Source organism: Actinocrinis puniceicyclus (assembly GCF_018283645.1).
Lineage (GTDB): Bacteria > Actinomycetota > Actinomycetes > Streptomycetales > Catenulisporaceae > Actinocrinis > Actinocrinis puniceicyclus.
Genome location: NZ_JAGSXH010000045.1, coordinates 1 through 46,089, shown reverse-complemented (window position 1 = coordinate 46,089; position 46,089 = coordinate 1). Strand labels below are relative to the sequence as shown.

The 46,089-nt window shown below is 69.7% G+C and carries 30 protein-coding genes and 2 pseudogenes; 14 read left to right on the top strand and 18 right to left on the bottom strand.

The window, feature by feature from the left end:
* From ptlF to penM, 4 genes are all read right to left on the bottom strand, one after another.
* On the bottom strand, nt 1–743 hold a 743-nt coding region (ptlF, locus tag KGA66_RS14455; protein WP_312886914.1), incomplete at its 3' end, for a 1-deoxy-11-beta-hydroxypentalenate dehydrogenase.
* Between the two features lie 177 nt (nt 744–920).
* Nucleotides 921–2,375, bottom strand: a complete 1,455-nt coding sequence (locus KGA66_RS14450) for an MFS transporter (RefSeq protein ID WP_211468621.1) — start codon at nt 2,373–2,375, stop codon at nt 921–923.
* Between the two features lie 53 nt (nt 2,376–2,428).
* A complete protein-coding gene (gene ptlH, locus KGA66_RS14445) occupies nt 2,429–3,280 on the bottom strand; it encodes a 1-deoxypentalenic acid 11-beta-hydroxylase (protein WP_211468620.1) in 852 nt (283 codons plus the stop codon).
* Nucleotides 3,281–3,379: 99 nt separating this feature from the next.
* Nucleotides 3,380–4,576 carry a pentalenolactone synthase gene (gene penM, locus KGA66_RS14440; protein ID WP_211468619.1) on the bottom strand — a complete coding sequence of 399 codons (1,197 nt, stop codon included), beginning with the start codon at nt 4,574–4,576 and terminating at the stop codon, nt 3,380–3,382.
* Nucleotides 4,577–5,000: 424 nt separating this feature from the next.
* On the opposite strand from penM, the gene KGA66_RS14435 reads away from it, so the two are divergent.
* The 4 genes and pseudogenes from KGA66_RS14435 to KGA66_RS32475 all read left to right on the top strand — a co-directional run.
* Complete coding sequence (locus tag KGA66_RS14435) at nt 5,001–5,144, top strand: hypothetical protein (RefSeq protein WP_211468618.1); 144 nt, start codon at nt 5,001–5,003, stop codon at nt 5,142–5,144.
* A gap of 219 nt (nt 5,145–5,363) precedes the next feature.
* On the top strand, nt 5,364–6,569 hold the full coding sequence (locus KGA66_RS14430; protein ID WP_211468617.1) for a radical SAM protein: 1,206 nt from the start codon (nt 5,364–5,366) through the stop codon (nt 6,567–6,569).
* A pseudogene (locus KGA66_RS31605) lies at nt 6,566–8,380 on the top strand (prolyl oligopeptidase family serine peptidase); the annotation flags it as partial. The gene KGA66_RS14430 and the pseudogene KGA66_RS31605, both read left to right, overlap by 4 nt.
* A gap of 73 nt (nt 8,381–8,453) precedes the next feature.
* Nucleotides 8,454–8,993, top strand: a pseudogene (locus tag KGA66_RS32475) (IS701 family transposase); the annotation flags it as partial.
* Nucleotides 8,994–9,407: 414 nt separating this feature from the next.
* Here KGA66_RS32475 and KGA66_RS14420 read toward each other — a convergent pair.
* Nucleotides 9,408–11,516 carry a UvrD-helicase domain-containing protein gene (locus KGA66_RS14420; protein ID WP_211468616.1) on the bottom strand — a complete coding sequence of 703 codons (2,109 nt, stop codon included), beginning with the start codon at nt 11,514–11,516 and terminating at the stop codon, nt 9,408–9,410.
* Nucleotides 11,517–11,724: 208 nt separating this feature from the next.
* Here KGA66_RS14420 and drmD point away from each other — a divergent pair, with 208 nt between their 5' ends.
* The 5 genes from drmD to drmC all read left to right on the top strand — a co-directional run bounded on the left by drmD (nt 11,725) and on the right by drmC (nt 25,836).
* The gene (drmD, locus tag KGA66_RS14415; protein WP_211468615.1) at nt 11,725–15,021 is read left to right on the top strand and encodes a DISARM system SNF2-like helicase DrmD; all 3,297 of its coding nucleotides are present in this window, start codon (nt 11,725–11,727) and stop codon (nt 15,019–15,021) included.
* A 6-nt stretch (nt 15,022–15,027) separates the two neighbouring features.
* Entirely contained in the window at nt 15,028–19,194 is a 4,167-nt protein-coding gene (locus tag KGA66_RS14410) for an Eco57I restriction-modification methylase domain-containing protein (protein WP_211468614.1), read from the top strand.
* Between the two features lie 98 nt (nt 19,195–19,292).
* On the top strand, nt 19,293–23,123 hold the full coding sequence (gene drmA, locus KGA66_RS14405; protein WP_211468613.1) for a DISARM system helicase DrmA: 3,831 nt from the start codon (nt 19,293–19,295) through the stop codon (nt 23,121–23,123).
* A complete protein-coding gene (drmB, locus tag KGA66_RS14400) occupies nt 23,120–25,051 on the top strand; it encodes a DUF1998 domain-containing protein (protein WP_211468612.1) in 1,932 nt (643 codons plus the stop codon). Before drmA ends, drmB begins: the two co-directional genes overlap by 4 nt.
* On the top strand, nt 25,051–25,836 hold the full coding sequence (gene drmC / locus KGA66_RS14395) for a DISARM system phospholipase D-like protein DrmC (protein WP_211468611.1): 786 nt from the start codon (nt 25,051–25,053) through the stop codon (nt 25,834–25,836). The genes drmB and drmC overlap by 1 nt, the downstream gene beginning before the upstream one ends.
* A 139-nt stretch (nt 25,837–25,975) precedes the next feature.
* On the opposite strand, the gene KGA66_RS14390 is transcribed toward drmC, so the two are convergent.
* From KGA66_RS14390 to KGA66_RS14355, 8 genes are all read right to left on the bottom strand, one after another.
* A complete protein-coding gene (locus KGA66_RS14390) occupies nt 25,976–26,116 on the bottom strand; it encodes a hypothetical protein (protein WP_211468610.1) in 141 nt (46 codons plus the stop codon).
* Between the two features lie 14 nt (nt 26,117–26,130).
* A complete protein-coding gene (locus KGA66_RS14385; protein WP_211468609.1) occupies nt 26,131–26,712 on the bottom strand; it encodes a hypothetical protein in 582 nt (193 codons plus the stop codon).
* Between the two features lie 146 nt (nt 26,713–26,858).
* The gene (locus tag KGA66_RS14380) at nt 26,859–27,113 is read right to left on the bottom strand and encodes a hypothetical protein (protein WP_211468608.1); all 255 of its coding nucleotides are present in this window, start codon (nt 27,111–27,113) and stop codon (nt 26,859–26,861) included.
* Nucleotides 27,113–27,394: a hypothetical protein gene (locus KGA66_RS14375; protein ID WP_211468607.1), complete on the bottom strand. Its 282-nt coding sequence runs from the start codon at nt 27,392–27,394 to the stop codon at nt 27,113–27,115. The genes KGA66_RS14380 and KGA66_RS14375 overlap by 1 nt, the downstream gene beginning before the upstream one ends.
* Before the next feature lie 261 nt (nt 27,395–27,655).
* Nucleotides 27,656–29,980, bottom strand: coding sequence for a metallophosphoesterase family protein (locus KGA66_RS14370; RefSeq protein WP_211468606.1), 2,325 nt, complete (start codon nt 29,978–29,980; stop codon nt 27,656–27,658).
* Nucleotides 29,977–30,444, bottom strand: coding sequence for a VOC family protein (locus KGA66_RS14365; protein WP_211468605.1), 468 nt, complete (start codon nt 30,442–30,444; stop codon nt 29,977–29,979). The genes KGA66_RS14370 and KGA66_RS14365 overlap by 4 nt, the downstream gene beginning before the upstream one ends.
* A complete protein-coding gene (locus KGA66_RS14360; protein ID WP_211468604.1) occupies nt 30,431–31,399 on the bottom strand; it encodes a Gfo/Idh/MocA family protein in 969 nt (322 codons plus the stop codon). Before KGA66_RS14360 ends, KGA66_RS14365 begins: the two co-directional genes overlap by 14 nt.
* 173 nt (nt 31,400–31,572) lie before the next feature.
* On the bottom strand, nt 31,573–32,244 hold the full coding sequence (locus tag KGA66_RS14355; RefSeq protein ID WP_211468603.1) for an SLATT domain-containing protein: 672 nt from the start codon (nt 32,242–32,244) through the stop codon (nt 31,573–31,575).
* 367 nt (nt 32,245–32,611) lie between these two features.
* Between KGA66_RS14355 and KGA66_RS14350 the strand changes: the two genes are divergently transcribed.
* The 5 genes from KGA66_RS14350 (at nt 32,612) to KGA66_RS14330 (ending at nt 37,870) form a co-directional block, all read left to right on the top strand.
* Nucleotides 32,612–32,956 (top strand): YciI family protein, encoded by a 345-nt coding sequence (locus KGA66_RS14350; protein ID WP_211468602.1) that lies wholly within the window; start codon nt 32,612–32,614, stop codon nt 32,954–32,956.
* Between the two features lie 155 nt (nt 32,957–33,111).
* A complete protein-coding gene (locus KGA66_RS14345; protein WP_211468601.1) occupies nt 33,112–34,341 on the top strand; it encodes an RNA polymerase sigma factor in 1,230 nt (409 codons plus the stop codon).
* Between the two features lie 228 nt (nt 34,342–34,569).
* Nucleotides 34,570–35,004, top strand: coding sequence for a VOC family protein (locus tag KGA66_RS14340; protein ID WP_211468600.1), 435 nt, complete (start codon nt 34,570–34,572; stop codon nt 35,002–35,004).
* A gap of 129 nt (nt 35,005–35,133) precedes the next feature.
* Nucleotides 35,134–37,071, top strand: coding sequence for a murein biosynthesis integral membrane protein MurJ (gene murJ, locus KGA66_RS14335; RefSeq protein ID WP_211468599.1), 1,938 nt, complete (start codon nt 35,134–35,136; stop codon nt 37,069–37,071).
* Nucleotides 37,072–37,264: 193 nt separating this feature from the next.
* Nucleotides 37,265–37,870, top strand: coding sequence for a hypothetical protein (locus KGA66_RS14330; protein WP_211468598.1), 606 nt, complete (start codon nt 37,265–37,267; stop codon nt 37,868–37,870).
* A 113-nt stretch (nt 37,871–37,983) separates the two neighbouring features.
* On the opposite strand, the gene KGA66_RS14325 is transcribed toward KGA66_RS14330, so the two are convergent.
* The 5 genes from KGA66_RS14325 to KGA66_RS14305 form a co-directional block, all read right to left on the bottom strand.
* Complete coding sequence (locus KGA66_RS14325) at nt 37,984–38,613, bottom strand: hypothetical protein (protein WP_211468597.1); 630 nt, start codon at nt 38,611–38,613, stop codon at nt 37,984–37,986.
* Nucleotides 38,606–39,631, bottom strand: coding sequence for a WXG100 family type VII secretion target (locus KGA66_RS14320; RefSeq protein WP_211468596.1), 1,026 nt, complete (start codon nt 39,629–39,631; stop codon nt 38,606–38,608). Before KGA66_RS14320 ends, KGA66_RS14325 begins: the two co-directional genes overlap by 8 nt.
* A 16-nt stretch (nt 39,632–39,647) precedes the next feature.
* Entirely contained in the window at nt 39,648–39,986 is a 339-nt protein-coding gene (locus KGA66_RS14315) for a hypothetical protein (protein WP_211468595.1), read from the bottom strand.
* Between the two features lie 193 nt (nt 39,987–40,179).
* Nucleotides 40,180–41,937: an arginine--tRNA ligase gene (gene argS / locus KGA66_RS14310; protein WP_211468594.1), complete on the bottom strand. Its 1,758-nt coding sequence runs from the start codon at nt 41,935–41,937 to the stop codon at nt 40,180–40,182.
* A gap of 400 nt (nt 41,938–42,337) precedes the next feature.
* Entirely contained in the window at nt 42,338–45,967 is a 3,630-nt protein-coding gene (locus KGA66_RS14305; RefSeq protein WP_211468593.1) for a glycoside hydrolase family 3 C-terminal domain-containing protein, read from the bottom strand.
* Nucleotides 45,968–46,089: the final 122 nt, after the last annotated feature.

Here is a 46,089-nt window from a genome sequence, read left to right as displayed (position 1 = left end):
GGGGGCGGAAGGGGAAGATGACGCCACACCTCGTCGAACTGGTCGCGCAGCCGCGGCGCGGTGTCCTCGTTGCTGAAGAGGTAGAAGCGGTCGGAGCCGAGGGCGTCACACACCAGTTCGGCGACGTGCTCGGCGCTCACCGTGCTCTCGCCGCCCGCGCCGCGCGGGGCGATCAGGCCTTTGACCATGGGGGTGTCGACTCGGCCGGGGCACAGCACCGACACCCGGATCGCGGTGCCCCGCAGGTCGGCGCGCAGACTGCGGGCGACCGCGAGGTCGGCGTGCTTGGAGGCGGCGTAGGCGGCGCTGCCGGCGCCGACGACGAAGGCTGACATCGAGGCGGTGTGCACGAGATGGGCCGGCCGGGCGCGCTCCAGCATCCGGGGGACGAAGGCGCGGGCCACCAGGACGCGCGACCAGTAGTTGACCTCGAAGACCTCCCGCATCCGCTCCAGCGGCGCCTCCCACAGGGGTTGTCCGACGGGGCCGAGCACCCCGGCGTTGTTGCAGAGCACGTCGATGTCGCCGAGCGCGCCGAACGCCGCGTCCGCGAGCCGTGCCACGGCGTCCGGGTCGGTCAGGTCGGTGGTCACCGCGGTGACCACGGCGCCTTGCGCGGTGAGTTCGGCGGCCCGGCGGTGCAGGGCATCGGCTTCGATGTCGGCCATGACGACGGCGGCGCCGGAGCGTGCGAGGCGGGCGCTGAGGGCGAGGCCGATGCCGCCGGCCGCACCGGTCACCACGGCCGTGCGTGTCCGCGAACGCGCTGTCTTGGACTGCGCCGCTTCCGATTTCGGTGTCTTCGAATGCACAGTGCTGCTCTCCGCTCTCTTCGCTTCTGCGCGCGGGTACGCCGACGCACGGCGCGCCGTCGCCTGAGAAGATCCGGATCGGATCGCGCCGCGGGCGGGGTGTGGGCGTCAGCTCGGGTCGGGAAGCTTCAGGCTGATCACCAGGACGGTTACCGACAGGCACATCAGCAGGGCGATGACGAGTACGGCGGCTGACACCGTCGACAGCCAGCCGGACAGGGAGACGTAGAGTGTTCCGCCGACGGTCGCGCCCAGCGCGGTCGCCATCTGCTGGCTGGTCACCAGCACCCCGCTGCCCATGCCGGCCTGTGCGGCGGGTACGTCGGCGAGGATCATCCGGAACAGCGTCGGCCCGGTCAGCGCCGCGCCGGCGCCGAAAAGGGCGATCCCGACCAGCACGAGCGCCAACGAGGGACGCGGCCAGCCCAGCTGGATCACCAGCGCGAGCAGCAGCAGGCCCGCCGCCTGGACCAGCGCGCCCAGGGTGACGATCCGGCCGCCCAGGGCTCCCGCGATGCGCGGGGTGTACAGCGCCACCACGAAGAACGCCACGGCGAAGGGCGCGAGCCCGCCGCCGGAGGCGAGTGCGGTGAAGCCGAAGTGCCCCTGCGCGATCAGTGCGTAGACGAACAGGAACGCGCCGAAGCTGGCCGAGAACGGCACCACCGCGGCCAGGCCCCTGCGCATCCCCGGGTGGGAGAGCACTGACGGGGACAGCAGCGGTGAGCCGCCGCGCGCCTCCAGCCCGCGTTCGACCCGCGCCAGTGCCGGCGCCCCGGCCGCGGCGACCGCGAGCAGCGACCACAGCCACAGCGGCCAGTGCAGGTCGGGCCCTGCGACGACCACGGCCAGGACGCAGATCATGGCGACGCCGAACAGCGCGGTGCCGACCGGGTCGAAACCCGGCTTCGCGCCGGCCTTCGTCGCGGGCACGCGCCGGACGGCCAGCAGCGCGGCCGCCCCGATCGGGACGTTGATCGCGAAGACCGCGCGCCAGCCGATCCCGGCGACGTCCAGCGAGACCAGCAGCCCGCCCAGGATCTGCCCGACGACCATGCCGAGGGCCGCGGTCACGCCGTACATGCCGATGGCGCGGGCGCGCGCCTGCCCCTTCGTGGCCGCCTGGATCGTCGCCAGCACCTGCGGCACGAGCATGGCGGCGGCGGCGCCCTGCAGCAGACGGAACGCGACGAGCAGTTCGATGGTCGGGGCCAGCCCGCACAGCGCCGAGGTGGCGGTGAAGGCCGCGAGCCCGTAGGCGTAAAGACGGCGCCGCCCGAAGGCGTCGCCTAGCCGTCCGCCCATCACCAGCCCGAGGGCGTAGGTCAGGCCGTAGCCGGAGACCACCAGTTCCAGGGCGGCGGGGCCGCCGTGCAGGTCGTGGCTGATCGAACTCAGCGCCACGTTGACGATGGAGGCGTCCACGATGGACAGGGCGTATCCGGTGAGCACCACCACGAGGGCGATGCCGCTGAGTCCCGCGGCGGCCGGTTCCGGGCCGGCCGGGGGCCGCGGTGCCGCGTCGGGTTTCCTCAGCAGGGCGAGGTCCTCGCGTTCGGTCATGCGCTGCCTACCAGGCGTTCGTGAGGGGGACGGTTGCGGCGGGTGCGACGAGGTCACTCGACGGTGGTGGGGGTGCCGGTGATCTTCGACAGGATTCCCTTGGAGGCGTCCTTCGCGGACTCCGGCCAGGGAGTGAGCGCATTGAATCCGCGGTGCGAGGCGGCGGGCTGGACGCGGGTGTCCATCGACATCCGCATGCCGGCCGGGTTCACCGAGACGTTCGGGATGGACTTGTGACATGTGAAGGCGTGGAAGAGCAGCACGTCGCCCGGTTCCATCGGGGAGAACAGCAGTCGCTCGTCCGGTCCGAAATGCCGCGCCGGGACGCCGCGCACGGGGTGGCCGAATCGGCGGAAGTTCTCGGTGAGGACGTGTTCGCGCGGGCCCTTCTTGTGGCTGCCGTCGGCGATCGCCACGCCGCCGATGGCGCGGGTCGTCGGCATCAGCGGCAGCCACACGGTGCGGAAGTCCTTGTTCGGGCCTATGTAGAACCCGTCCTGGTGCAGCGGTGTCAGGAAGCTGGGTTCCGCTGATCCGGCGGCGGAGGGGTAATAGCGGATCGTCGTCGACCTGAAGACGAACACGGGCTCGCCGAAGACCTTCTCCCAGACCTTCACGGTCGAGGGGTGGTTCCAGAACTCGTCGTACTTCACGTAGCCGTGCATCGCGACCTCGTCGACCGCCTCGAAGGACTCGATCGCGAGGGTGTCGAGCGTCGTGCCGGGCGCGGCGTGGCCGAGGGCGATCAGTCCTTCGAGCATCTGCTCGGCGGCGCTCCGCACGAGTTCGCGGTCCATGACGCCGCGCAGATAGACGTAGCCGTGTTCGTCGTAGAACCGGTCGAGGGCCTCGCGGTCGTCGAGCAGAGGGGTGCAGTCGGCGTAGTCGCTGAAAGTGTCCGTCATGGTTCCTTGTCCTCGTGACGTCTGTGCGTGGGGGTGAGGAGCGCTGGTGCCGCCCGGCCGTCAACGGTGGACTGCTGCGTGTCCGCTCGTGCCGGATGCCTAGAAGGTGACGGGGATTTCGTCGAATCCGCCCGTGATCCGGTGCTCCTGCCAGCGCAGCGACTCCTCCGGCACCGCGAGCCGCAGGTCGGGCAGGACCCGGAAGAGCCGCTCGAACACCGCGGTCAGCTCGATGCGGGCCAGCACGCGGCCGATACAGTGCCGGGTGCCGCCGCCGAAGGCCAGGTGTGTCTTGGGTTTGACCCGGGTCACGTCGAACAGGTCGCTGTCGGGGAACACCCTGTCGTCGTAGTTGGCCGCGCCGATGGCGAGTCTCACCGCGTCCCCGGCCCGGATCACCGTGTCGCCGACGGCGATGTCGCTGTGCGCGTAGCGGGGTATCAGCGCGTTGGATCCCTTGCCGCCCACCCCCAGGCGCAGGATCTCCTCGACCGCGGCCGGCGCCAGTTCCGGACGCTCGGCCAGCAGGGCGCGCTGGCGCGGATTGCGCAGCAGCAACAGGGTGCCCAGGTCGATGCGCACGATGGTGGTCTCGTAGCCGAACAACAGCACGGCGCAGCCCAACTGGGCGATGTACGCGTCGGACAGGGCGCCGCCGTCCTCGGCGATCAATTCGGAGAGGATGTCGTCGCCCGGCTCGGACCGCTTGCGCACGACCAGTTCGGTGATGTAGTCGACGACCTTGCCGAACGTGTTCGCCGCGCGTTCGTTGTCGCTTTGGTCGAAAGTGCCTCTCGCCCACAGCCCGAACCGCTCCCGGTCGGCCAGCGGCACGCCGAGCAGGTCGCACACCACCATGGTCGGCAACGGGAACGACAGCGCCCGATGCAGGTCGACCGGAGGGGTGCCGGCGGCGAACTGGTCGAGAAGCTCCTCCACGTGCTGGTCGATCCGGCTCTTCATGAGCCTCATCCGGCGCGGCGAGAACCGTGGCACCAGCAGCGAGCGCATCTGCGCGTGCCTGGGGCGTTCGGTGTCGAAGTCGTCCCCGGCCATCAGTGCCACCATGAAGCCCCTGGCCGCGTTCTCGGCCGAGCGCTGCGGGTCGGGGTGGCTCAGGCCGAGCCTGCGGTCGGCGAGCAGCGTGCGCACCTCGTCGTAGCGGGTGACCAGCCAGGCGTCTTCACCGGCGGTCCGCACCTTGGTGATCGGCCCCTCCTTTTGCAGCGCGAGCATCTGGGGCGCGATGCCGATGATGCCCGGGTTGTCGAACGGCAACCGAGGAAGTTCCGTCATGGACAAATGGTCACGTGGTATCTGACGATCCGTCAACCCCTCTCAGGACGCTGAGCATATCGGTCGTCGACCCAGGCACGACGGTTGGGATTCGAGGAGAGGCGTCTGCGCCATGTGGCAGGTGAGACAGGGCTCTGCTCCGCTTCTGGCGGGAGAACGTGACCTATCTCACTGTGCAGGCGGTGATTGCCGCACCAGCCGCAGTCCTCGGTACCGTGCCGTCCCGGCACCCTCTCCACTCCCGCTTCAGTTCCCGTTTCCCGTACGTATCCGTTGCCGGCGCGAGTGCGGCTCTGGACGCAGCCTGCTGATTAACCGGATCCGTACCGCGCTTTGAACGGCGCCGAACCGGGCCCGCCTACGGTCACGGTAAGTCAGCGGAGCGGTACCGGCTCCGCAGTGTGACCGACGATAGGAGGGCGCAATGCCGGAACTCGAGGACCAGGAGCCCGAGGCCGCGGAGACGGCTCCCGGAGAGACCGACGAGATCGAGGTCGTCGCGCACAGCGACGAGGAGGACGAGGAGCTGAACGCGGGCTGTCAGTTCAACTCCGCCTCACAGCTGTGAGCTGAGGATCGGCCCGGGACATTCGGCCTCTCGACGGGCGGCCTGCCCGGTGACGGCAGGCGGGCCGCGAGGCCGGATGGCCCGGCACCGACCACGCACCACCTCGTCGGGTCCGGCGACGCCCGCCCGACCCACGAGAGTCCTGCGAAAGCCGTCAGCGGGCCCATGGGGCGGCCGGGGATCGAAGAACGCTGCATATCGAACGCTACGGAGGTTGCCGTGAGCCCGGAACACACCGGTCTGCAGAGCCGCGCCGGACAGCTCGGCGGGACGCGGATCCTCGCCGGCCGCAAGAACTACTGGTTCCTCGGACCCGGCGGCATCGCGCGGCTCGGCGCCGGGCAGGTGTCCCCCGAGGGCACCCTCAGGCCGGCCGCGGACCGGCAACTGCGCGAGCGCGGACTGTTCACCGCGCCGACCGACCACCTGTACTCGCTGACCGTGCTGACCAGCACGGACTGCAACCTGGGCTGCGGATACTGCTTCCAGAACGTCGGGCAGGACCTCAGCGGCGGCAACCGGCCGCCCCGGATCACCCACTCCCGGCTGACCTCGGAGCGGATCACCTCGATCCTGGAGTTCTCCCGCCGCCAGATGGACGCCTCCGGCCTCGACCGGCTCAGCATCCTGCTGTTCGGCGGGGAACCGCTGCTGAACCCGTCCGGTTGCGTGGAACTGCTCACCCGGGCCGCCGACTACGGGCTGGCCTCCGCCTGGATGATCTCCAACGCCACCTTGCTCACCCCGAAGCTGGCGAAGGACCTGTGGGACGCCAGGCTGCGCTTCATCCAGGTGACCTTCGACGGCGACCAGCCGGACCACGACCGCATCCGGATCCGCCGATCGAGCGGCGGGACCTTCGACGCCATCGTCCACAACGTGGCGCGCGCCAGCGAGGCCACGCCGATCGCGTGGGCGCTGCGGGTCAACGTCTCGCACCGCAACTACCGGGGGATCGACAGCCTTCTGGCTCGGCTCGCGGCAGCGCTGGACACCTCGCGGTGCACCATCTCGTTCGACCAGATCCGCGACATGGGCGTCGGGTACGGCAACGATCTGGAGTACACCCGCAACCTCTCCGCCTGGTTCTCGCGTTGGCAGCGCCAGGCGCTCGAACTGGGTTTCAAGGTGCCGCGCCCGCGGGCGCTGGCACCCTGCCGCACCTGCGGATACGGCGACGGCCGCTACGGCGCGGTGGTCAACGCGGACGGGACGCTGTCAAGCTGCTGGGAGACCGCCGGCAAGCCGGGATGGCAGGTCGGCAGCACCACGGACGGATTCCTTCCGACCGAGCAGACACGCGAGCGCTGGATCTCCTGCGGCGACATGTACGACCCCAGCCCGGACGACGCGGACGTCGCGGCCTTCCGTGACGCCGTGGACGCGGCGCTGCTCGACTACCTGGCCGAGACCGGGCGCCTGTGACCGCGTCCGCGCACCGGTACCCCGACGCGGCTCGCGAAGATCCAGGCGACGCGGTCCACGGCCTGGCGGTGCCCGATCCGTACCGCTGGCTGGAGGACGCCGACGACCCGCGGGTGCTGCGCTGGACCGCCGAACAGGAAACCCTGTACAGCGCCGCGCGCGCACAATGGCCGGACGCGGACCGCTGGCACGCGCACGTGGCGGCGTTCAGCGCGCTGGACCGGGTGCTGACGCCCAAGGTGCGCGGCGACCGGATCTTCGTCCCACGGCAGCGGGCGGGCGAGGAACTGCCCGTGCTGTTCGTCCGGGAAGGCGGCCGTGAGCGCCCCCTGCTGGACCTGAACGCGGCGGACCCGTCCGGCCGCACCACGCTGGAGGCCTGGCAGCCGTCGGTGGAAGGCGACCGGCTCGCGTACCAGATCTCGCGCGACGGCACCGAGGACGCGTCGCTGTACGTGCTCGACGTGCGCAGCGGGCTGACCGTCGACGGCCCGATCGACCGGATCCGGGGCCGGTCGCTCGGCTGGCTGCCCGGCGGCGAAATGCTCTACTACGTCAGGTGCTCACCGGCCGGGGCGCAGTGCGGCGACCGGCGCTACCACCGCCGGATCTGGCTGCACCGGGTCGGATCCCGCCCGGACGCGGACGCCCTGGTCTTCGGCGAGGGGCGCGGGCGCACCCAGTTCTACACCGTGGCCGTCACCGCGGACGGGCGCTGGCTGACGATCACGGCCGCCGAGGGCACGGCGCCCGGCTCCGATGTCTATCTGGCCGACCTGACCGTCGCCGCGCCGGACCGGCCCGAGTTGCGGCCGGTGCAGACCGGCGGGTCGGCGCGCACCCGAGTGCACATCCTGCCCGGTACCGGCCCCGACGGGACGATGTGGCTGCGCACCCGGCACGAGGCGCCGTTCGGCCGTGTCGTGGCGTGCACGCCCGCGCGGGCGTCGGCGGACGCCTGGCGCACGGTGATCACGGAACGCCCGGGAGCGGTGCTGACGGACTTCGCCGTGCTCGACGGCGGCGACGCGGGGCGTCCGGTCGGCCTGGCGGCGTGGCTGCGCCACAGCGCGGCCGAGATCACGGTGCACGACCTGGCCGACGGCCGGCAGACCGGGACGGTGCCGCTGCCCGGGGTCGGCACGATCGGCGATTTCTCGGTGCGCCCCGGCGGCGGATCCGAGGCCTGGTTCGCCTACACGGATTTCGCCACGCCACCGCGGATCATGCACTACGACGCGCGGACGCGGCACACGCGGGTGTGGGCCGCCGCGCGCATCGCGCCAGGACCACGGGAGCGGGCCGGCGGGGCCGCCCGGCAAGCCGGCGGCGAGGCCGCCCGCCGGCGCGGCGGCGATTTCGACCACCTCGGCGTGACAGCCCGTCAGGAGTCGTTCACCTCGCGGGACGGCACGACGGTGCGGATGTTCGTGGTCGGCCCGAGCGCCTGCCCGGATCGGCCGCGGCCGACCATACTGTTCGGCTACGGCGGCTTCGGCACCCCGGTGTCGGCCAAGTTCGCGCCCGAGGTGCTCTCCTGGACCCGGGCCGGCGGCGTCTTCGCGGCCGCGTGCGTGCGCGGCGGCGGCGACGAGGGCGAACGGTGGCACCGCGACGGGTGCGCGGACCGCAAGCAGAACAGCTTCGACGACTTCGACGCGGCCGCGGCGCACCTGGTCGAGGCGGGCTGGACGCAGCCGGGCCGGCTCGCGATCATGGGCATCTCCAACGGCGGGCTGCTGATCGGCGCGGCGCTCACCCAGCACCCCGAGCGCTATGCCGCCGCCGTGTGCATGTCCCCGCTGCTCGACATGGCCCGCTACGAACTGTCGGGCCTGGGCCCCAGCTGGGTGCCCGAGTACGGCAGCGCCGCCGATCCAGGCTTACGCCTGGGCGTGGATCGCCACCGACAGCCCACGCCACCACCTGCTGATCCGTCGCCACCTACGCAGCGGCGAGTTGGCCTTCCACTACTGCCACGTGCCCGAAGGACAGGTGCTGAGCATGGCCCGGCTGATCAAAGCGGCCGGGCTGCGCTGGCCGTGCGAGGAGAACTACCAGTTCGGCAAGGACTACCTCGGCCTGGACCAGTGCCAGGCACGCCTCTACACCGCCATCGCGCGCCACACCGTGTTGGTCATGGCCGCCCTGGCGATCTGCGCCGTCGTCGCCGCGTAGCTCAGGCGCCGCACCGGCACCCAAGCACCGCCTCCGGTGCGCCCAGACCAGCCGCCGCCCCGCGACCCCGGCCTGATCCCGCTGACCGTCCACGAAATACAACACCTGCTCGCCGCAGCCCTGCACCGCGCCAAACCCGACGCGCACCTCGAACACTGGCTCACCTGGCGACGCCGACACCAGGCCCGAGCCCGCTGGTTCCACCACCGCGCACGACTCAACCGCACATACACCCTGGTCAACTAGCAATTGGCGGCTGCCGTACTAGCACGATCATGAAGTCAGCCAAGTGCGTGCTACCTCCGGCTGCGGCACATTATCAGAATAAGAACTTACCTGGGGCGGTGTGTCAAGCCTGCCGGGTCAGAGAACGTATTCACGCGGGTCGGATATGTGCCGGTGGCCGGGAGGAGGGGCGCGGAAGGTGGTGCGGCGGGGAGCGAACGGCGCCGCGAACTGCGCTCGATCGTTCATTTCACGCGTGATCGGGGAATCACCTGGAAGCGATATCGGCGGCTCGGGGAATTCGGCCACGGCTTGACCAGGGCAGCTATATCCGAATTCTTATTTCACGCCGCCGTGAAGCGGTTTTGCGGGTCTGTCGAATACAGCCGCCTCAAGACCGTAGACCGGCGACGGCGGTCAGGCTTCAGATCCATGCTACGCGACCAGGGTGGGTAGCAGGCTGCTTTGGTCGCCGCTGTAGGAGATGTACAGGGCGTCCCGTGCCCGGGTTGCGGCCACGAAGAGCAGGCAGCGTTCGCGCAGCAGGTCGGCGGCGTCGGCACCGAGCCGCGTCGGCGGCACGACGCCGGACTCGATCGCCACGAGGGCGACGCACTGGAATTCCAGGCCCTTGAGCTTGTGCATGGTGCACAGGCGTACGCCCGGCTGCCGGCCCGCGTCCTTCTCGATGGTGCTCACCTCGAGCCCGTGCACGCGCAGCGCCTCGGCGGCTTCGTCGACCAGGTGCCTGGTGCGGGCCGCGACCGCGATCGACGCGGCGGGCACGCCGTCGGCGAGCCAGGTCTTGATCTGTGCGGCGAGCGCGTCGAGTTCCTCGGCGCGATGCGCGGCGGCGCGTGTGAACGGCTTGCGGCCGTGCAGCAGGGAGCGGTAGCCGCTGAGGCTGTCGCTGTTCTGCCCGTCTGCCAGGTCGGCGACCTGCCGGCAGGTGAGGATGCCGGCCGCGAAGTCCAGGATCTCGCTGGTGCTGCGGTACCCGAGTGTCAGTCTCCTGCTGCGGCCGCGCACCTCGATGCCCAGTGCGCGCAGCGAGGCGTTGTTGCGGTAGATCCGCTGGTGTGGGTCGCCGACGAGGAACAGGTCGTCGGCGCCCGGGGCGACGCACGCCCGCAGGAGTCGCCAGTGCGCCGGATGTAGGTCCTGTGCTTCGTCGATGACCGCATGCTGGTAGCGCGGCGCGCTCTTGCCGGCTTGGACGCGGGCTGCCTCGGCCGCGATCTGCAGGAAGGTCCACTTGTTCGCGGCGCGTAGCTGCGCGGCGGCGATGTCGATGGCCTGCCACACCTGCTCGCGCTGCCGTGGGCCGAGGGCCTCGCCGCGACCGGCGCGCGAGCAGGCGAGGTATTGCGCCGCGGTGGTGAGGTCTTGGGCGAGGACGACGTGTTCCCATTCGTCGGCGAGGAACTCCGGCGCGAAGGGCGCCTGCGTGAGATCGAGCGCGTGCTGCCAGGCGGCGGCCTGGTCCGCGTCGGTGGCCACTGCCCAGTGCTCGCCGAGTGACGCGCGCTGCTCGCTGAAGACCGCGTGCGCGAGCTGGTCGACCCCTTGCACGTCGACGGTGGCGAGCACCTCCTGGCCGGTTTCCAGCCGGTCGAGGGAGGCGCGCAGGTTGTCGGAGAGCGCGCGCGTGAACGTGGTGAGCAGGACCGGCAGCGCCGGCCGGTGCCGCGCGAGGTGGACGGCGCGGTGTAGCGCCACGACCGTCTTTCCGGTGCCGGCGGCTCCGGTGACCAGTGCCGGGCCCGCGTATGAGGCCGCGTACGCGAGGCGGCGCTGACTGGGGTGCAGAAAGACTCGCCAGGAGTCGAAGGGCTGGTCGAGGATCGCGGCGAGTTCCGCTTCGCCAGCCACGGCCACCGCGAAGGAGGGGCTGCGGCTCAGGGCGGCGCCGAGGTCCTCGGTGTCGACGCTCTCGGCTGCGGCGCACTGTTCGGCGTATCCGGCGCTGACTTCGGCCCAGGTCTCCTCGACGCTCAGTCCGCTGGCGAGCGCGGTGAGCACGTCGGCCTGCGCCTGGGGCAGCAGCCGCTCGACGGCTTGCAGCGCGGCTTCGCTGGTGATGTCCCGCACGAGGGGCAGCAGGTCTGGTTCGATGCCGAGCCGCAGCAGGTCCTTGTCGGGGAACGCCGCGAAGAGCCGTTCAGGGGCCGCCTGCGCCTGGATGCGCAGCGCGGGTGCGATCAGTTCGAGTTTCTCCGCGTCGCGCATCTCGATGACGCCGAGGGCGTGGTTGACGCTGAAGAGCCGGCTTCGCGCGTACGCGATGGCCTCGTCGTGTGGCAGGACATTGATCAGGCAGTACTGGTCGCCGCTGGCCGGGGCCAGCACGATGCCGCGCCAGAATTTGTCGATCCGGATCGTGCGTACCCGTTCGTCGCGCGCGTTCTGGAGTTTCTCCAGGTGCAGTCCGGCGAAGGTGTGCTCGGCGAACTTACCGAACACGGACTGCACCCGCGCGCGCACCGGCGGGTCGAGTTTGGCGTAGGCGGGGAGGAATTCACTGGCGAGCATCAGGCGCGGCACGAATGTCAGCGTAGCGCTGCCTCGTGCCTGTGAGTGTCCGTAGACTTCCGCTGCGCGATGCCGCCGCCGCTGCTGTGGTTTGCTGTGGTTTGCTGTGGTCCGGTGTTCCGCCGCTCCTGCGGTTCGGCAGTTCGGTCCGGTGGTCCGGTGGTCCGGCGGCGCGCATTACGATGATCCGCAGGTGGTGGAAGCGGCGAGGGGTGCGCGGATGACGCAGGTCGCGAGGGCGGCGGTGCCGGGCGACGGCCAGTTGGTCACCGTGCGCAACCGGCCGTGGGTGGTGGCCGGGGTCGAGGCGTCCAGTGTGCGCGTGGACGATCCGCTGGCCGATCTGACGACGCCGCCGCAGCATTTGGTGAGCCTGGTCTCGGTGGACTCCGACGCCGGGAACGAGGAATTGCGCGTCATCTGGGAGTTGGAGCCGGGCGCCGGGGTGAGCGAGTCGGGTGCGCTGCCGGATCCGCGCCGCGGCTTCGACCGGCCGGATCTGCTGGACGCCTTCCTGCACGCGGTGCGCTGGGGCGCGGTGGCCTCGGCGGACACCCGCGCGCTTCAGGCCCCGTTCCGCTCCGGCATCCAGATCGAGGACTACCAGCTGGACCCGGTCGCACGGGCGCTGCGCATGCCGCGCGTGAATCTGCTGATCGCCGATGATGTCGGCCTCGGTAAGACGATCGAGGCCGGGCTGGTGATGCAGGAGCTGATGCTGCGTCACCGGGCGCGCACGATGCTGATCGTGTGCCCGGCGGGATTGACGCGGCAGTGGCACGAGGAGATGCGGGACAAGTTCGGGCTGGAATTCCGGGTCCTCGATACCGACCTGCTCAAGGACTTGCGCCGCTCGCAGGGGCTGTATGCGAACCCGTGGACGCATTATCCGCGGCTGATCGTTTCGATCGACTGGCTGAAGCGGGAGCGTCCGCTGCGGCTGCTGCGCGAGGTCCTGCCCGGCGTGCCGCAGTATCCGCGCGCGTTCGACCTGCTGGTGGTGGACGAGGTGCACACCTGCGCGCCGGCGGGCAGCGGGAAGTACGCCGTGGATTCGTTGCGTACCAAGGCGATCAAGACGCTGGCGCCGCATTGCGAGCATCGCCTGTTCCTTTCGGCGACGCCGCACAACGGCTATCCGGAGTCCTTCGAGGCGCTGCTCGAACTGCTCGACGATCACCGTTTCGCCCGCGGGGTGCGCCCGACCGAGGAGCAGAAGGCGAAGGTGATGGTGCGCCGGCTCAAGCGGGATCTGCCGCCGCGCTGGGACGGTTCGCCGCGCTTCCCGCAGCGGGTGCTCGACGCCGTGCAGGTCAGCTATGGCGAGGATTCGCGTTCGGCGCACGCGCTGCTCGGCGAGTATGCGGCCAGTCGGCGCTCGCGCGCCGGGGCGGCGGCGCAGCAGACGGCCGAGGAGTTCGTCATCATGCTGCTGAAGAAGCGGTTCCTTTCCAGTCCGCACGCGTTCGCGGAGACGATCTCGGTGCATCGGGAGACCATGCGGCGGCGCGGCGCGGACGCGTTTGCCCGGGCGGAGACGAAGGAGCTTGCGCCCCGGGTGTTGCGGCCGCTGTTCGAGCAGGTCGAGGAGAGCGCCGAGGACGACAGGGCTTTCGCACAGGTCAGCGCCGATGCGCTGGCGGCGGCTCGCCGGGTGGTCGAGCCGCTGAACGCGCGGGAGGAGCAGTTGCTTGAGCGCCTGGAGAAGTGGGCACGCGACGCCGCGCACCGCCCGGACGACAAGTTCACCGCGTTCCGCGCGTGGCTCGACCCGATCGTGCGCTCGGGCCGAGCCGGTGGCGTTGGCGGGGCTTCCGGTGCGGACGGCCGGTCCGATGAGAGCCGGTCCGATGGGGGCCGGTCCGAGGGCGGTTGGTCCGATGAGCGCGTCATCGTCTTCACCGAGTACCGCGACACCCAGAACTGGCTTTACGAGCGGCTGATCAACGACGCCCGCGTTCCCAGGGAGCGGATCGCGCAGCTTTTCGGCGGCCAGGACGAGGACGAGCGCACCCGCGTCAAGGAGGTCTTCCAGGACGATCCGGCCAACTCCCCGGTGCGCATCCTGCTGGCCACGGACGCCGCGAGCGAGGGTATCAACCTGCAGAATCACTGCCATCGGTTGCTGCACTGGGAGATCCCGTGGAACCCGAACCGGCTGGAGCAGCGCAACGGCCGCATCGACCGGCACGGGCAGAGCGCGCCGAGGGTCGAGGTCTACCACTTCGTGCCCGAGGGCTGGGATGAGCGCGGCGGCCGGATGGCCGGCGACATCGGCGGCTCGGACGGCTCGGACGATGCGGACGGCTCGCTGGAGGACGAGCTGCGTTTCCTGAGCACCGCGGTGCGCAAGGTCGAGCAGATCCGCGAGGATCTCGGTTCGGCCGGTGATGTGATCGCGCGTCAGGTGGAGCAGAAGATGCTCGGCAAGCGCACCGACTGGCGCGGCGCGGAGAGCGAGATCGCGCAGCGTTCTTCTCGCGCGCTGCTGCGGATCGAGCGCGATCTGCGCGACCGGCTTGAGGAGCTCAGTGCGGCGCTGGACGGTTCGCGCGACGCGATGGGGCTCTCGCCGCGGACGCTGGAGCACGTCGTGCGTACCGCGCTGCGTCTCGCGCACGGCCGCGACCTGACCGAGGCGCAGCCGCCGAAGGGTTTCGAAGGACGCTGTTTCACGCTGCCGGAGCTGCCCGGTGCGTGGGCCGCGGCGCGCAACGACGGCCTGCGGCATCCGGTCACGGGCAAGGAGCGTCCGGTCACTTTCGACGGCGACCGGGTGACGGGCAGGACCAACAGCGTGGTGCTGCTGCACCTCGGTCACCGTCTCGTGCAGATGTGCCTGCGGTTGCTGCGCGCGGAACTGTGGAAGGGCGGCGAGGCGGCGCGGCTGAGCCGGGTGACGGCCCGGCTCGTTCCCGGCGACCTGTTGCGTGTTCCGGCGGTCGTCGCGCACGGCCGCGTGGTGATCACCGGGGCTTCGGGGGTTCGCCTGCATGAGGAGGTCGTGTTGGCGGGCGGCCGGATCGAGGCCGGAGGGCTGGTGACGCGGCCGGCCGAGGAGTTGCGCGCGTGGCTCGGCGCGGCGGGCGGGGACGAACCTGCGGGCGCGATGCGGGAGCAGCTGGCCGAGCTGTGGCCGCGGCTCGGTCCTGACCTGGCCGGCGCGCTGGCCAGGACCTCCGAGCAGGCGGCGCGTAAGCAGGCGAAGACCTTGGAGCGCCGGTGTGCGCAGGAGATCGAGGACATGCGCGTCGTGCTCGCGGAGCTTCGCCGGAACATCGAGAGCGCGCTGAGCGACAGCCAGCGCTATGAGCAGCTGGATCTGCTCGCGGTCGGGGAGGAGCGGGATCAGGCGCGGCAGGACCGCAGCGCACTGGAACGCCGCTACCAGCAGTTGCCGCAGCTTGAGGCGCAGGAGACTGAGGCGTTGCGCAGGCATTATGCCGATCCGTCCCCGCGGCATTTCGCCGCGGCCGTGACCTTCCTCGTCCCCGCGTCGCTGGCCCACGGGAGCTGATCTGTCATGGCGGCGCGTATGGCGATGACTCGCACCAAGCGCGCGGTGCGTACCGAGCAGAGCCCGGCCGATCAGCACGCCGAATGGCTCGGGCTGCTGCGCCCGGACGGCCCGTTCCTGTCGGTGTCCGTGCTCACGCGCGCCGACGCGTATCCGCAGGGCCTTGACAAGCTGGATACGGAGCGGACGGCCCGCATCCGGCAGGCGTGGGCTGAGGTGCAGCAGGATCCGTACGGGTTGTGCAGCGCTTGGCAGGAGCTGGTTCTCGGCGAGTTGCTGGGCTGGCGCGGGCAGGTGTGGCGCGATGGTGTGCCGGGCGGTCTCGGTGGTCTCGGCGCGGCGGGCGTGAATGTGGCGGGCTTCCATGGTGAGGGTGCGCTGCGCCCGAACGGTGTGCTGGTCGGGCCGCCGACGCCGGGCGGCGGCGAGAGCGGACCGCAGGAGCGGGTGCTGGTGTACCGGTTGCCGTGGCCGGAGGGTGCGCGCACGCGGCTGGACAAGCCGGCGCGGCATCAGTCGGTGTCCGCGATCGATCAGGCTGCTGCGTTGTGTCGTGCGCGCCGGGTGCCGCTGGCGCTGTTGACGAACGGACGCGAGTTCGTGCTGGTGCATGCGCGGGCGAGTCAGCCGGTGAGCGTCGCGCGGTTCGATCCGGACCTTTGGCTGGAGGAGCCGCTGCTGCTGCGGGCCTTCGTCACGCTGCTGCGGCCGGAGCGCGCCGCGCTGCCGGAACGCGATGCGAGGGGTGAGTTCACCGGTTCGCTCGCGGCGCTGATCGCCCGCACTGCGGAAGACACGGTCGAGGTCACCAACACCCTGGGCAAACAGGTTCTGCTGGCGGTGGAACTGCTCACCGGCGAACTGTCCCGCCTGGATCGGGAAGCGGGGTTGAAGCTGCTGGTCCAGGTCGAGCCGCCGGCCGTCTACCGCGCGGCGCTGACCGTGATGCTGCGGGCTGTGTTCCTGCTGTACGCGGAGGAGCAGCGGCTGCTGCCGATCGACGACCCGCTGTATCAGGAGTCGTACGCGGTCGGCTCGCTGTACGAGCAGTTGCACGAGTCGAGGTCGCGCGAGGGCGCCGAGATCGGCGACCGGCAGGCCGCCGCCTGGCCGCGTCTGCTCGCGCTCTTCCGCGCGATCCACGACGGCTGCATGCACCCGGATCTGCGCATCCCGGCGTATGGCGGTTCGCTGTTCGATCCGGGGGAGTTCCCTTGGCTTGAGCCGATGCAGGTGACCGACCGCGTCGTCTATCGCATCCTGGATGCGCTGCTGATGCTGCGGATCGACAAGAACGGCAGGCGCCGCGACACGCCGGAACGGCTCTCGTATAAGGGCTTGGACGTCGAGCAGATCGGGCACGTGTACGAGGGTCTGCTGGAGTTTTCGTGTCTGCGCGCGCAGGAGCCCTACCTCGGGTTCATGGGGAAGAACGAGCCGGAGATCCCGCTGTCGAAGGTGCTGTCGTGGCAACAGTCGGCCCTGGAGCAGGAGCTCAAGGCGGCACTTGGCGCGACGGATACGCAGGTCGCGAAGGGCCTGACGAGGCCCGTCGCGGAGATTGAATACGCGAACCTGCATGCCGCTTGCGACAACGACGCGCAGCTGGCCGAGACGGTCAAACCGTTCCACGGCCTGCTGCGCACGGATCTGCGGGGCCTGCCGACGGTGTTCCCTACTGGCTCGCTGGTCATCACGCAGGTCGGCGATCGGCGGAATACCGGCACGCACTACACGCCGCGTTCGCTGGCCGAGGAGGTCGTGAAGTACACGCTTGAGCCGTTGTGCTACCGGCCGGGTCCGGCCGATGGAGTTCCGGCAGCGCTGGGCAATGTGCTGCCCGGAGAGCAGTTGCTGAAGTTGCGGGTGCTGGATCCGGCGATGGGTTCCGGCGCGTTCCTCGTCTCAGCGTGCAGATACTTGAGCGAGCGCGTGGTGGAGGCGTGGGAGCGGGATGGTCGGCCGGAGGATCTGGCGGGCGTCGAGGACCGGGATCTGTTGCTGCTCGCGGCGCGGCGGATGGTCGTGGACCGGTGTCTGTACGGCGTGGACCGGGACCCGATGGCGGTTTCGCTCGGCAAGCTGTCGCTGTGGTTGGTGACGTTGGCGAAGGGGCGGCCGTTCTCGTTCGTGGACCACGCGCTGCGGTGCGGGGACTCGCTGGTGGGCACGATCACCGCCGAGCAGATCACTGCGTTCCATTTGGACCCGTCGCGGCAGATGGTTCAGAACGACGTGCTGATCAACCTGTTGCAGGAGCGGGCCGCGCCGTTGTTCAGCCGGGCGGCGGAGTTACGGCGCGAGATCGAGTCGATGCCGGACAACGATATTCGCGACGCGGACGCGAAGGCGAAGCTGCTGGCGGAGGCGGAGGGGCTGACGGATCAGCTGCGGTTGGTCGCGGATGCGGTGGTCGGCGCGGCGCTCTCGACAGCGGAGCAGAAGTCTGACGATGCGTACGACGATCGGTTGGCGGGACTTGCGCCGAAGCTGGCGGATGCGCTGAGCGGGGATTCGGCGGCTGACGATGCGGTGCGGCGGGTGGTCGATGGCTGGCTGAAGGGGCCGGCGAGTGGGCCGAGGAAAGAGCCGATCCGGCCGCTGCACTGGGCACTGGAGTTCCCGGAGGTGCTGGGGACGTCGTCGGGTAGTAGGCCGGAGAAGGCGTTTGATGCGGTAGTGGGGAACCCGCCGTTCGTGGGCGGACAGAAGATCACCGGGTCCAACGGCGACGATTATCGCGACTATTTGGTGGCACGGCTTGCGGGCGGAGTCCGGGGATCAGCGGATCTGTGCTCTTACTTCCTGCTGCGCAATGCTGCGGCGGCGCCGCGTGGTCGGATCGGGATCATCGCTACGAACACGATCGCGCAGGGAGACACGCGCGAGGTTGGTCTTGACCAGCTGGATGGTCGCGCATTCCCTGTATACCGCGCGGTGAAGTCTCAGAAGTGGCCTGGGACGGCGAACGTCTCGGTGTCGCTCCTATGGTGCGGCCAGCCAGGCGAGTCTGAGCAATGCTTTCTTGATCGACAGCCGGTTGTGTCCATTGCGCCGACTCTCGATCCCGCATCGAGAGCTACCGGTAATCCGGAGCGCTTGGCGCGCAATGCGGATACTGCGTTTCAGGGATCGAACCTTGTCGGAATCGGATTCGTTCTCGAGCCTGACGAGGCGGCTTCGCTGCTCACGGCTGATCCCCGTAACAAAGAAGTCGTCTTCCCGTATCTCAACGGTGACGACCTCAACTCGCGCCCAGATTGTTCGCCGAGTAGGTGGGTGATCGACTTCAATGACTGGGATGAGAGTCGCGCCGCGAGGTATACGAGACCATTTGAAGTTGTTGTCGAGCGCGTAAAGCCGATTCGCGACAAGAACGCGCGCGAACAACGAAGGAGGTACTGGTGGCGCCACGGTGAGGTGGCGCCAGCGCTGCGGAAGGCGATTGAGGGGCTGGAGCGGGTAATCGTGATCTCGCTCGTGAGCAAGTACGGCGCGATTGCGATGGTCCCGACCGGCACCGTCTTCTCGCACATGCTTGGCGTCTTTGCCTCGGACGACGCGGCGTTCTTTGCGCTGCTGTCCAGTGCGTTCCACTTCGCGTGGTGGACGGAGAAGGGCAACTCGACCCTTGAGACGCGCCTCCGCTACACACCGTCAGATGGCTTCGAGACGTTCGCTCAGCCGAACCTCACCGACGAACTCCGCGACCTTGGCACGCGACTGCACGAGTTCCGTTCTGCGACGATGCTTGACCGCAATCTCGGGCTGACCAAGCTCTACAACGAGTTCCACGACCGTGCCAACCAGGACCCGGATATCGTCGAGCTTCGCGCCATCCACAAGCTCATCGACGAAGCCGTCTTCCGCGCCTACCAGCAAACCCCTGACTGCGCGGACTGGGCAGACCTCGACCTCAACCACGACTTCCACGTCACAACCCACGGCCTGCGCTACACCATCGACCCCGCAGCCCAGGTTGAGATCCTTGACCGTCTCCTCGAACTGAACCAGTCCCGCTACGCCGAAGAGGTCAGGCTCGGCCTGCACGACAAGAAGAAGAGTTCCGCGAAACGAGCCGCGTCCCCTCGCGCCACCGCCGCCCCGACTGTCCCGGGCCTCAGCACCCAGATGAGCCTCATCCCCGGCAGCGACGACGACCGGCTCTTCTGACAAATGGCGAAGCCGACGCCGCCGTCTTCGCCGCATCCCGGCAGCTCAACCCGCAAACCTCACCCGCCCTGTCGGCGCGGCCACGTATCGTGTAGCGCGTGAGCGAACAACTCTCCGTCGAGGACTCGTCCGCCGAGAACCCCGGGTCAGGGCCAGATACCGGACCGGGCCCCGGGTCGATTCTGCGCGCGCCGACCCCGCAGGAGGTGCGCGACGAGTTGGCCGCCATGGTCGTGCGCGACCTGCGCGGACCCGTCCACGGAGACGAAGAACAACTCGGCAACGACCCGCGCGAATGGTACGTCCTGGGCAAACTCGCCCCCAACGGCACCGAAGTCGCACCCGACCAACTCGACACGCTCGCCGAAAGCGACAGCTGCGACACCGACGACAACGGCACGGACCCGGAAACCCAGGCACCGAACACACCCTCGCTCGTACCGTCATCCCTCGGATTCACCGCGCGCGTCAAAGGCACCGTCACCGAACTGCTCGTCTCCGCGACCTGGGGCGAATACACGAGTGTGGCCGACCCCGAACGGCCACAAGCCCGCCGCTACCAGCGGCAGCCGCGCGGCGGCGAGATCCCGGTCAAGCTCGCCGAAGGCACGATCACCGCGCAAACCCTCGACCCACAGGTCCCTGACGTCAAGGTGCGCGGCCGTGTGCGCTGGCACGACGACGCGTGGCTGGTGACCCTGTTCCTCGTCAACACCCAATCCGGCATCGGCGTGCGGCCGTGGGTGTTCCAGGCCGAACTGGCCGCGCGATCGGCGAACGACACCGCGTGCTTCCTGCCGCGCCGCCCCGCGGACCGCACCAGCAAAGGCGGAGACGCCACCGACCGGGCCGAACAACGCCGGCTCGCCATGGCCTACCGGCTCCTGCCCGAATTCGCCATCGGCCACAGTTGCGGCGCACACGCGCACGTAGACCCGGGCGACCCCATGCGGGCCCGGCGCATCGTCACCGCCACCGCGCCGCAGCACGAACTGCCGGCCACCGACGTACCCGACGCCGCCGCCGACCCGGACCTGCCCGAACTGGCCTCCCTCGTGCTCGACATGAAGGTGCTCGCCGCTCTCGAAGCCGAACCGCTGCGCGCCGCGCTGCTACCGCTGGTCACCGGTTACCGCGCCTGGATCGAGCGTGCGCAGCGCCACGCGGGGCAACCCGAAGCACGACTCGACGGCTTCAGGCCGGAGATCCGCGACACCCTGACCGCCGCGCGCGAAGCCGCGACACGCATCGAAGCCGGCATCGACCTGCTCACCGGTCCACCCGGCCTGCGCGACGAGCGCGCGCTGGCCGCGTTCCGGTTCGCCAACAGCGCGATGCACCAGCAGCGCATCCACACCATCGCCGCCGCGCAACGCCGCCGCGACCCGAACCTGTTACCCGATCAGGCTGTCGCCGCCGCCGACGCGGACGAGCGCGCCGCGCGCAACCGCTCCTGGCGGCCGTTCCAGCTCGCCTTCCTCCTGCTCAACCTGCCCGCGCTGGCCGACCCCGGGCACCCGGAGCGCTCCACCGACACCGAGGCCGCGATCGCCGACCTGCTCTGGTTCCCCACCGGCGGCGGGAAAACCGAGGCATACCTGGGACTGACCGCGTTCACCCTCGCCATCCGGCGCCTGCAACCCGAATCCGAATACGGCGGCTACCGCGCCGACCGGGGAATCGCGGTACTGATGCGGTATACGCTGCGGCTGCTGACGATCCAGCAGTTCTACCGCGCCGCCGCGCTCATCTGTGCCTGCGAGGTCCTGCGCCGCGCCGACACCGCGCGGTGGGGCAGTGAGCCGTTCCGGATCGGACTGTGGGTCGGCGGCGACGTGACCCCCAACAGTGTGGACCGGGCCGAGGAATGGGTGCGGGAGTTGAACCGGGACAAGGGACGGCCCCGGCTCGGCGGCGGCAGCCCGCACCAGCTCACCCACTGCCCGTGGTGCGGCAGCGCGCTCGAAGCGGCCCGCGCCGTCACCGTCGATCTCAAGGGCCTGCGCCGTACGTGGGTTCGCTGCCCCGACGTGATGTACTGCCCCTTCGGGCCCATGGGCGAGTATTCCGGTGCGCACGGAGCAGAGCCCGGCCTGCCGGTGGTCGTCACCGACGAGGAGCTCTACCGGCTGCTGCCCTCCCTGGTGATCGCCACCGTGGACAAGTTCGCGCAACTGCCCTGGCAGGGAGCGACCCGCACGCTGTTCGGCGGCGTGGACCGGTACTGCGAACGGCACGGGCACCTGGCCGCCGAAACCACCAGCGCCGCCTGGGAAAGCGCCACGGGCCATCAGGCCACCGATGCGCTGCCGCCCGCGCGGATCCTGCCCGGCGCGCGCATCCGGCCGCCGGACCTGATCGTCCAGGACGAGCTGCACCTGATCTCCGGCCCGCTCGGCTCCCTGGTCGGGCTCTACGAATCGGCCGTCGACCGGCTCGCCACCTGGGAGCGCGGCCCCGGGAAATACGTGCGGCCCAAGGTGATCGCCTCCACCGCGACCGTGCGCCGCGCCCGCAAACAGATCGGGGCGCTGTTCAACCGGGAGACCCGGATCTTCCCGCCGCCCGGTCTGGACGCCGACGACTCGTTCTTCGCCCGCACCCGCCCCGTCCAAGGCCCCGGCAGTCGGCCCGGCCGCCTCTACGTCGGCCTGTGCGCGCACGGATCGCGGATCAAGAACACGCACATCCGGGTCTACGTCGCGCTGCTGGCGGCGGCACACGCGCTGCACGAGAAGTACGGCCGCAACGAGATCACCGACCCGTACATGACCGTCGTCGGGTACTTCAACTCGCTGCGCGACCTCGGCGGGATGCGCCGCCTCGTCGAGGACGACGTGACCACCCGCGTCGGCCGGGCCGCCGAACGCGGCCTGGCCAACCGGCGCGAACCGCAACTGCGCGAACTGACCTCCCGGATGTCGAACGAGGACATCCCGGCCGTCCTGGCCGAACTCGAACGCTCCTACACCGGGCGATCCGCGGGATACGGCCCCGACGCCGGGCCGAGCCGGTCCGGGTCCGAGGGCCAGCGCGCCGAGAGCGCCCGCGCCGTCGACGTGCTGCTGGCCACCAACATGATCGCCGTCGGCGTGGACGTCCCCCGGCTCGGCGCGATGATCGTGGCCAACCAGCCCAAGTCACCGGCCGAATACATCCAGGCCACCAGCCGCGTCGGCCGGGCCGCACCGGGCCTCGTCTTCACGGTCTACAACTGGGCCCGGCCGCGCGACCTGTCCCACTACGAATCCTTCGAAGCCTTCCACGCGACCATGTACCAGCACGTCGAGGCGCTGTCCGTCACGCCCTTCGCGGACCGGGCCATCGACCGCGGCCTGTCCGGCGTCCTGGCCGCGCTCGTACGGGACCTGCGACCCGACTACAACACCAACCTCGGTGCCGGTTACCTCACCCGGGACTCCGAACTGGCCGACCACGTCACTCAGTACCTGCGGCGCCGCGCGCTGGACGTGACCGGGCACCGCGCCATCGGCGAGCAGATACAGCGCCACCTCGACGACCGGCTGGACTACTGGGAACGGCGCAGACGCGCACCCGGCATCAGGCTCGGCTACCGGGTCGGCCGCGGCACGCAGTCCGGCGACATCGAAGCCCTGCTGCGCGAGCCCGAAACCGGCGCGTGGACCCGCTTCACCTGCCCGACCTCGCTGCGCAACGTCGAACCGGGAATCCAGCTCATCCTCAGCCACGACCCCGACAGCCACACCAAGGTCGATCAGGACACTGACGAGCCGGCCTGGGCGGCCCGGGCGAGCGACGAGGACCAGAACGCGGCGGGCGGCGGCGCAGCGGACACCATCACGGGAGCCGCCGGCACGGGAACCACCGGCACGGGAACCGCCGGCACGGGAGCCGCCGGCACGGGAACCACCGGCACAGTTACCACCAGGACAGGAGCCGACCAGTGACCGCGACCGCACCCACCGACAACCGGCTGCGGGTCGGCGAACTGCGCCCGAGTCAACTGCTGCACACCTTCGGCATCGGCTCGATCGCCGACCTGCCCAACCTGTCCGTCATGGTGATGGGCCTGGACCGCTGGGACCCCGGCAACGCCGCCGTCGTCACGGAACAACGCCTGCTGACCGCCGTGCGCCGCAAGCTCGGGCCGCAGGTCGCCCAACTGCGCCTGCCCCCGCACCAACCCAGGACCCGCGACCCCTTCGGCAACTGGGCCGGCATCGGCGTCCCCGTCGAGGTCTTCCCCGGGTGGCTGCGCTGCTCGAACCTGTCCTGCAACCTGCTGGCCCGCGCCCGCTCCGGCCTGTTCACCCTCAAACCCAACAACTACGCGCCCGAGAAAACCCGCTACGTGCACAACCACCGCGTACCGGCCACGGCGCTACCCGCGCGCTTCGTCCTCGCCTGCCCCAACGGGCACCTCGACGACTTCCCCTGGCTCTACTTCGTCCACGGCGGCGTCGACGAAGACCCCGGCCACACCCTGACCCTCGTCGAACGCGGCACCACCGGCGAGGCGGCGAACATCTTCGTCATCTGCTCATGCGGAGCCAGCCGCAGCATGGCCGACGCCATCGGCCAGACCAAACAGGCCAACCTGCCCGCCTGCCGCGGCCGCCACCCCCACCTGGAGAAATTCGACCCCTGCGGCGAACAGACCCGCACCCTCGCCCTGGGCGCCACCAACAGCTGGTTCGCCATGCAACTGAAAGTCTTCTCCCTCCCGCGCACGGACGAACCGGTCGAACAAGCCGTGCGCGAACACTGGGAGACGCTGAGCCTCCTCGCCCCACTGCCCGCCGAGACCGTCAAAGCCCTGCTTCCGACCCAGTATTCCTGGCGCGACCTCGAACAATTCGGCATCGAGAGCGTGTACCGGACCATCGCCGCGCTGCACGCCGCCGCCGCGACGACGCCGGGCAGCAGCAACAGCAACAGCGGCAGCGGCGGCGGCGGCGACGCGGACTCCCCGGACGAAGCCGTCGACCTGCGTGTACCCGAATGGGCCGCGTTCACCGACCAGCGCGAACACAGCCTCGACGACTTCACCACACGCCGCGAACGCGGACGCATCGCCGCCCCGGGCGAGAGCGCACCGGTCGGCGCGCTTGCCGACATCGTGCGCGTGACGAAGCTGCGTGAAGTCAGCGCCCTGTATGCGTTCACCCGCCTCGACGCGCCGGACTGGGACACCTCCGCCGGCGCGGTCGGCGCCGACAACCGGCGCTGCGCGCCGATCAGCTCGAACCCGCCCAGCTGGGTGCCGTGCGCGGAAACCCGCGGCGAAGGGATCTTCCTGCGCTTCGACGAGGCCCGGATCGCCCGCTGGGAACAACTCGACGCCGTACACAGACGCGCGAGCGTCCTGCGCGCCGCGCACGCGAAATGGTGCCAGACGATGGGCGTCGAACTGGACTGGCCCGGGGTGCGCTACATCCTGCTGCACACCCTCGCGCACTGCCTCATCCGCGAATTCGCCCTCGAATGCGGCTACGGCGCCTCCGGCATCAGCGAACGCATCTACGCCAGGAGCGGCGAGCAGCCCATGGCCGGCCTCCTGCTCTACACGGCGGCGCCCGACAGCGAGGGCACGCTCGGCGGACTGGTCAGCCTGGGGGAGCGCGACCGCCTCATCCCGCTGCTGGGCCAGGCGATCGAGTCCGCGCAACTGTGCGGCTCCGACCCGCTGTGCTCGGAGCACGACCCGCGCGAACACGGCCGTCTGCACGGCGCCGCGTGCCACGCCTGCCTGTTCGCCGCCGAGACCTCCTGCGAGGCAGGCAACCGCTACCTCGACCGCGCGCTGCTCGTGGACACCTTCGCGCACAGCGGCACCGGCCTCGGCTTCTTCGGCCTGCCGGCCACCGCCGCCTGATGAACGAACCGCTCTCATCCCGCTCCCGGCTCCCGGAGACGATGGCGAGCATCGCGACCGCCCTCGGCCCCGCGCACATCGAAGCCTGGGTCAAGGTGCTGGAAGCACACCCTGGCCCCGGGCCCGCGCTCACGGCGGCGCTGCTCGAAGCGAGGCCCGGCGGCACCGGCCTCGGGCCGCTGGCCGAGCGGCTGTCCACCGAGTGGCGCGCCGCCGAACCGCGACCGTACGGCGCGACGCTCGCGTTCGCGCTGCGTACCGCCGCGGCGCAGTACGAGGCATGGGACGCGGACCACGCGCTGGAGTGGGTGATCTCCGGACCGCGCGACCGCACCGAACCGGTACGCGACACCGCGGCCGTCGCGTCGAGCCTGATCGCCGGGGCCGAGCGGACCATCCTGGTCGCGACCTACGCGACCAACGACGTCGCGGACATCACCGCGGATCTGGCGGCGGCCGCGGCCCGCGCGGTCCAGGTCGACGCCATCGCCGAGACGCGTGGCACCGACGCCGCGGCCCGGCTCGCGGCGATACCGGGAGTGCACGTGTGGCATTGGCCCGAGCACCGGCGACCCGCGGGCGCCGTCATGCACGCCAAGTTCATCATCGTGGACGACGCCAAGGTGCTGCTCGGCAGCGCGAACCTCACCGGCCGGGCACTGGGCGCCAACCTTGAGATCGGCACGCTGATCCACGCGCCCGTCGACGTGCAGCGCCTGGCTCGCCACTTCAGAATCCTGATGTCCCCGGCGCGCGGCGAGCTGGTGTCCTACCAGCGTTGCTGACTTGCTTTGTAGGCTGGTGTTCCACGCGCTGTGCCGCGCGCGCCCGGTCGGATTGCCGCGATCCAGGCCGGTTCACAGCCGTCTCTGGCTGCGACTGGGTCACCTACTATTCCGCCAGCTCGGATCTGATCCGAGCAGGTCACGGATTTCGGACACTGCGATTTCGGTTTGCCTCCTGGGTGTCGGCCGCCCGGGAGATCAGCTTGCGGCTGATCGTCTGCACCGCCGCGTCGCATGCCTCGGCCAGGTCGGCGCCGGCCTGCTCTGCTGCCGCTGCCATGAACCCGCTCGACATCAGAAGCTCAACCCCGCAAGCCCTTGGCGCAGCGTCTGCCCGTGCCCGAGCATCGTGTCCGCGTGCGAGCGCAGCGTCGACAGGTGCATACGCATCTGCGCCTCGTCCAAGCTGAACCCTTCGCCCGCCCCGGACCCGGATGCGCCGGTGTTGCCCCAGTCCAGGCCTGCCAGCAGCGCCTGCACCTTCGCCATGAACGGCCTGAGCGCCGCCTCGACGACCTTGCCGAGCACATACTGTTCCAGGTCTTGGACCAGCGACTGGCCCAGCTTCTGTCCCGCCTCGATGATCAACGGCAGCGCCGCCTCCGCGATGCCGAACGTGGCCACCGACGCGGCCTGGTCCGCGAAGAACTCCGCCGCCATCTCCACCAGCTGCCCGATCGCCTCGAGCTTCTGCGCGACGATGTACCCCGCCCACGCCTCCAGCGCATCCGTGACGATCACGCTGCCGTCCACGATCTCGCGCACATGACGGCCCGACAGCTCTGCCCATCCCGACATCATTCGCTGGGTGGACGCCCCCTGATACGCCTGGGCGATGTTCGAGACAGTCTGCGTGGCGTCCTGATGGGTACACACTTCCTACTGCGCCCAGCGCGAAGCCCGTCCACAGTAGCGACCCAGGACTTGGCATGTCGGCTCGGTCGCCGAAACACAGGCTGTATCAGGATCCTGGCTCTATCGCATCTTGGCGGTGACGGGAGCGTCAGGTATCGCCGTCATGGTCAGCTTGAAGTGAGCCACACGACGTCGAGGATGGTGACGATCTTGGTGTCCTCGTCCGCTTGGAAGAGGATCAGGTTCGTGCCCAAGCCCAGCATCCGGCGCGAGACCGGGCCGTCGCGTTCCAGCTGCGTTCCGCGCTCGAGCGGTGCGGCGGCGAGGTCGATCATCTCCATGAGCAGCAGTTCGGATGTCGGCTCGTCCATGGCCGCCAGTTCGGCGGCGACCGTTTCGCTGATGTGGAGGCCGAACGCCATCAGGCGTCGGCCCAGCGGTCCCCGAACACCTCCGCGGCGGGCACCGTCTTGAGCGTGCCGTTGCGCGCCTGCTCCAGCAGCGCCGTCGTGCGCGGGCTGGACTGGATGACCGCCCGTGCCCACCAGTGCTCGAAGGTCGCCGGCTGCTCGCCGCTCTCCATCTCCTCGTTGAACCTGGCCCGCAGTTCCCGGGGCAGCGCCGCGCGCACCGCGCGGATGGTGCGCGGCATCCGGACCACGGCCCGGCCCGGGCCGTGCATGTCGGAGGGCAGAGCGCTCATGGTTCCACGGTAGCGCCAAACGCTCCGCCCAACAGCATTCGCGCCAACGCGGGTCCTGTCCCGCGACACGAGTGCGCGGGCAACTCCATGTGCCTTCGCTCATGGTCCGATAGGGCGCGAAGGGTGTCAGCCAAAATGAACTCGCGGAGGCACCGGATTTCTCATGATTCATGTGAGTGTGGAGACGGGCGCGCCGGCCGCACTGCCGTTCTCGCCGACGTACGCGCCCGGGTGCTGCCCTGGTCATTGTGGCGCGGCAGGTCACGGACCGGCGCCGCGCGCATCGTCGGTAGCGCAATCGAGCTTCGCCAGCATCGACTCGACGAGGGCCCGGCAAGACTCGGGGGCCACGGTCTGCAGGAGCTCGACATCGGCGTAGTGGCACTCGACCGGGCCCAGCCCCAAAGGCGGATGTAGCGCGATGGCCTGGTCGAGCTCCTTTTCCGGGCTGATCGAGCGGTTGGCCGGTTCCCGGTGTCCGTTCAGCGCCTCCAGAATCCTGATGGTCAACGAGCAGACGGACTGGCTCAGCGGCGCCTCGCGATTGGCCTGCACGGAGGAACGCACGCACAGATCCCGTGCGGTGTAAGCGAGTTGGTTGGCTTCGCGCAAGTCGCCTTTGAGGAGGCGGACGATCGCGAGCCGGGTGAATGGTGAATCCCAGGGCTCAAGTCCGTTGCCCAACCTGTGAATCGCCTTGCGGAAGAGCACCTCCGCGCGATCCAGGTCGCCTCTTACATACCAGTAGTAGCCGTGGCTGTAGTGGACATCGGCCAAGACTCGCTGAGGCGCCTCGTCGTAGCCGGTGGGCAGTGTCTGATCGCCTTCGCCGTCCTGCGGCAGTGGCTGTGGAACGCTTCGGGCGGCCTCGGCGGCCTCCGTCGCCGCCGCGAAGTAGCGCTCCGCGTCATCGTCGTCGCCGAGCTGCCTCGCGATGACGCCGCGCGCCCGCAGGACGGAGGCCCGCAGCAGGTCGGGATTGCACAGACACTGGACTTTGTCCCCGGCGTTGCACGGGATCGACTTGCCTGTGGGAAGCGAGTCCATATGGTCCAAGTGCAGGATGATGTCTTTGAAGCTCGCGTCCGCTTCGTACGGGAATCCACGCTTTCGGGCACTCTGGCCCATGACGAACGAGGCAACGCAGCAGCCCGGCCCGACCTGGTTGGCCAGCGTGTGCGCGGCCAGATATTCGCCGGCCGCAAGATGCCGCGTCGAGCGCAGCAGACGCGAGTAGTCCGGCACGTCGAGAAGGGCGTTCAGCTGAACCTCCGGCAGCATGAAGAGATGCGAGAGCCGGTGGTGTATTCCCAGCGAGAGCAACTGCAGTACGGTCGGATGATGAGACTGTTGCGTCGGCAGGTCGGCTGGTATGTGCCGCAGCAGGGCGGTGCCCATGTCGATCACGCTGTTCGCCAGGTTCGGCTGCCGGCGCGCCTGCACCAATATCTGGAAGGCATGGGACGCGATCTGTCGCATGGCTCCGCTCGGATCGCGCCGATAGGCGTCGGGAAACCAGGCGTCGATCTGCATGAGCCAGCCGACGTGGTTGACGGCCGTCCAGTCGGTGTGCGGGAACGTGGCGACCGCCGGTGACGCGGCCGCGGCCGACACGGCTCGCCTTTCGCGCAGCGGAAACCTCTTGCGGTAGTCGTCGGCTGCGGCGTCGGGGAAGATCGTCGAGTCGCGCACCCACGTGTGCGCGGCGGCCTTCTCCACATAGCTGATGGGATCCAGCGTCACCTGCCCCGCGGCGATGTCCAGTTCGCAGTAGAAGGCGCTGCACGGCTGGGCCGGCCCCTGATAGCTTGCGCCCGCGGCGATCTCCAACGAGTGACCGTCGGCGCTGACGACGTACTTCACGTCCGTGGTGTGCAGATGCCCGCGAAGAACGATGTCGCACTCTTGGCGCAGCCACGACTCGGCGCCCTCGTTCTCGTGCAGAAACGAGTACGGGTGATGCAGCAGCGCGATGATCAGTTCCGCGCCGGCAGCACGCAACGCCTCCGTACGCTCCCGCACCAGCCTTGAGCCGATCCACAGATTCTGCAGGTCGTCGTCCCCGCAGGAGAACCAGGACGAGTTCAGCGGCAGGACCCCGATCCGGCTGCCGCCCACCGAGACCACCTCAGGCAGGTGAACGACGTCTCCGGGGGCGAACTGCCGGCCGGGGAGGAACCTCTGGGCGAAACGCCGGTACTCGGCGAACTTGGCGATGTGGAAGGCCCGGTTGGCCGGCTCGTCGAAGAACCACTCGTCGGCTTCCTGAGGCGTCGAGAGCGTGCGGACCGCCCCGCGGGCCAGCCGGCGATCGACGTCATGGTTGCCGGGAACGATCCACAGCCTGCTCGGATCGACACCCGCGGCCTCGACCAGTCGTGCGAAGAATGTTTCGCAGAGTTCATAGTCCGCAGCCTGGCCGCGGTTGCCGAGATCCCCGGTGGCGAAGACGAAGTCCGGTGGCCCCTCGAGTTGACGACGCTCACGGACGGTGCGCAGCAGAGTCTTGAGAACATTCGTCATCCCGTAGCCGGACATCCCGGTGCCGAAATGGAAGTCGGAGACGTGGAGCCATCGCACCGTCATCGACCGCGCGCTCCCACCGCTGGCTCGCGGAACTGGACCTCCTCGCCGTCGGGTCCCTCGACGAAGAGGACGCGCGGCTGGTTGGGGTCGCCGCTGGGCGGGATCAGCGGACCCTTGACGATCGGGACCTCGAACTCGTGCAGCCGCAGGATCATCGCGTCGAGGTCGTCCACGACGAACGCGAGATGATCCGGCCCGACGACCCCGTCCTCGCGCGCCGCCGCGTTGTCCTCGCGGCGCACCGAGTACAACTCAAGCAGGACTGAACCGGCGTCCAGCCACGCCAGGGTGCGGGTCTTGAACGGAAAGGGTTCCCGGACCACTCGCAGGCCGACCAGTTCGGTGTAGAACCGGTAGGCCTTCTCGAATGCCGCGGTCTGCACCGCGATGCTGTGCATGACGCATGTCGGGCCGGTGCCCGCTGCGCCGCTTTCTGCTTTGATCATCGCCTCACCGATGTGCATGATCGTAGATCTCCTTTGTCAGTTGCCAAGTCGTCAACGAGTGCCGGGCGGAACAAGGATGCTCCTGCGCGCTGGCTCGCTCATCCCGGCTACGCAGAAAACCGATCAGCGGGGCGGCCTGCCGTGGCGTGCCGGGGAGGCGGACATGGTCGAGGATCACCGTGCCGTCGGCCTGTTGATGGGTGACGAGTCCGGGTCTGTCCGACTTGAGCGTCTGATCCCGGGTCACCACCACGCACGCGCCTTCCGCATCCCGGCACTCCAGCCGCTCGAACACTGACGATACGGGCGCTGAGTAGCTCAGGTCGAAGGTGAGCCGCACGCCGGTAGGACCGACGAGCGAGCCCACGGCCGAAGTCTCGAGTGGACCCGGGGCCCACGGATCCACCGCGAGTTCGACGAATCCCGTGGTGGATCCGGTGATCTCGGCACCTCCCGCTTCCGCCAGCCACGCGGCGCAGTCCAGCAGATGATAGCCACTGTCGATTACGACGCCGCCGTGGCACAGGCCCGGATCGAGCCGCCAGCCCGTCGGCCGCATGCCCACTGCCAGGGTGCAGCGGATGCTCGCCAGTTCACCGAAGCCGCGTCTGGTGCCGACGACCTCTCGCAGATACCTGAACGAAGCCTCAAGCCTGCGCTGAACTCCGGTGAAAAACAGCACGTCCGCGTCCCGGGCCGCGGCGACCAGCCGCGGTGCGTCGTGAGCGGGTGTGGCGAACGGCCGCTCGACGAATACGTCGAGGTCGGCGGCTATGCATGCCATGACCTGGGCGGCGTGTTCGCTGTTGGGGGTGTAGATCACCGCGGCGGGACGCTCGCACACTGCGCGGGCTGCCTCTATCGCGTCTTGCAGTCGGGGGACGTAGGTGGGCGGCGGCTGCCCGTGGGCCGCGAAGGCGGGGGCGATGACCTGGGTGAACTCGCCGTGCCCGCCCACCAGTTCCGTCACCACGACGACGCGGGCGCACGGGCCTGTCAGACCCCAGAGGGTCGGAAGAATTCTGGTCAGTGCCCAGTTTCCCAGCCCGACCGCGATGAGGGACGCAACAGCCTTCGGATCGTCCGTGAAGTCCTCCAGAGTGGAAGCGCGCTTTTGACACTCGCCGGCTCCGCACCGAAGTGCGCCTAAGGCCCGGACTGGGTCTTGCCCAGTTTGTCATGCATCCGGCCGAGGCTGAGGCGAAACTCCGCGAGCCAGTCCGTGGTCTCCGATTCCACGATCCGGTCCACTGCGCTCTTCAGCCGGCCGATCATCAAGAGCTGACTCGCCATCGGCTGCCCGGGGTCCGCATCCGCCGGCCCGCCGCGCAGCAACTCGGTGGCCCAGTCGAGCCGGAAAGTGGTCAACTCCCGTTGAAGCGACTGTATCGCCGCCATGTCGCGCATCCACCCGGTGGACACCCCGAAGAAGTAGTCGAACGCGACGCAGCCGGCCGCTGCCGCGAGCAGGACGTACCCCCACGCGCCGACCTTTTCGCTCACCGCGGCGGCCTGGAGCGGTGCCAGGCTACCGCCCACCGCGAGCAGGACAGTCAGCGCGCGCAGCAGTCTGGAGCCCGACCGCTTGAGACGCTTGTCCTTCATGTACCACTCGATGGCTCCTTCCGCCTGGTGTTCCGCCCACTCCCGCAGCGCCTCGACGGCCTGTGCCCGTTCTTGAGGCGTGGCGCCGGAGATGCTCGGGAAGCCTTCCCTTCGAAGATCGCCTCGCCGGAGGCCCCGCCGTCTCGTGGGCACATTGCTCGCGGCCTTGCCCGTGTGGAGTTCGGTGGCTCTAGCGCCGTTACCCGAGACCATTGCGAAGATCCCTCAGTGGACGAAGATGACGACGAAGACGAGCGCCGTGAGCGGGCGCATGATGGTCTGGCTGATGCCTAGCGATTGTAGGCGTCGCGCCCGCGACGGGCAGCCGAATCGGCGGCCTCGGTCGGCGCCGGGTCGGCCTGGCCCAGACGCGTAGGTCGAGACGTACCGCAATCTGCGCCGTTGTGCCTCCGGGACGCTGGAAGAACAACCGCGGGCGCCTGATCGCCCGGCGCGGGCGGATGCGTAGGAAGATTTTTCGCGCGAGCCTGTAGTAGAGCGGCCTACCCGTTCGTCAATGCGGTGGGAACGGCGCGAGATGCCGCCCGAAGTGCTCGACCATGACGAACGGAGCGGACCGATGAAGTACCTGATGCTGGTGTGCGTGGACCCGGACCTCGAACCGGGGGCGGCGCAGGGCGCGCCGGACGTGGAGGACTGGGTACGTGAGATGGGCGGCAAGGGCATCCGGCTGATGGGCGACCGGGTGCGGCCGGGCAGCGACGCGACCACGGTGCGGGTGCGCAACCGCGAGGTGCTGCTCTCGGACGGGCCATACGCCGAGACCAAGGACCTGATCGCAGGGTTCGACGTGATCGAGTGCGCCGATCTGGACGAGGCGGTCGAGGTCGCGTCCAGGCACCCGATGGCCTGGGGCGGGGTGATCGAGTTGCGCCCGTTCTGGGTCGAGGACCGGGACGCCTGAGTGCGAGAAACGCGCGCAAGCGGTCAGAGAGGCGGAGTGACGGTCAGTCAGCCCAGTAGGCGGTCAGTCAGCTCAAGCTGACTGACTGACAGACAGTCAGTCAGTCAAACAGGTAGCCGGTCAACACAGGTGGACAGGCAGGTGGGCGGCGGGCGATGGCCGAAGAGTCGGCAGGCGAGTTCATCGCCGGGATCTACGCCGAGGCGTGGAGCCGGATCGTGGCCACCATGATCCGCTTCACCGGCGGCGACTGGAACCTGGCCGAGGATTGCGCGCAGGACGCCTTCGCGCAGGCGTTGCGCACGTGGCCGCAGGACGGTGTGCCACGCCAGCCCCTGGCGTGGCTGACCACCGCCGCACGTAACCGCGCCATCGACCGGATGCGGCGCGCGACGAGGGACGCAGTGAAGGCCCGCGCGTGGGCGGCGTGGGAACAGCGGCACGAGCCGCCGGCCTACCGCAGCGACGCCGAGATCCCGGACGAGCGCCTCGAATTGATGTTCACCTGCTGCCACCCGGCGCTGAACCTCGACGCCCAGGTGGCGCTCACGCTGCGGTCGCTGGCCGGGCTGAGCACGGCGCAGATCGCGCGCGCGTTCCTGGTGCCGGAGCGCACGATGGGCCAGCGGATCTTCCGCGCCAAGCAGAAGATCGCGCACGCGGTCATTCCGCTGCGCGTCCCGCCGGCGCACCTGCTGCCCGAACGGCTGCCGGGCGTCCTGCACGTGCTCTACCTGCTGTTCAACGAGGGCTACGGCGCCGCGGGGGACAGGGAAGCGCTGAGCCGGGAGGCGATCCGGCTCGCCCGCGTGCTGGTGGCGCTGATGCCCGACGAACCCGAGGCGCTCGGCATGCTCGCCCTGATGCTGCTGCACGATGCGCGCCGCCCGGCGCGCTTCGATGCGGACGGCGAACTGGTCACGCTGGAGGATCAGGACCGCTCCCGCTGGGACCGCGACCTGATCGCCGAGGGCGGCGCGGTCCTCGAACGCGCGCTGCGCCGGCGCCGGGCCGGGCCGTTCCAGATACAAGCGGCGATCGCGGCCTGCCATGCGACCGCGCCGTACGCGCGGCAGACCGACTGGCCGCAGATCGTCGCGCTGTACGGGCGACTGGCTCGGGTGGCGCCTAGCCCGGTGGTCGAACTGAACCGCGCCGTCGCGATCTCGATGGCGCGCAGCCCCGAAGCGGCGCTGCCGCTGGTCGAGGCGATAGCCGAGTCCGGCCGGCTGGAGGGCTACTACCTGCTGCACGCCACGCGCGCCGACCTGCTGCGCCGCTGCGGCCGCGCCGAGGAGGCCGACGCCTGCCTGCGTTCGGCGCTCGCTCTCGCCCCCACGGACGCGGAACGCCGCCTGCTGAGCCGGCGGCTCGCAGCCCACTGACGCGCCCGGGCGCGGGCGTCGCGTCGCGTCGCGTCGCGGACGAGGGCCCGGTGCGAAGCGGAACGAACCGTGGTATGCAGCGAAATTCGCACGGGCGGGCGGCTGAATCCGCTGCTGTCGCTGCCGCCATGCGTGCTGTGCGTGCTGTACGTGCCGTGCGTACGTGCATGCCGTGCGTGCCGTGCGTGCCGTCCCCCTTAGATCGCGTGGTGCGCATATTCTGGGTCGATGCCGCATGTGAAGCAGGTACAGGTGACTTTCGACTGCGCAGACCCACGAGCGGTCGCGCAGTTCTGGAAGGCCGTGCTCGGGTACGTCGACCCGCCGGTCCCGCCGGGGTTTGATTCGTGGGATGCGTTCGACGCTTCGCTGCCCGCGCAGCGCCAGGGCGCGGCCTGGGCTTGTCAGGACCCTGACGGGGTCGGCCCGCGGTTGTTCTTCCAGCGGGTGCCCGAGGCCAAGACGGTGAAGAACCGGCTGCATCTGGACGTGCGCGTCGGGGTGGGGCTGACCGGCGATGAGCGAGTCCACGCGCTTGACGCCGAGGCGACCCGGCTGGAAGCGCTCGGCGCTCGGCGGGTGCGGCTGCTACTCGCCGACGAGGAGAACGAATCATGCCTCGTGATGCAGGACGTTGAGGGCAACGAGTTCTGCCTCGACTAGGCCGCGATTGAGAAGTATCGCCGGGGCCGCGACCCGGCCCGCCCTGAGTTCAGCGTTCAGACACGCGGCGGTCCGCGGTCGGCGCTCCCCGATGCAGCGTAGGACTGCGCAGTCCGCAAGACTGTGCCCGTGGGATCGAACGAGCGGCGGCCACTGCCGGACGATGAGACCTATCTGAGCGCACTGGAGGACATCGACGCGGTCGAGGGCGTCGACGCGACCCGGTTCAACCTTCCGGCGATCGGGTGGGGCGCCTTCCATCCCTCCGTGCTCGAAGCCCTCATCCCGCCGCGGCGCGGGCCGGTACAGGGCCCCGCCGCGGCCGTCTTCGCGACGGAACCGGCGACCCGCGAAGCCTGGGCGCCGCCACGTGGTGACGGTGCACCGGCCGCGTCGCTTTGGCTGCCCGCCGCGGACGACACGCCGGCGGCCGTCGCGACCGCGAGCCCACCCGTCGCCGCGAGCCTGTCGCGCGCGGGCCGGATCATGGCGTTGGGCACCACGGCCTCCCGGGTGACCGGCATGATCCGCTCGCTGCTGCTCGCCTCCGCGCTCGGCCTCAGTACGCTCGGGGACTGCTTCAACACGGCCAACAACATCCCCGGAACCATCTACCTGCTGATCGTCGGCGGCGCGGTCAGTTCCGTGTTCGTCCCGCAACTCGTGCGGGCGATGCGCGATGACGCGGACGGCGGACGGCAGTTCACCGACCGGTTGCTGACGATCGCGCTCGTGGTTCTCGGCGTGCTCACCGCCGCGTGCATGCTGCTGGCCCCGCAGATCGCGGACGTGACCGCGGGCGCCGCCCCCGCCGCGGACCACGCGCTGACCGTCACGCTGATCCGCTACTGCCTGCCGCAGATCCTGTGCTACGGCGTGTGGGTGATCCTCGGTCAGATCCTCAACGCCCGCGAACGCTACGGGCCGATGATGTGGACACCGGTGCTGGCGAACCTCGTGATGATCGCGACGCTCGCGGCCCTCATGGCGTTGGTCGGTCACGCGCGGCTCACCGAGCAGAACATCACCCCGGGGGAAGTGGCGTTGCTCGGCCTCGGCACGACACTCGGGATCGTGCTGCAGACCGTGACGATGGTTCCCTATCTGCGCCGGGCCGGAGTGGGATTCCGGCCGCGCTTCGACTGGCGCGGCGCGGGCCTGCGCAAGTCCGCGACGCTGGCGAAGTGGACGATGGGCATCGTGCTGCTCGGACAGATCGGTTCGCTGGTGGCCACACGGATCGGCGACACGATGGACGAGCGTTTCCGCGGCCAGGGCGTCGGCTACACGGCGTACATGAACGCCCAGAACATCTGGCAGCTTCCGTTCGCGGTGATCACCGTCTCGGTCATCACGGCGCTGCTGCCCCGGATGAGCCGCTATGCGCAAACCGGCGACCGCGCCGCCGTGCGCACTTCCGTCTCCTACGGCCTGCGCGTGGCGGCGGTGGCCATCGTCCCCTGCGCATTCGCGCTGCTGGCCTTCGGGCCGCAGATAGCGGCCGTGCTGTTCGGACACGGGCAGTCCGACGCGGCCATGGCCCGCAACACCGGCTTCATGCTCATGGCGCTCGCCCCCGGCCTGATCCCGTTCTCGGCACAGTTCGTGATGATGCGCGGCTTCTACGCCTACGAAGACACCCGCACCCCGTTCGTGATCACAGCCTGGGTCACGGCTGCCAACGTGGCGATCGGTTTGCTGGCCTATGCGACGCTGAAGACGACGCCGTGGGTGATGGTCGGCCTGTGCGTCGCCTCCACCCTGACCTACACCATCGGCGCGATCATGACCGGCCGCGAGCTGCGCCGCCGGTTGCGCGGCGTCGAGGGCCGCCGCGTCGCGCGCACCCACATCAAGCTCGGCGCCGCGTCCGTCGCCGCCGCGCTGATCGGGGCTCCGGTCGCGGCGGCCGTGAGCGCTCAACTGGCCGGAACAGTCGGCAACGCCACGGCTCTGCTCGGCGGAGGCGTGGTCTTCGGCGTCCTGTTCCTCGTGGTCTCGCGCAAGCTGCGCATCGAGGAGGTCACCTCGCTCGCTCGGGTCATACGCACGCGGCTCGGGTACTGAGTCGGCTAGCGGCGGTGTGATGTGACCTTCAGGGAATGGGCCGAGATTCATGTGTGTAAACTACGCGAAGTAACTTCCGCATCACACCTAGTGTCATGCCGACTCGTTGAGAAGGTGAAATGGACGAGCGGCGGGAGTCAACTTCGGCTCGCGCAGGTTGGCGGACCGAGCCGACTGAAGGTAGCAAGCCGCGATGTCCGAGAAACCCGCAGACCGCAGCCGCCGACCGGCGCGTCCGCCCGCTGACGGGCAGGCCGGCGAGCAGGCAGGCGACCAGGCCGGCGAGCGGTGCGACGGGCAGGCCGGCGAGCGGTCCGACTCGGCACCGCAACAGCAACGGCAACAGGAACAGCAAAAGCCGCAACGCTCCGGTCCCGGGGTGCTCGCCGAGCGCATTCAGTACCTGTTCGAGCACAAGCGCCGGCCTGACGGCAAGCGCCACTCCTACCGGGAGGTGCTGGCCGCGATCGAGGCGGACGGCGGGCCGAGCATGTCGGTCGGGTACCTCTCGCAGTTGGTCACCGGTGTGCGCACCAACCCGATGTTGGACGCGGTACAGGGCCTGGCCCGGTTCTTCCAGGTGCCGCTGTCGTACTTCGACGCGCACGAGAAGACCGTCGAGACCGACGAACGGATCAACCTCGTCGACGCGCTGCGGCACGCGGGCGCGCAGGAGATCGCGATGAGGGCCGTCGGCCTGTCGCCCCAGAGCATTGAGATGGTCGTCAGCGTGATCGACCACCTGCGGTCGCTGCAGGGACTGCCCCCGGCCGAGCCGGCATCGGGCCGAATCGAATAGCCCGCCGCCGCTTCAGTCCTCGAGGACGGGAGGGCGGGGGAGGACAGCGGGTCCTGCGACCGGCGGGGCGAGCCCAGGCGATGCCAGGCTGCTGACGACTGGTCGGCAGCCTGTCAGGCGAGGATGCGTCGCAGCAGATCAGCCTGCTCGGGCTTGTCGGCGAAGAACGTGATCCAGGACGCGTCCGGGAAGGCCACATCGGCGCGGGATTTTCGGCGTTCGGGGGGCGGCTTGGGTCGGTTGCGCAACTGGCCCGGAGTGTATTCGGCGATGACGGCCGCGTGCGGTTTCGAGAACCGGCCGGGCCGGGAGGTCACCAGGAGCCGCCGATCGGTGGCGGCGATCAACAGCGCCGGATAATCGTGATTGAGCCGGAAAGCGGCGACGAGGAACTCCCCGGCCTGGCTCTTCCAACCGCCGCGCCACGGTTTGTCCATGAAGAGAGTCGGGATTCCCAGGATCGCGGCGGTCACAGCCTCGGCCACCATGGATCCGATCGAGAAGGTAATGAAGAGGCAGCCGAGCGTGGTTCGCAACTTCGACGTCTTGATCTTGGGTCGCAGCTTGCGCGGTGGCTCCCTGATACCTGTGTCCACACGAGCCGACACGACGGCGCGGAGCGTTTCGCCAGGTGCAAGCCAGGGCTCAAGTGCGGGACCGTACTCGGCGAGACACGCCAGCCGCGTCTGCTCGATATCGGCTTTCGCTGGCTTCATGCTCGCTCTCCGCTCAAGGCTACTCAAGACGCACCGGCTTGTGCTCGGTCGGCTGCAATGCCGTCAGGCTATCGAGTTCGGTGGCAAGCTGTGACGCCGGCAGGCGGTAGGGGCCGGCGGACCGGCCGGTCCCTGTCGCGTCGTCGATCGTGGTGGCGATCGCGCCGAGGCCGTCGCTGCCGGTCAGTATGTCCCTGGCGCCGCCGGTCGGGTCGGGCTCCAGGCCGGCCGCCTTCATCGCCGGCTCGACGAGGGCGCTCTCAACGGTCTTACTGACGTAGTGCAGGACCCGGTTCGAAGCCAATTCGCCGTACTCTTGCCGCTTCATGAGATTCAGGGCTCGAAAGTCACTCTTCGCGCTCCTGAATTCCCGAAATGCCTTCCACGCGCTCGCGTTTTCGTCCAAAGACTTGAGCTTGCTCAGCTCCGTCAGCAGTTGCTCCAGGACCTCGGCGAGCTTGGTGGAGACCTCGGCCGCGCGGGCGACGAACGCCGCCATCTCGGCGCCTTCCGCGATCCCGGCGGCGATGGTGGCCAGCCCGAAGGTGACGATGTCAGCGACCATGCCGGCCGCGAAGGTCGCCGCCGCGAACTCGATCGCCTCCCGGATGATCTCGTCGATCAGGTCCTCGGCCACCTGGCATTCCTGCGCCGCCTGGTTGAGGATCGCGGCGGTGGTGCCCATGTCGCCGGCCATCGCGTCCAGCGCGCTGACGAGCCGGCCCAGATGCTGCCCGAACGCGGCCGAGGCAGCACCCTGCCAAGCCTCCGGGACCGGCCGGGCGCTTTGACGAATTTCGTCGGCGAGCGCCTTGGTCTGGTGGGCCTGCTCGAGCCAGACATCCGCTGCCTGCGCGAGCGATTCCGGCTTGCCGGTCACCTCCTGCAGGATCGACAGCAGGCCGGTGACCTCCAACACACCGCGCACCGCGGAGTCGATCGCGCCGTTCAGCGCGCTCTCGGCCTTCTTGACCGGATGCGGCAGGTGGATCGGCAGGTTGATGGTGAACAGCGGCCGGTGGATCCAGTCGTACGCGGCGACCATCTCATCGCCGATCCCGTCACTCATGTTCGCCCCCTGACAATCCTCGCAACACGGCCCGGTGCAGTCCGGTGACGTACTGCTCGGTCCGCTCGTAGTTGTCCGCGGTCCGCGCCAGCCCGTCACCGGTCTCCCGCAGCAGCGGCCCGGCCTCACCCGAGTCGTCCACTTCGGCCTGCGCGTGCGCGATGTACTCGCGATGCAGATCGCCGGAAGCGGGCAGCCTCCCGAAAGCGTCCCCCTCGATCCGGACGTCGGCGAGAGCCCGGTGTATCCCGTCGAGCCTCTGCGCCTGCTCGCCGACGACCTGAGCGAAACGACGCAGCACCGCGGGATCCAGCTGGTACCCATCGGCCATGTGCAGACCCCCCCCGAGTCAAGACCGCGTCCGAGAAGCGTCGCCGGGGCCGCCACTTCCCGGACGCGGCCTGCATACTTATTTTGAGAACCCTGATTCACTCCACTCTAGCAGCGCGGGCTCGACATTCATCAGGGGCCTGTGTGAATCGGCGCGGCCTCGCTGCCGCCGCGAACTGCGCCGCAACGGCCGCCTACAACTGCTCGGGCGCCGCGATCCCCAGCGATTCAAGCCCGAGCCTGAGCGTGTCGCCGGTCAGGCGGCACAGCGCCACCCGGTTGTCGCGCACCGCCTCGGACGGCGCCTTGAGTACCGGACACGACTCATAGAAGTCGGTGAACGCCTGCGCCACCGCGTACAGGTAGCCGCACAGCCGGTGCGGCTCAAGGCTCTCCACCACCGCCTGCGTCGTCGCCCCGAACTGATCGAGCAGCATCGCGAGCCTGCGTTCCGCCGGCGCGAGCTCCAACCGCGCGTGGACGCCCGCGTTCGCGGCGTCCGCCGGGAGCTTGCGCAGGATCGAACGGATCCGGGCATGCGCGTACTGAAGGTAGACGCTGGTGTTGCCGTTGAGGGAGACCATCCGGTCCAGATCGAAGATGTAGTCGCGGGTCCTGCTGGTGGACAGGTCGGCGTACTTGACCGCGCCGATCCCGACCTCGTCCGCGCGCCGCGGCAGCAGCGCGGGATCCAAGGAGGGGTTCTTCGCCTCCACTGTGCGGCGTGCGTGCTCGACCGCCTCGTTGAGCAGCGAGATCAAACGCACGGTGTCCCCGGCGCGGGTCTTGAACGGCTTGCCGTCCGGCCCCAGCACCGAGCCGAACGCGACATGGACCGCCTCGACGGCCCCGGGCAGATAGCCGGCCCGCCGCGCCGTCTCGAAGACCATCTTGAAATGCAGCGCCTGCCGGCTGTCCACGACATAGAGGATCCGGTTCGCGCCCAGAGTCTGCACCCGGTACCGGATCGCGGCCAGGTCCGTCGCCGCGTAACCGAAACCGCCGTCGCTCTTCTGCACGATGAGAGGCACCGGGTTCCCGTCCGGACCCAGGACGTCGTCGAAGAACACGCACAACGCCCCGTCGCTGCGCACCGCGATCCCGCGCCGCTCCAGATCCTCGGCCACCTCGGTCAGGAACGGGTTGTAGAAGCTCTCCCCGACCGCGTCCTCATCGACGAGCAGCACCCGCAGACGGTCGTAGACGTCCTCGAAGTAGACCTTGGACTCGGCCACGATCTCCCGCCAGCCCTCAAGCGTCTCCCGATCGCCCGCCTGCAGGGCGACGACCCGCCTGCGGGCACGGTCGGCGAACTCGGGGTCGTTGTCGAACCTGGCCCGGGAATCCCGGTACAGCGCGTTGAGCCGCGAGATCGCCTCCGAGCCGGACTCGCCCTCGGCGTGCGCGCGAAGCTCGGGGTGCTCGACGAGATACTGGATGAGCATGCCGAACTGGGTGCCCCAGTCGCCCAGGTGGTTCTGCCGGATGACCTTCGTGCCCGTGAACTCCAGCAGCCGCACCAGGGCGTCGCCGATGACGGTGGAACGCAGGTGCCCCACGTGCATCTCTTTGGCGATGTTCGGCTGCGAATAGTCGATCACTGCGACATTGTCGGTGTCGGCCGGCGGCACGCCGAGGCGCGGATCGCCCAGACGCGCCGCGACCTGCGTCGAGATCGCGCTGTCCGCGACCGTCAGGTTCAGGAAACCGGGGCCGGCCACCTCGCAGGAGGTGATCAGCTCGTCCGCCGCCAGCGCTTGGGCGACCTTCGCCGCCAACTGCCGCGGGTCGGCCTTCAGGGACTTGGCCAGGGGCAGGACGCCGTTGGCTTGGAAATCCGCGTGGTCGGACGGACGGATCAGCGGATCGACACGCTGCGCGGCAACCCCCAGCGCCGTCGTCATCGCCTGCCGGACCCGCTCGTCCAGTGCCGCCACCAACGCCTTGACCATTACGTATCCCGTCCGGGGCCATCTGCTGCGACGAAGTGGGCCGCGGCACCGTTGACGACGGTGGACGCATCCGGGCGACGCCCGCGGGCCACGGTTGATCGACTCCAGTTTATGGGATGCACCTTCATCGGATGCACCGTGCCGCCCGGCCCATGATCGCGCAGTGGCCTCGCGCGTCGGCCACGGAACCGGGCCGAACGACCCGTGGGGACCGCGCGGCGCAGTTCGGCGCCTGAACGAGCGCAGCGCAAGCGCAGAGGGCCCCGAGATCGTTTGTGGTGCACGATCTCGGGGCCCTCTGCGCGTCTACGACGTCTGTGTCTACGACGTCTGTGTCACGGGACGTCGTCGGTCAGCGGGCGCCGGCACGCGGCGGTCCGGCGACCGCTGTTTCCCGGTGTCAGCCGACGGCGAGCGCGAAGATGTGCATCGCGGTCTGGTTGATCAGGGCGTCGCCGACATCCGGGAGAGTCAGATACTTGATGGTCTTGCCCGGGGTCAGCGATACCGTGTCCACGTAGAGGCTGACCTGGTTGTGGAGTGCTCCGCTCGCGTTGTTGAGGTAGGGGAAGGTGGCGAGGATGTCGCCCCCGGGCGCCGCGGAGTTGGCCCACCAGTCGCTGAACGCGAGGGAGAACGACTGGGTGGTGCCGTCGGTGTAGGTGATCACGGCGGTGCCGGAGGCCGCACCGTAGTCGGCCGTGCCGACGATGCCCAGCGTCGATCCGCTGCCCGAAACCGGAACGGTCTGCCCGGTGGCCACGATGTTGTCCGGCGTGCCGGGCGCGGGGGAGGGCCAGGTGAAGCTGAGCCCGTCATGGGTGAAAGTGGCGCCGGGGGCGATGCTCGGGGTGGCCGCCGCGAGCGTTTGGGCCGAGTAGCTGGCGCCGCCGCCGTCGAGGTTGCCGGCAGTGGTGGCGGAATCGTCGCTGACACCGGGGTTGGTGTAGGCCGCGGCGATCGACGGATAGGGGATCGAGACCGTCGCGCCGGTGCTCTCGCTGTGGCGACCGGTGCCGTCGGTGAACGCGAGTTGCGCGGTCAGGACCGGGGCGGCCTGCGTGGGCGAGGCGTCCGACGGAACGCTGACCGTCCAGCTCGAGGTGGCGGTGTCGCCGGGTGCGACGGTGGCGAACGTGGTGGGCGTGCTCGCGGTGACCGTCCAGCCCGCCGGCGCGGTGAGGCTCAGGGCGGCGTCGCGCAGCGTCTCGCCGCCGCTCGGGTTCGCGGTGGCGGCGGTGACGGTGAAGCTGCCGCCCGGGACGGCGACGGCCGGCGCGCTCATGCTGAACGGCTGGTGCACGACCACCGGCGTCGTGCCGGTGACGCCGTCGACGCTCACGCGGATCGTCGCGGCGCCGTTGGCGTGCATGGTGACGACGCCGTCGCGGCTGACCGAGGCCACGGCCGGGTTGCTGCTGCGGTAGCTGACGTGCTTGGCGGCGAGGGTGACGAAGGACTCGTCGTTGTTCACCGCCTCGACGATGTCGTCCGCGCTCTGATGCTGCGCGGCCTGCGCGGTGTCGTCGGCGATCCACGGGTTCTTACCGGTCAGGTCGAGCTTGTCGCCCGGGGTGAAGGCGACCTGGTCGGGCTGCACCGTCACGTACTGGATCCGCGGGGTGATCGCGCCGGTGACCCGCAACGGCGCCGAGGCGACCGTGTGGGCGGCGTCGGTGGCCAGCTGCAGGGCGTAGGTGCCGTCGTACACGACGTTCTTGTGCTGCTGCTCGTTCCAGACCGCGAGGTCCGGGACGTTCACGGTGATGGACAGGTGCTGGGTCTGGCCGGGCTTGAGCACGGCCGTCTTCGCGAACCCTTCGAGCCGCTTCGCGGGAAGCTGCACACCGGAGAGCGCGGGGGAGCCGACGTACAGCTGCGCGACGGTGGCCCCCGGGACGGTGCCGGTGTTCGTCACGTCGAACCGCACGGTGGCCTTGCCGTTGGCGTCGGCGGCGTGCGTCGCATGGACCTTCGAGAAGGCGAAACCGGTGTAGCTCAGCCCGTAGCCGAACGGGTAGGTCGGGGTGCCGGTGAAGTACTGGTAGGTGCGGCCGAGGCCCGCCGTGTCCGCGGGGCTCAGGCCGTAGTTGTCGATCGGCGGCAGCTGCGAGTCGTCCTTGTACCAGGTGAAGTCCAGGTGCCCGCTCGGGTTCTGCTTGCCGAACAGCACGTCGGCCAGCGCGGCGCCCTGGCTCTCGCCGTTGTAGGCGCTGTAGACGATGGCCGGGAAGTCGCCCTTGACGTCCTCGATGCCGACCGGGCCGTCGGTCTGCATGCTCAGCACCGTGCGCGGGTTGCCCAGCGCGGCGACCTGGCTGATCAGCGAGTCGTAGTTGCCGGGCATGGCCAGGCTGGAGCGGTCGTTGCCCTCGCCGGCGGTGTTCGCGTCGGTGCCGACGAACACGACGACCAGGTCAGCGGTCTTGATCGCGGCCTGGGTCGGCGCGGAGCAGGCCGCGGCGGCGGTGGCGGTGGTCGAGGTGCCGCAGGCGTCGAAGGTGACGGTGGCGTTCGGGTTGGCGGCCTTGACCGCGGCGGTGATGCCCTGCACCGCGCTCACCTGAAGCGTCGGGTCGCCGGAGTAGCCGCCGAGAGTGACGGTGTTGGCGAGGTCGCCCACGATCACGACGTTGTTCAGCGCGGCCGGGTTCGCCGGCAGCAGGGTGGCGGCGGAGCCGGGCAGCGGGTCGTTCTTGAGCAGCACCAGGGAGTTGGCGGCCACCTTCTCGGCCAGTGCCTGGTGCGCCGGGCTCTGGATCTGCGCCTTGGTGATCCGCGTGTAGGCCACCTTGCTCGGCGGGTCGAACTCGCCGGTCTCCATGCGCACGGTGAACAGCTGCACCAGCGCGTGGTCGATCACGCCCTCGCTGAGGATCCCCGCCTTGATCGCGGCCTGAATGTTGCCGAGCGTGGCGTCACCGCCGGTGCAGTTGACGTCCGTTCCGGCGCGCAGCGCGTACGCCTGCCCGCCCGCGTCCGCCGGGATCTGCGCTCCGGTCGCGGTGTTCGTCCAGGTGCTGATTCCGTTCACCACCGACTCGGTCCAGCCCGGCGGCGCCCAGTCGTGGCTGGACTGCCCGGTGATGTCGCCGACCGCGCCGCAGTCGGAGGTGATGTAGCCGTTGAAGCCCCAGGTGCGCTGCGCCAGTTCGTCGGTGGTGTAGGTGTCGGCCGGCGACGGGGTGCCGTTGATGGCGTTGTACGAGGTCATCAGGCCGGACACGTGCGAGTTCTGGACCAGGCTGCGGAACTGCGCGGTGTAGTAGTCGCGGATGTCGGTGTCGCTGGCGTTGGAGGAGCCGCTGTGCCGGGTGTCCTCGATGTTGTTGAGCGCGAAGTGCTTCGCGGTCGCCGCCACCTTGAGGTACGGCGTCGTCGGGGCGCCGGTCGGCGTCTCGCCCTGGTAGCCGTCGACGAACGCGCCGGCCATCCGGGAGACCAGGTAGGGGTCCTCGCCGAAGGCCTCGTCGGTGCGTCCCCAGCGCGGATCGCGGTCCAGGTTGACCGTCGGAGCCCAGTACGTCAGCGAACCGTAGTCACCGGCCGAGGGGCCGATGTTGTTCTGCGCCGTGCCCCACAGCGACTTGTCCAGTTCGCCGCGGATCTCGTCGGAGATGGCCGTGGTCTCGCGGTAGACCAGTGCCGGGTCCCAGGACATCGTCGAGGCCAGATTCGTCGGGAAGCTGGTGGCGTGCGGGCCGCCGGTCGCCCCGCCGTTGTTCGAATCCGCACCCAGCAGGTTGATACCGTGCTGGCCCTCGCTCCAATACGTGTACTGCTGCACGCCCAGGCGCGGGATCGCCGGCGCGCTGTTGGTATGGAGCTGTGCGACCTTCTCCGGCAGCGTCATCCGCGCGACCAGGTCGGCGGCGCGTTCGGAGAAGGTGTAGTGGGTGTCGAGGTAGATCGGTACGGTGCCGCTGCCCGCTGCGGCGGGAGAGGCGTTGCCCGCGGCCGTGAGCGTGGCCGCCAGCAGGCCGGCGGCGCACAGCGCCGCCGTCCGCCGAGACGAGCCTGTTCGAGTCATGTTGTCTCCTTGCAGCGCTGGCGCGCGAACGCGCCCGGTTTCCGGGGCAGGGGAGATTCGCGTGGACTGACATCGCGGCGCCGTGCCGGGCGGAGCGGCGCGGGGCTGGGGCGGTGCGGAGC

Bases quoted from the DNA above. Each gene is read 5' to 3' on its own strand.
- KGA66_RS14435 (WP_211468618.1), top strand. From the start codon at position 5,001: ATGCCGGAACTCGAGGACCAGGAGCCCGAGGCCGCGGAGACGGCTCCC.
- argS (WP_211468594.1), bottom strand. From the start codon at position 41,937: ATGGTCAAGGCGTTGGTGGCGGCACTGGACGAGCGGGTCCGGCAGGCG.
- KGA66_RS14305 (WP_211468593.1), bottom strand. From the start codon at position 45,967: ATGACTCGAACAGGCTCGTCTCGGCGGACGGCGGCGCTGTGCGCCGCC.
- KGA66_RS14390 (WP_211468610.1), bottom strand. From the start codon at position 26,116: ATGGCAGCGGCAGCAGAGCAGGCCGGCGCCGACCTGGCCGAGGCATGC.
- KGA66_RS14450 (WP_211468621.1), bottom strand. From the start codon at position 2,375: ATGACCGAACGCGAGGACCTCGCCCTGCTGAGGAAACCCGACGCGGCA.
- KGA66_RS14380 (WP_211468608.1), bottom strand. From the start codon at position 27,113: ATGGCGTTCGGCCTCCACATCAGCGAAACGGTCGCCGCCGAACTGGCG.
- ptlH (WP_211468620.1), bottom strand. From the start codon at position 3,280: ATGACGGACACTTTCAGCGACTACGCCGACTGCACCCCTCTGCTCGAC.
- KGA66_RS14370 (WP_211468606.1), bottom strand. From the start codon at position 29,980: ATGACGGTGCGATGGCTCCACGTCTCCGACTTCCATTTCGGCACCGGG.
- KGA66_RS14355 (WP_211468603.1), bottom strand. From the start codon at position 32,244: ATGGTCTCGGGTAACGGCGCTAGAGCCACCGAACTCCACACGGGCAAG.
- drmD (WP_211468615.1), top strand. From the start codon at position 11,725: ATGACGCAGGTCGCGAGGGCGGCGGTGCCGGGCGACGGCCAGTTGGTC.
- KGA66_RS14345 (WP_211468601.1), top strand. From the start codon at position 33,112: ATGGCCGAAGAGTCGGCAGGCGAGTTCATCGCCGGGATCTACGCCGAG.
- KGA66_RS14375 (WP_211468607.1), bottom strand. From the start codon at position 27,394: ATGAGCGCTCTGCCCTCCGACATGCACGGCCCGGGCCGGGCCGTGGTC.
- KGA66_RS14320 (WP_211468596.1), bottom strand. From the start codon at position 39,631: ATGGTCGCCGCGTACGACTGGATCCACCGGCCGCTGTTCACCATCAAC.
- penM (WP_211468619.1), bottom strand. From the start codon at position 4,576: ATGACGGAACTTCCTCGGTTGCCGTTCGACAACCCGGGCATCATCGGC.
- KGA66_RS14410 (WP_211468614.1), top strand. From the start codon at position 15,028: ATGGCGGCGCGTATGGCGATGACTCGCACCAAGCGCGCGGTGCGTACC.
- KGA66_RS14330 (WP_211468598.1), top strand. From the start codon at position 37,265: ATGTCCGAGAAACCCGCAGACCGCAGCCGCCGACCGGCGCGTCCGCCC.
- KGA66_RS14315 (WP_211468595.1), bottom strand. From the start codon at position 39,986: ATGGCCGATGGGTACCAGCTGGATCCCGCGGTGCTGCGTCGTTTCGCT.
- KGA66_RS14340 (WP_211468600.1), top strand. From the start codon at position 34,570: ATGCCGCATGTGAAGCAGGTACAGGTGACTTTCGACTGCGCAGACCCA.
- KGA66_RS14350 (WP_211468602.1), top strand. From the start codon at position 32,612: ATGAAGTACCTGATGCTGGTGTGCGTGGACCCGGACCTCGAACCGGGG.
- KGA66_RS14365 (WP_211468605.1), bottom strand. From the start codon at position 30,444: ATGCACATCGGTGAGGCGATGATCAAAGCAGAAAGCGGCGCAGCGGGC.
- drmC (WP_211468611.1), top strand. From the start codon at position 25,051: ATGAACGAACCGCTCTCATCCCGCTCCCGGCTCCCGGAGACGATGGCG.